The organism is Serratia sp. CY84636, from assembly GCF_052166245.1.
GTDB lineage: Bacteria > Pseudomonadota > Gammaproteobacteria > Enterobacterales > Enterobacteriaceae > Serratia > Serratia nevei.
In genome coordinates this window covers 170,169-226,492 of sequence record NZ_JBJNOX010000011.1, presented here as the reverse complement: position 1 = coordinate 226,492, position 56,324 = coordinate 170,169, and the positions used below count along the sequence as shown (strand labels likewise).

The window sequence follows — 56,324 nt, the reverse complement described above, 5'->3', positions numbered from 1 at the left end:
TGGCGCCGCGCGCCATTGCGTATTTTCAGCGGCACTGGGCCACAGCAGAGACGCTGATGATGTATGAAGACGCCATCAACCGCAGCCTCGGCGCCGCTAACCCGCTGCCGCAGTGGTACCTGCTGATGGAAAATGATCAGATCCTCGGCTGCGCGGGGCTCATCACCAACGACTTTATCAGCCGTGGGGAGTTGTATCCCTGGCTGTGCGCGCTCTACGTAGAGGAAACGCAGCGCGGCCGGGGCTATGGCGCCAAACTGATTGAGCATGTGGCGGCGGAAACCCGCCGGCTGGGCTTCCCGCAGCTACACCTGTGCACCGATCTGGAAGGCTACTACGAGCGCAGCGGCTTCGTTTATAACGGGCTTGGGTATCACCCCTGGGGCGAATCCTCTCGGGTCTATTCGCGGGTGCTGTGATCGCCGCCGCCGGGGGCGCGTAAGACAAACCTGACTTTTCTTTCACCTCATCGCGCATCGCGGGTTACACTGACCGCTTGTTCGCCACCGACCGGGTTAATTCGCCGCCGCGATGAGAGTGCCACGCCAGCTACAGCAACGCTTTACCGCCTGCATCGCCATTATGGCGGTGCTGTTGCTGTTTGTGGCGCCGGTGGTGTCGAAATCGCTGATGCACCACCCGATGATGGGCGGCATGGCGCAACCGGACGCCGCCATGCCGCACGACATGCACGCGATGGCGATGCCCGCCGCCGAGCATGCCGGCCACCACGGCATGGATCCTGCGGAGATGATTTTCTGCGGCTATTGCGAGCTGCTGATCCACGTGCCGCTGCTGCTGTGGGCATTCGTCCCGCTGCTGTGGCTCATGGCGCGCATCGCGCGCCTGCCTTGCGCGCCGCGCATCGTTTCTCCGCCCCTTCGGCGCCTGACTCTGCGGCCGAGCCCGCGCGGGCCGCCTGGCCAACCGTTTTTCCCTATTGCTTGATCATGGGTAACGCCGTCCGTATCGCTGCGGACGGTTTGCCTGCGCGCACAGTTTGAAAAACGAGAAAGGCCATGTCTTCAATAACCAAAACTCCACCTGCCGCATCGCCGCGTGGCGCGATGCTGAACCTGATCAGACGGCTGCATTTTTATATCGGCCTGCTGGTCGCTCCTTTTATTTTTGTCGCAGCACTGACCGGCACGCTGTATGTGCTGACGCCGCAGCTTGAAGAGGCGCTGTATCGCGATGCGCTTTTCACTGAACCGCACGGGCAGGCGAGATCGCTGGCTGACCAGATCGCCGCCGCCCGCCGCGCGGTGGGTGACGAGGCACGCATTTACGCCGTGCGCCCGGCACCCGGCGTAATGGACACCACGCGCGTGCAGTTCGCGGGCGCCGATCTGGGCGCTTCCGAGTCGCGCGCGCTGTTTGTCGACCCTTACACCCTGGCGATCAAGGGCGATATGACGGTATACGGCACCTCCGGCGTGCTGCCGTTGCGCACCTGGCTGGATAAGTTGCACAGCAGCCTGCTGCTTGGCGATCTGGGGCGCAACTACAGCGAGCTGGCGGCCTCCTGGCTGTGGGTGGCCGCGCTGGGCGGCGTGGCGCTGTGGCTGGCGACGCGGCCGAAGCGCAGGCTGAAAAGAGCAAAAGGGGGCTTCGCCGCCAGCCGCCATTGGCATATCACGCTGGGCGTGGCGTTGCTGGCCGGGCTGCTGTTTTTCTCGGCTACCGGGCTGACCTGGTCGCAGTGGGCCGGTGGCAACATCGACGCGCTGCGGGCCAACCTGGGCTGGCTGACGCCGCAGGTCAACACTAGCCTGCAGGCCGATGCGCCGCAGATGCCGGCCGATCCGCACGCCGAGCACCGCGGGATGATGCCGGGCATGAAGATGAACCCTGCCGTGCAGGCCAATGCGCTGAACGGCGACTGGGATCGGGCGCTGCACGCTGCGCGCGCCGCCGGGATCGACGCCGCCAAGGTCGAGCTGCGCCAGCCGAAAGGCGAGGGCAAAGCCTGGACGGTAACCGAAGTGGATCGCAGCTGGCCGACGCAGGTGGACGCGGTTGCCATCGCGCCGCAAAGCTTCGCCGTCATCGATCAGGTGCGGTTCGACACCTTCCCGCTCATCGCCAAGCTGACCCGCTGGGGCATCGACGCCCACATGGGCATTCTGTTCGGCTTGCCGAATCAGCTGCTGCTGGCGGCGTTTGGCCTTGGGCTGTGCTTGATGATCGTGCTGGGTTACCGCATGTGGTGGAGTCGCCGCCCGGCGGCGGGGGCGCAGCATCCGGTGCATACGCTGATTGCCGCCTGGCTGGCGCTTTCCCTGCCGGCGCGCGCCGCCACGCTGCTGGTGGCAGCGGCGCTGGGGTATTGCCTGCCGGTGATGGGCGTGAGCCTCGCGGCGTTGCTGCTGGTGGACGTATGGCGCTGGCGCGGCCAGCGGCAAGGCCTTCAGAACGAAACGCCGGAAGCGGCCGCCCGCCGCGCCGAGGTGCGCAAGTTCCGCGCGGCGGTGGCGACGGTGGCGCTGGCGGTCGGCTGCGTGATGGGCCGAGCGATCCTCGGCGGCACCGTCGAGCAATTCCAGCTGCCGATCGGCGCCTGGAGCGCCCAGATGGTGATCATGCAGAGCCTGATGGTGCTGCTGTATACGCTGGTGTTCACCCTGCTGCTTTCCATTCCGCTGTGGTATTTCTTCCTGGGGGAGAAAGAGGGGCGGTGAGGTAGCGTCCGGCATGCCTGCGGGCATGCCGGATATTTGGAAATGTGACTCAAGCGCGTATCATCTCACCAAAGGGTAATCTCTACTGAAAGGAAGCGAACGATGACGTTTGAATAACGAAGGGACAAAGCGATAACCGCGAGGAAATTGCACAACAAAGAAACCTAATACCAGAAAATGTAAGCATACTCGTTTTATTTCCTCCTTAAAATATTTTATTTATTTAATATCATAGGGTGAATTCCCGCCGCGCTTTGCTTTTCAGTTGTAGTACGAGGCCTCAGATATTCCTGCTTCGCGGCAAACATTTTTGATGGTCCAATCTGCTTCGACGGAGTTCAGTACGAGGATGATCTGATGCTCAGTAAAATGGGCTTTGCGCATGATGATCTCTTTAAAGGACACATTCTATATGCCGAAAGATCTCTAAAATTGAATAATTCGATTTACTGGATGCTTACACTTGCACAGGAGCTTTGAGATTTTCACTTCAGCCACTTCCACACCACACAATCTTTTTGTGCTCAGTATATGAGATAAATAGAAGAACGTATTAGCGGATCACCCAGGTCGCAGTGTATTAGCCAACGACGCGAACAGGTCAATGCTGATGTGAAATGCATTCTTAGTCGGGTTTAATAGACGGGAGAGTGATAAGTAGTATGTATAGTCATTTTTATTGACATGATGAAATCAGATGTTTCCATATTGGAATGTGATTCGTTTTTATTTAAAAGTTATTATGCATGGAAAAGATAGCTTGAAAAATAGATGGTGTCCGCAATTAAGTTATGTCGTTCAATAAATAGGCTGTGATATTAATACACGGATTAAACCATCTTGATTTATACCTTAATTATATTGCCTAACTATGTTTCACTTGAGATAATACTATTGATATCAAGAAGCTTGAAAATCGACGGTAATTTTTCACACGGCCTAAAATATGGAGGTGTTTCTGTGAAGAAAAGAAAATATCTTACACAAAATGAAATAGATCGCTTGCTTGAGGCATCTCGTAAAGGAAGTTTCCCTAAGCGAGATGAGTGTTTTATTCAAATGTGTTTTATTCATGGTTTCAGGGTTAGTGAGCTCTGCCACTTAAAATTTTCGGATATCAATCTCATTGATAAAGTCGTGCACGTAAACAGGCTAAAAAGCGGCTTAAAAACAACGCATCCACTTTTGGCTTCAGAGATAAAGCTTCTAAAAGCTTGGCTAGAGGAAAGAGTAACATGGCGTGGCTGCGAATCACCTTGGATATTTCTCTCGCAAAAAGGCGGTCCTCTTTCTCGCCAACAAGTTTATAACATGATGAAGAAGTTCGGTTCCTTGGCAAGTATCGCCGTCTCTCTTAATCCACATATGTTGAGGCATTCATGCGGATATGCTTTGGCTAACAGGGGGACAGATACGCGGCTGATACAGGACTATTTGGGACATAGAAACATTCAACACACAGTGTTATATACCTCGAGCAATCATCGTCGGTTTGCAGAGGTTTGGCAAAAGGAATTGTAGAGGAATTAGTCAAAATGAACCAAATTGTAATTAGTTTCGTCTATAATTTGCGCCAAGTCAATTCTTCTTGGATTCTTTTTTTTAACAGAATATCCGCTTTTATTAGTTACCTAACTAGCCAACCGCAGCAGAAACATCTGAGAGTGCAAAATTCTTTGCAGTCGCAATCCATACTTTATCCATTCTTATATTATCCCATCAATCGCCTCTCCAGCTTGTTTGACTGCAATGTATATTTATTTCGAAATATTTAACTGTAATTATTCCAAAAACGATATTTAACTCCAAATAATACAATTTGGTTCATTTTGACTACTTTTTTTGTCTTTCCGTGTTCGATTTGGCGCGAGACAAACAGAGAAAATGCTCATGTGAATCAAGTTGTTATGCCAATTATTGGCCTTTTACCAAGACATGGAGTTTTGAACTTATGCGTAAGATCCGTCTTATCAACACCTTGATTGCCGCCTCTCTGATGACTGCTGGCCTGGCTCATGCAGCAACTACTACCGTTAACGGTGGTACCGTTCACTTTAAAGGTGAAGTAGTTAACGCTGCTTGCGCCGTTGATGCCGGTTCTGTAGACCAAACCGTCCAGCTGGGCCAGGTCAAAACTGCCACGCTGAGCGAGGCGGGTAAAACCAGCTCTGCTGTAGGCTTCAACATTCAGCTGAACGATTGCGATACCACCGTTGCTACCAAAGCGGCCATTGCATTCTCTGGTGTTGCTGTCAATGCTGAGAACCCAACTGCTCTGGCACTGGAAAGCTCCTCTGCGGGTGGTGCTACCAACGTGGGTGTGCAGGTGCTGGACAGTGCAGGCAAAGCGCTGGCATTCGACGGTGCAACCTTCAGTACTGCTGCCACTCTGACTGACGGTACCAACACTCTGCCATTCCAGGCGCGTTACATCGCCACCGGTGCTGCCACTCCTGGTACTGCCAACGCGAACGCCAACTTTAAAGTTCAGTACCAGTAATACCGGTCTGCAAGGATGCTTAATCAGGCCAGGACGGCCTGTTTTCAGCTATCGAAGAGGGAATAAGCGATGCTCAAAACCAGACTGGGACTCTGCCTGCTTTTCATTGCTCCTCTGTCTATCGCCGGCAACAAGTGGAACGTCACGCTTCCTGGAGGACAGATGCGCTTTCAGGGGGAGCTCATCGCTGAAGCCTGTACGGTTGAGGCGGGTGACAGGCAACTGGTTGTTCGCATGGGACAGGTTAGCAGTAACCGTTTCAAGGATGCAGGGGATGACGCCGATCCGGTGCCGTTCAGTTTGCATCTCCAGGATTGTAATCCCAATGTCAGCGATCGCGTCGGTATCGTCTTTCACGGCGTAGCCGATGGCAAAAACCCTGATGTTCTGTCGGTTGGCGAAGGCGAGGGAATTGCGTCTGGCGTCGGCATCGCCCTGTTCGATGAACAGGGGCAACTCATACCCATTAATTCAGAACCTCAGTCTTGGAAACCGCTGACTAAAGGAACGCGTATCTTGCAATTTGTTGCCAAATATCGGGCAACCGGCAATACGGTTATCGGTGGTGCTGCAAATGCCCAGGCTTGGTTCTCTTTGACATACCAATAAAACATTCGTTTTCGCGTATGAAACTTTTATCTCGGATGAGATAAGCGCGCGCAAAAGGTTAAAACGGCGGTTATCCGCCCAAGAGGTTAACGTGATTAAAATGAAAGCGACCGGAAACGTCATGGGTTCACTGCTGGCTTTGGCAGTCGTATTTTGTACTCCGCATGCTGAAGCGGGCGTGGCTCTTGGGGCAACACGCGTTATTTATCCGGCAGAACAGAAACAGGTCACTCTGGGTGTGAGCAACAATAATGATAAAGACACCTTTCTTATTCAATCCTGGGTCGAGAACGATGATGGTCAAAAAGAAGGCCGGTTCGTTATTACTCCGCCGTTGTTCCTCATGCAGGGGAAAAAAGAAAATACGCTGCGTATTATTGATGCAACCAATAACGCCTTGCCTAAAGACCGCGAAAGTCTTTTCTGGGTCAACGTCAAAGCTATTCCCTCTCTGGACAAGGCAAAACAGAAAGAAAATACGCTTCAACTGGCGATAACGAGCCGAATCAAATTGTTGTATCGCCCACAAAATCTCAGTATGGCGCCTGATCAGGCCCCCGGAAAACTGACGTTTAAACGCGATGCGAACACACTGGTACTGAATAATCCAACACCCTATTTTCTGACCGTCACGGAATTGAATGCCGGCACACGTTCATTAGCCAATGTCATGGTCCCGCCTATGGGGGCGGCAACGGTGAAACTGCCGGGCGATGCCGGCAGTGCAATTACATATCGCACGATTAATGATTACGGTGCGCTCACGTCTGTGATGAAAGGCACCTTGCAGTAACGATCTGAGTCATTCACTAAAACAATGGATTCAATAACGCAGGTAACGCAGCACCGGCATTGATGACGGCGTGCGGTAGCGACAAGTCACCTGGTTTATGGAGCAGGCACGGATAACATGAAAAAATACCACATCCGGGAACGGGCGCTAAACAAAGCAATGCTTACGCCGCTGGCATTGCTCTTGGTGGCTTCGACATTTTCCGCGCGCGCAGACAACTACTTCAATCCCCGGTTCCTGGCTGACGACCCGGCATCGGTTGCCGATCTCTCCAGTTTCGAAAAGGGGCTTGATGCGCCGCCGGGTACCTATCGTGTCGACATTTACATGAACGAGGGTTACGTGACGACGCGAGACATCACCTTTGATAAAAGTGATGACGGTAGCAAGCTGGAACCGTGTCTCACTCGCTCTCAGCTGGCTTCACTTGGCGTCAATACCTTGACTATTCCAGATATTGCCGTAATGAAGAGCACGGCCTGCGTGCCTTTCACACGGCTTATTGCTGATGCTGCAAGCTCATTCGATGTCGGTCGCCAGCGTCTTTCCATCAGCATTCCTCAGGCTTTCATGGGAAATCAGGCGAGAGGGTACATAGCTCCCGAGCTTTGGGATAATGGTATTACGGCCGGTTTGCTCAATTACAACTATACCGGCAGTGAAGTGCGCAGTCACAATGGCGGCACCCGCAATTACGCCTATCTCAATCTGCAAACGGGTCTCAACCTGGGGGCATGGCGCCTGCGGGATAACTCAACCTGGAGTTACAGCAGCGGCACGGGATATAACGAAAATCGCTGGCAACATGTCAATACCTGGCTTGAACGTGACATTGTATCCTGGCGCAGCCGGCTGACGATGGGTGATGGCTATACTGCGGGTGATATCTTTGAAGGTATCAACTTCCGCGGCCTTCAGGTTGCCACAGACGATAATATGCTGCCCGACAGTCAACGCGGCTTTGCTCCTGTTATACATGGAATAGCACGTGGTACCGCACGCGTATCGGTCAAGCAGAACGGATATGAAATATATCAGACCACGGTACCCGCCGGCGCATTCACTATCGGTGATCTGTATGCGGCAGGAAACAGTGGCGATCTGCAGGTGACGGTGAAAGAGGCGGATGGCTCCGTTCAGGTCTTTACCGTTCCCTTCTCATCCGTCCCGATGTTGCAGCGTGAAGGACAGGTGAAGTACGCGGTGACTGCAGGGCAGTTCCGCAGTGGTAATGAACAACAAGACAAGCCGAAGTTTTTCCAGGGAACGGCGCTTTGGGGATTACCCGATGGCTGGACGGTCTATGGCGGCACACGTGCCTCAAACGACTATCGTGCCTTTAACCTCGGGGTGGGAAAAAACCTGGGCTACCTCGGGGCGGTATCTTCAGATATTACGCAGGCGAATGCCACCTTGCCTGACGGCAGCAAGCATCAGGGACAATCTCTGCGTTTTCTCTATAACAAATCGCTCAATGAGTTAGGGACCAATTTCCAACTGGTCGGATACCGTTATTCTACTCGGGGCTTCTATTCTCTGGCCGACACCGCGTGGCGACGCATGAGCGGTTACTCCGTGATTAGTGAAGACGGGATCGTGAATATCAAACCAAAGCTGACGGATTATTACAATCTGAACTACAGCAAGCGCGGTCGTTTGCAGGCGACGGTGACGCAACAGGTTGGACGGACATCGACGATATACCTGACTGGCAGTCATCAAAGCTACTGGAATACCAGCCGTTCAGATGAACAGCTGCAGATTGGTTATAACAGCACCATTCAGGATATCAGCTGGAGCCTGAGTTATAGTCTGTCCAAAAATGCCTGGTCCGACGATAAAGACCAACTGCTTGCTTTCAACATTAATATTCCGTTCAGCCACTGGATGCGCTCGGATACCCGGTCAGTATTCCGAAATGCCAATGCCAGTTACAACACGTCGACAGACTTCAAGGGACGTACGACAAATACGGCCGGCCTTTACGGGACGCTGCTGGAAGATAACAACCTGAGTTATAGCGTGCAATCGGGCTATAACAGCGGCGGTAATGGTAACAGCGGCGCAACGGGTAACGCCGCGCTCAATTACCGCGGCGCTTACGGCAACGCCAACGTCGGTTATAGCCACAGCGGTGACTATAAGCAGATTTACTATGGTGCCAGTGGTGGCGTACTTGCCCACGAAAATGGCATCACCTTCAGCCAGCCACTCAATGACACCATGGTGCTTATCAAGGCGCCGGGGGCGAAACACGTTTCTGTCGAGAATCAAACAGGGGTGCGTACAGATTGGCGTGGTTATGCCGTGCTCCCTTATGCGATGGACTACCGCGAGAATCGGATATCCTTGAACACGAATACACTGGCGAACAACGTCGAACTGGAGGAACCGGTATTAAGCGTCGTTCCTACACGGGGAGCCGTCGTGCGTGCGGACTTCAAGGCCAAAGTCGGGCTGAAGGTTCTTATGACATTGACAAACAACGGCAAGCCAGTCCCGTTCGGCTCTGTAGCCTCTTACGGAGATGGTCAGTCAGGCAGCATCGTGGCAGATGGCGGGCAAGTTTACCTTACCGGCCTTGCGCCAAAAGGTACCGTCAACGTGAGGTGGGGCAATAGCGAAAATGAACGCTGCACGGCGACGTACAGTTTGCCGGCTGACAGTCAAAACCAGGCTTTGAGCTATGCCTCTGCCATTTGCCGGTGATAAGCAGGAGATGATGACGCAATGAGAAAATACCTTCCAATCCTGTGTTTGTTGCCGTTGGTTGCGGGATATGCCCATGCGGCGGACAGTACTATCACCATCACAGGTTATCTAAAAGACAATGCCTGCTCGGTCTCTGTTGACTCTCAGGATTTTACGGTGGATTTGTTGAGCAATGCGGCCAAGCAATTCAACCGGGTTGGGGCCGTCACGCCATCCATACCTTTCAAGATTGTCTTCGACAAGTGCGGCAGTTCCGCGACGGCAGTTCGCGTGGGGTATGTCGGAACCTCTGACAACGACAACACTACCCTGTTAAAGATTGATGCTGGAACAAACGCCGCAAGCGGTATTGGAGTGCAAATACTGGATCGCGACAAGACTCCGATTCCATTAAATGCGGCTCAGGACTCCCTGAAGTGGACGACATTGACGGCGGGCCAGCCCAATACGTTGGGCTTTTATGCACGCTTAATGGCAACGCGCGCTCCCGTGATGGCAGGAACAGTGACAGCGACGGCCAATTTCACCTTAGAGTTTCAGTAAGGAAGTCTGAAGATGATCATTATCAAGAACATTATGCTGGCGGGGGCGTTGCTTTTTACTACAACATTCGCCGCGCATGCAGCTGACGTGACCATTACGGTCAACGGACGCGTAGTGGCCAAGCCCTGCACCGTATCAACGCCATCGGCGACGGTAGACTTGGGCGACTTGTTTACATTTAATTATATACAGGCCGGCTCGGGTTCAGCCTGGCATCCGGTAACGCTGAATTTGACCAATTGTCCAATAGGCACTTCGAGAGTCACGGCAACATTCACGGGGACAACGGACAGCACGGGATATTACAAAAATCAAGGTGGGGCAACCAATCTTCAATTGGAACTGCAGGACACCAGTGGCAATAACCTAAACAACGGAAAAACCAAGGCGGTTCAGGTTGATGATTCCACACAGTCAGCGAGTCTGCCATTACAGGTTCGTGCGTTATCAGTTAATGGCAACGCCAAGCAAGGCAGTATTCAGGCCGTAATTAATGTCACATACACTTACGCCTAAATTGAGGAGTCACGTCATGACACTGGTTTCAAAACTAAAGAAAGTGTTGAAGAAAAAAGAAGTTGCTGCCCTCGTGGCTTCTGTATGCCTAATGGCATATTCATCCGGCGCTAATGCTTTTGCTTGTAAGGATGCTACAGGAAATGTAATTAATTCTAGCTCTGGAGGAGGGGCAGGAACTTTCACTGTTTATGCTAACTTAACGCCTAGCGTACAGGCTGGTCAGAACCTCGTTGTAGACCTAAACTCAAGCATAAGTTGTCGAAATGAACTTCCACAATCCTATATTGACTGGGTGGCTTTAAATGACGGCAGCGCCTATGGTGGGGCGCTGGAAAATTTCACAGGAACGGTAAAGTATTATAATTCAAGCTATCCACTGCCAGTTACTAATAGAACAAAAGAGACCGCATTTACAACCAGTTCATATCAGCCATGGAATGTTATGCTATTCCTGAAGCCTATTTCAGCGGCGTCAGGAGTATTAATTAATAAGGGTAGTTTGATTGCCAGATTAAATATGTATAAATATTCAACAAACCCTCAAACCGGTCAACAAAATGGCACAATAGACCGTTTCACATGGAATATTTATGCTAATAACACAGTGGTGGTTCCCACTGGTGGTTGCGACGTGTCATCGCGCAATGTGACGGTTACCTTGCCGGATTACCCCGGCACGGCTGCTGTACCGCTGACTGTCCATTGCGGACAAAACCAACAGCTGGCTTATTATCTGACCGGCACAACTGCTGATACGGCAAGCACCATATTTACCAATACGTCATCTTCAAATCCGGCTACTGGCGTTGGCGTACAACTGTCTAACCGTAATGGCATTGTAGCTACCAATAAGAATGTCTCTCTCGGTACGGTTGGCACCAGCCCCCAAAGTTTGGGACTAACGGCTTCCTATGCACGAATCAATGGGCAAGTGGTAGCAGGCAATGTTCAGTCCATTATTGGCGTGACGTTCGTTTACGAGTAGCATTATCTATATATTATACCTCGATAAAAAACGCTGTAGCAGATGAAAATTCTCGACATGATTATCATGTAGGGCTCGTATCTCGAAACTACTGGCGCCCGGGTTCATAAGCATATGGTTATTACATGGGCATCGCAATCTTGAAAAAAAACGACAAAAAGATAAATATTATAGTGATGGATCCGGTGGGTTTTTATCGGGAGAGTATGGTTCAGGTCTTAAGTAAATATTTTGGTGAAAGAATAAATGTTACCGATGTGGTATCCAGTCTATCCGCACTAATGTGCTTGGCGCTGAGAAAAGGGCCTGCCGATGTCTATTTGATGGAGGCCTTCGGTCAGAATGAGAGTTATAATAACTGGGGTGAGTTCACTCACTTCATGGCCACTTATTATCCGTCAGTAAAGTGTCTGCTCTGGTCTTCAAAACCGACCATGTTTATAAATAAATTCAATAATTTTGAGCGGGGGGAGGCTGGCTGGCAGATACCAAAAAAAATTGACGTAAGTTGCTTTGTTAGTTTTTTGAAACGATTTTTTGATGGAGAGAATTTTGACCCATATAATTCCCAGTTTTACATAGGTCCTCCCATGTCAAACCTCACACCTAGTGAAATAGCTATAATTACAGGTATCATTGAAGGGGATAGTATCAAGTGTTTGGCCAAGAAATTTAATGTTGCATATAAAACTATAAGCACGCACAAACGTAACGCCATGATAAAAATGCGCATATCGTCGACAGCTCAGCTACGTAGCCTTTTTCTGGACGGGCATATCTTGCGAGGCGATAAGGAACGATATCTTCCAATTGAAACTAGCTCTAACCAACCTTTTATGTTGTAACCTTAGGTAGTTGAGTGGCTTACTGAATTCGTCCATCTGAACAGAAGTGATATGCTTACCTAAGCACAGCGCAGCTGTAGAGATTACATTCTAAACGTCTGTTAGGGTGGCTTTTTTTCGAAAAAAATGATCGTCATCTGCTTAATGGGCATTATTTTATAAGTGAAAGGGTATGGTTTATCGAGGTATTTATTCTCCATAATCAAGGTTGTCTGCCTCAGAAGCGTATCGCTAAACGGTTAGGACTCCCCAGGTTAACTGTAAACAGTAGTTTCTTGCGAGCTACCCAAACTGGGGTGCGTTGACCTGTCAACTAACTGAAACTGGAATGCACTCTACTATTGCCATACTAATGCTTCAATCACCATTCTTGCCTTAATTTCCTGAATTAGGATAACTACAGACCTCGGAAAACAACTTTCTTAAGATCGCCAGATATCCTTGGCTAGTCCGCAGTTATCCTTGTTCGCTTAAGGGCAAACCAATTGGCCTCGACGGCTGAGAAAATGCTCTCTAAGGCAATTTGCTGCTATTCTGCCATTTGCTGGGCTCTGGTTTTTATACTTATGTAGTCCACGCTATGCACGGAGTCTTCCATCTATTGGTTGTACGTAATTGGTATCAATTTAGCGTATACCTAACCGCATACCAACAGTCTCCAGATTTAGCCGGATAAACTCGGACGATTACGGATACAAAAAAGCCCGCAACCGAAGTTGCGGGCTTTTTCGCTATTATCGCCGGGTCTATCTGGTTCACTGGCGACGTATTTGGTGGAGCTGGGGGGATTTGAACCCCCGTCCGAAATTACTACACCGTCGGCACTACATGCTTAGTCCAATCTTTACATTCGCCGGCCAGCTGCGGATGGACACGCTACTGACAGACTAGCCTGATTAAGTTTAACGCTTCAGCCCCAGGCAGGACGTCCACGCGATCTCTTTTGGGTTTGACCTCTCTTGATCCCCGTCCTAAGAGCGGAGGCTAGGGAGAGAGGGCTCTAAGCAGGGTATTAAGCTGCTAAAGCGTAGTTTTCGTCGTTTGCGACTATTTTTTTGCGGCTTTTTACGAGGCCAACCGCCCCTCGGCATGCTCCTAGGGCTTCGCAAATCCCGTCGAATCCAGAATCAGCCCCAAGTAACTTTGTGCAGTATACCAGAAGTTTACCTCGATAAGCCAGCGGCTTAACGATTGGCGTGCTTCATGATACGGGCTTTCGCCGTCTGCCATTCGCGATCTTTGATGTCATCGCGTTTGTCGTGCTCTTTCTTGCCTTTGGCTACGCCGATCTTGATCTTGCTCCAGGCATTTTTCCAATACAGGGACAAGGCCACCACGGTGTAACCGTCGCGGTTGACGCGGCCGAGCAGGGTGTCCAGCTCGCGTCGTTTCAGCAGCAGTTTACGGGTACGCGTCGGATCGCACACCACATGCGACGAAGCCACGTTGAGCGGGGTGATGGTGGCGCCAAACAGATAGGCTTCACCGTCACGGAACGTCACGTAGCTGTCGCTGAGGTTGGCTTTGCCTGCACGCAGCGATTTAACTTCCCACCCTTGCAGCGACAGGCCCGCCTCGAACTCTTCTTCAATGAAGTATTCGAAACGCGCGCGCTTGTTTTGAGCAATGGTGGCGGAACCGGGTTTGTGTGCTTTTTTCTTTGTCATAGTGCGTTCATTATACTGGATGCTTCAGCGAAAGAAATCCTTTCCCGTTCAGCACCTGCGCAATTTTTCGCATTTTTGGCGCCCCCATCCCTTAGCAGATTTTTTGTTTGCCGCCAGATAAATGGTATTATCTGTACGTTTTATGTCTCACAGGAAATGATATGCCCCAGATCAGTCGGTCTGCATTAGTGCCGTTCAGCGCCGAGCAGATGTATCAGTTGGTTAACGATGTTCATTCTTATCCCGATTTTCTGCCAGGCTGCACCGGCAGCCGGGTGCTTAACGCTACTTCCAACGAAATGACCGCCGCGGTGGACGTCGCCAAGGCCGGTATCAGCAAGACCTTCACCACGCGCAATACGCTGCTGGATAACCAGAGCATCAATATGCAGCTGGTCGATGGTCCGTTCCGCAAGCTGATGGGGGGCTGGCAGTTCACGCCGCTGAGCGAAGAGGCCTGCAAGGTGGAGCTGCACCTGGACTTCGAGTTCACCAACAAACTGATAGAGCTGGCGTTCGGCAAGGTGTTCAAAGAGCTGGCGGGCAGCATGGTGCAGGCATTCACCCAGAGGGCGAAAGAGGTTTACAGTGTCTGACATCCAGGTCGAGGTGGTGTACGCCTTGCCGGAGCGTCAGTACCTGCGCAAGGTGAAGCTGGCCGAGGGCAGCAGCGTCGAGCAGGCGATCCAGGCTTCGGGCCTGCTGGAGCTGCGCCAGGATATCGATCTCAAGAGCAACAAAATCGGCATCTACAGCCGCCCGGCCAAGCTGGGCGATACGCTGAACGACGGCGACCGGGTGGAGATCTACCGGCCGCTGATAGCCGATCCGAAAGAGCTGCGCCGGCAACGGGCAGAAAAGGCAAAAAAATAAGGCGCTATGAGCGCCTTATTTTTTTATCTGAAACTGATTTTCTCTTCCGCGTTGCAGCCTGCGACTGTCATGAGGAACATCATGCCCCCTCATGGGCCGGAAGAGCGGGCGGCGCCGATTACTTGGTCAGCGCCGGTTTGTTTTGGATATCGGTCAACACGCCTGCGCTGTCGAAGGTCAGCGTCAGCGTCTGCTGGGTGATGTCTTCATGGCCAGGCTGCTGGCGGAACACATAGAACCACGTCTGAGTCCCGAACGGGTCTTGCAGCATTGGGGTGCCCAATGTGTAAGCGACCTGTTGTTGGGTCATCCCTTTCTGAATTTTCGCCACGTCGGTCGACGTCAGGTAGTTCCCCTGGTTGATGTCAGGACGATAAACCACCTTTTCAAAAGTAGAACAGCCTGCAGTCAGCATCACAAGAACTACAGCGGCGGCAGTCAGCGTTTTACAGCGCATAGTAATCACATTCCTTTAGGGCATAGGATGCCGATGATAATAGACCTTGCGGCAGTTGGAAACCTTTATACCCTTCATCTTTCAAGTTGCGACGCGTTGGCTTTCTTTCAGCACCTCAAGCGCTTGGCCTGTTTCAGGCCGTTGAGGAGGCTTAGGATCGCCGCCGCGCCGCACTTTAGATATCTTTCGGGTCAACAGCGTCACTGTCAGACCGCAGGAAAGTGAAAAAGTTGAGCTTTTTTATGCCGCCAGCAGTTCTTTGGCGTTCGCCAGCGTATTGCGGGTGACTTCGCTGCCGCCGAGCAGGCGCGCCAGCTCCTGCAGCCGGGCGCGTTTATCCAGTGGCGCCATCTGGGTTTCGGTGACCGTGCCGTCGGTCTGTTTGCTGACGAACAGGTGCTGATGCCCGCATCCGGCCACCTGCGGCAGGTGGGTCACGCACATCACCTGGGTGGATTCGCCGAGCTGGCGCAGCAGGCGGCCAACGATGGCGGCGGTCGGGCCGCTGATGCCCACGTCCACCTCATCGAAGATCAGCGCTGGGGTTTCCATCTTGCGGGCGGTGATCACCTGTATGGCCAGCGCGATGCGCGACAGCTCACCGCCGGAGGCGACCTTCGCCAGCGGTTGCAGCGGCTGCCCCGGGTTGGTGGAGACGCAGAACTCGGTGCGGCTGGCTCCTTCGGCGCTCAGATGCTGCGGTTCGAAGCGCACATCGATGTTGAACTTGCCGTGCGGCATGGAGAGCGCCTGCATGCTGTCGGTGATGAGCGTGGTCAGCTCGGCGGCGTAATGCAGGCGTTTCTGATGCAGCTGCTCTGCCAGCGCCAGCGCCTGTTGGTGATGCAGGGTGACCGCCTCGTTCAGGTGTTCATGGTCGCTTTCCTGCTGTGAAAGCAGCTGCTGTTCATCCAGCAACTGCTGATGCAGCTGCGGCAGCTCTTCCGGCGCAACCTGATGTTTGCGCGCCAGGCTGATTTGGCGCGACAGGCGCTGTTCCAGCTCGTGCAGGCGGTTGGGATCGAGATCCATGCGATCGGCGTAGTGGCGCAGCTCGTCGCTGGCTTCGCTGATCTGGATAGAGGCCTCTTCCAGCATGTCCAGTAGGCCGCTGAGCTTGTCGTCCAGCCCGGCCAACTCGAGCAGCAGGTGCTTGGCGCTGTAGAGCTGGCTGAGCATGTTGTTCTCGTCGCTGTCGGCGAGCAGCTGCAGCGTCTGCTGGCTGAGGGTCAGCAGCTGGCCGCTGTTGGCCAGGCGCTTGTACTCGGCGTCGGTCTGTTCGAACTCGCCGGCCTGTGGCGCGAATTCGTTCAGCTCTTTCAATTGGTATTGCAGCAGCTGCTTGCGCGCTTCGCGCTCGATGGACTGCTGCTGATGGTGCGCCAGCTCGCGGCAGCTCTGGTGCCAGCGTTGGTAGGCCTGGCTCATCGCCGCCAGCAGGGCGGGCTCGTCGGCGTAGGCGTCGAGCAGCGCTTTCTGGTGCTCCGGCTTGAGCAGCAGCTGATGGGCGTGTTGGCCATGGATTTGGATCAGGCGTTGCCCCAGCTCGCGCAGCTGCGACAGCGGCACGGCGGTGCCGTTGATAAAGCCGCGCGAACGGCCGTCGGCGTTGATCACCCGGCGCAGCAGGCATTCGTTGCTGTCGTCCAGCTGGTTCTGCTCCAGCCACTCGCGTGCGGACGGGGTGTCCGCCAGCGAGAAGCGGGCGCAGAGGTCGGCGCGGGCGGCTCCCAGGCGCACCACGTTGCCGTCGGCGCGGTTACCGAGGCACTGCCCCAGCGCATCGATGGCGATGGATTTGCCGGCGCCGGTTTCACCGGTGATCGCCGTCATACCCGGTTGAAAATCGATTTCCAACTCACGAACGATAGCAAAGTTGCTGATGGTTAATTGCGCCAGCATGGGAACCTTCCTGTGTATAAACACATAACTGTAGTTTCATACAGTATAAACTGGTTTTATATACAGTAAAGTGGCCGACGCAGATTTTAGAACAATTTTTTCGACCAGCCCAGCTTGGTGCTTAACGTGTTGAAATAGCTGTAGTCCTTTGGGTGAATCAGATTCAGGTGGAAATCGCTGCGGCGGATCAGCACTTCTTCGCCTTCCTGGATCGGCAGCGCGATCTGGCTGTCGCAGCTGATCTCCAGATCGCTGCCGATCTGGGAAAACTTCAGGCGGATGGTGCTGTCGCCGTTGATCACCAGCGGCCGGGCGGAAAGGGTGTGCGGGAACATCGGCACCAGCGCGATCGCCTCCAGCGACGGGGTGAGGATCGGCCCGCCGGCGGAGAGCGAGTAGGCGGTGGAGCCGGTCGGCGTGGCGATGATCAGGCCGTCGGAGCGCTGTGAGAAGGCGAAGCGATCGTCGATGTACACTTCGAATTCGATCATGTGCGCCACTTTGCCGGGGTGCAGCACCACTTCGTTGATGGCGGTGCTGATGCGGCACTGCTGGTGCTCTTTATGCACGATGGTTTCCAGCAGGAAACGCTGTTCGTCGATGTATTCGCCTTCCAGCACGTCCGCCAGCTGCTGCAGGGCGTTGTCGGGATCGAGATCGGTGAGGAAGCCGAGGTTGCCGCGGTTGACCCCGATCACCTTGATGTCGTAACGCGCCAGCACGCGCGCGGCGCCGAGCATGTTGCCGTCGCCGCCGACCACCACCGCCAGATCGGCGCGCTGGCCGATATCCGCCAGGCTGCCGGTGACGGCGTCTTTTAGCCCCAAATCATGGGCGATCTGGCGTTCGACCATCACTGAATAGCCGCGGGCGACCAGCCAGTGGAACAGCATCTCGTGGGTTGCCAGCGCTGAAGGGTGACGCGGGTGGCCAACAATGCCAATACAGGCGAATTTTTTATTCATTTGTTGTGATTTTCCTCACCGGGACCCGTTTATGCCCCACATTGTGACCGGTTGACTTGAAACCCCGGTTTTGATCCCCATAATAAGCCAAGTTGCGAGATTAATGCTAAAACGCGGAGATATTCATGAGTAGTAAAGAACAGAAGACGCCAAACGAGCAAGTCTCGGAAGAAATGGAACAACACGCTCATCACGATGATACGCTGCCGGAAGCGGCGGAAGGCGTCGATCTGCGCGATGCGCGTATCGCCGAACTGGAAGCCCAACTGGCGGAAGCGCAGCAGCACGAGCGTGACAGCCTGCTGCGCGCCAAAGCGGAAGCGGAAAACATCCGCCGCCGCGCTGAACTGGACGTCGAGAAAGCGCACAAGTTCGCCCTGGAGAAATTCTCCGGCGATCTGCTGCCGGTGATCGACAACCTGGAGCGCGCGCTGGATCTGGCGGATAAAAACAATCCTGAACTGGCCGCGATGATCGAAGGCATCGAGCTGACGCTGAAATCGCTGCTGGACGTGGTGCGCAAGTACGGCATCGAAATCGTCGGCGACGTCAACGTGCCGTTCAACCCGGAAGTGCATCAGGCGATGAGCATGATGGAATCCGCCGATCACCAACCGAACCACGTGATGATGGTGATGCAGAAAGGCTATACGCTGAACGGCCGCCTGCTGCGTCCGGCGATGGTTGCAGTCTCCAAAGCCAAGGCGTAATCGCCCCGGCAACGGCATAAAGAAAGGCACCCGAGGGTGCCTTTTTTGTTTCTGGGTTACGCCTGCGGCAGGCGCGGCATCCAGTCGATCGGCGTGAGCCCCTGCTGCTCCAGCAGCTGATTGGCCTGCGAGAAATGACGGCAGCCGAGGAAACCGCGGTGCGCGGAGAGCGGCGACGGGTGCGGCGCCTTCAGCACATGGTGGCGGTTGCGGTCGATAAAGTTGCCTTTCTTCTGTGCGTGCGAGCCCCACAGCAGGAACACCACGCCTTCACGGTTCTCGTTCAGGGCGGCGATCACCTTATCGGTAAAGGTTTCCCAGCCCAGGTTGGCGTGCGAGTGCGCGCGGCCGCCTTCCACCGTTAGCACGGTGTTGAGCAGCAGCACCCCCTGTTCAGCCCAGCTTTGCAGGTAGCCGTGATCCGGGCGTTCGAAGCCGGGAATGTCGGTCGCCAGCTCTTTATACATGTTCACCAGCGACGGCGGCGCCGGCACGCCGGGGCGCACCGAGAAAGAGAGGCCGTGCGCCTGATTGGGGCCGTGATACGGATCCTGGCCGAGGATGACGACCTTGACGTCCGCCAGCTCGGTATAGCGGAAAGCGTTGAACACGTCCTTCTGCGGTGGATAAATGGTCTTACCGGCCTGGCGTTCAGCGGCAACAAAGGCGAGCGTTTCAACAAAATAGAGCTGCTCTTTCTCTTTGCCGATCACGTCATGCCAGGTGAGGGAGGTGGCCATAAACGCTCTCCTTTGTTTTCTTTAGCAATTCATGGGCTATAGCTTACCGTTTCAGCACGCGCAGCGAAACCCGCTTTTCATTTCTCGCTGCCGTGCCTTATGCAATTATTTTTGAAAATTTACAAAAATAATTGGTTTTTGCCGCAGCGGGAAAATTGATATAAAACATAAATTTGCCCCTTCATGCCCTGTGCCTACCCGGTAAAAATTGACTTTAATCAAGGAACTGGCCCGGTCAGGCTGGTATACAGAACAACAAGACAACAATGGTTTTACCAAATGGCCGAAACCAGAATTGGGTTTTCTCACGACGTGAATTTTTACGCCCTTGTACGGAGGCAACATAATGATTACCGGTATTCAAATTACCAAAGCGAACGACCAGGCGCTGGTGAATTCTTTCTGGCTGCTGGACGATGAAAAAGCGGAAGCTCGCTGCGTGTGCGCCAAGGCCAACTACGCGGAAGATCAGGTTGTCGCGGTGAGCGACCTGGGCCAGATCGAATACCGTGAAGTGCCGCTGGAACTGCAGCCGACCGTGCGCGTGGAAGGCGGTCAGCACCTGAACGTCAACGTGCTGCGTCGCGAAACCCTGGAAGACGCGGTCAAGCACCCGGAAAAATACCCGCAGCTGACCATCCGCGTGTCCGGCTATGCGGTGCGTTTCAACTCCCTGACGCCGGAACAGCAGCGCGACGTTATCGCCCGCACCTTTACCGAAAGCCTGTAATTTGCGGCGCAGTCAATCAGGGAGCTTCGGCTCCCTTTCTGGCGTTTGGCGGCCGAAAACCGAACGTGGATCACATTCTGTACAAAGATAAGCATTTCTAATACAGAACTCATCCGACCTGCCGATAGCTAAATCAGCACCTATTCAGGTGCTCAATAAAAAGTCTATCGACAAGGAGTCGGCATGAGTATGCCTTTAAGTTTTACCTCTGCAGTATCCCCGGTGGCCGCGATCCCTACGCCTCGCGCCGCTGCCGAGACGGCGACGGCGGCGCAGCCCGCGGCAGCGCCGGCAAATCCGGCGCCGGTGGCCTCTCCCTCTCAGAACACGCTGAACGCGCAGAATCTGTTGAATACGCTGGTCGGCGATATCTCAGCGGCGGCACCGACGGCTGCGGCAGCGCCGGGCGTGACGCGGGGGCAGCAATCGCAGGAGGGGGATTATGCGTTGGCGCTGTTGGCCAAGGACGTTTACTCACTCACTGGCCAGGGTGCCGCCGGGTTCAACCGCCTGAGCGACAGCGCGCTGCTCGGTTTCGGCATCGATCCCGCCAGCCTGCACGACGTGGGCAGCGGTTTCCAGGCTGGGATTTACAGCAACGACAAGCAGTATGTGTTGGCGTTCGCCGGCACCAACGACTGGCGCGATTGGCTGAGCAACGTGCGGCAGGCGACGGGCTATGACGATGTGCAGTACAATCAGGCTGTTGCCGCTGCCAAAAGCGCCAAGGCGGCCTTCGGCGATGCGCTGGTGATCGCCGGCCATTCGCTTGGCGGCGGTCTGGCGGCCACGGCCGCGCTGGCGACCGGCACCGTCGCGGTCACCTTCAACGCGGCCGGGGTCTCGGATTACACCCTGAATCGCCTGGGCATCGATCCGGCGGCGGCGAAGAAAGATGCCGAAGCCGGCGGTATTCGCCGCTACAGCGAGCAATATGACATGCTGACCAGCACCCAGGAGTCGACCTCGCTGATCCCGGACGCCATCGGCCACAACATCACCCTGGCCAACAACGATACCCTGACCGGCATCGATGACTGGCGGCCGAGCAAGCATCTGGATCGCAGCCTGACGGCGCACGGCATCGACAAGGTGATAAGCTCGATGGCGGAACAAAAGCCGTGGGAGGCGAAGGCCAATGCCTGAAGGGCGTCGCTTGCGGCGGGCGCTGGCGATAGCCTTACTGGCGCTGGTCGCGGTGACCGGTTTACTGATGATGGCTAAGGAGCAACAGATGGGGCAGGAGATTTCGCCGTTTGACGGCCACAGCAATCTGGCGCTGGCTCAGGCGGTGGCGCGTGGCGATACCCAGGGTATCCATGCGCAGGCCACGCAGGATCGCTTGCGCGAACGGGGCGATCGGCAGGTCACGCTGTTGCAGTGGGCGGTGCTTTCGCAGCAGCCGGATAGCGTGCAGGCGTTGCTGGATCTCGGCGCCGACCCGGCGGCGGCGGGGCTGGACGGCAACAGCGCGCTGCACACCGCGGCGATGCTGCAAGACGCGCAGTACCTGCGGCTGTTGCTGGCCAAAGGGGCGCTGGTGAACGTGCGTAATGCCGTTACCGCCGCCACGCCGCTTGCGGCGGCGGTGCTGGCCGGGCGTGAAGAGCAACTGCGGATGTTGCTGGCGGCCGGGGCGGACACCACCTTGAGCGACCGGCTGGGGGATACCCCGCTGCATCTGGCGGCGAAGATTAACGCGCCGCACCTGGCGCTGCTGCTGTTGCAGGCCGGGGCCGATGCCCGGGCGCGCAACCAGCAGGGCGTCGCGTTCCAGTTTTATTTCTCGCAAACGCCGGCGCATTTGCAGAATGACGAACTGAAGGCGCAGTTCCGCGAACTGGATAAATGGCTGCAGGGGCACCGCCTGGCCACGCACTACGCGCAGCCGTAAACGCCCATAAAAAAACCGCCTGTACAGGCGGTTTTTTCTTAGGCAGCGGGGGTTATTCCGCGTCGCCGGCCGGTTTGGCCTTCGCCTGACGGCGTTTGCCGACGTTTTTGGCGTCGCGATGACGCACTTTTACCTTGGCCTTTTCTTTGTTCTTCGCTTTATCTTCCGCGCGTTTGGCCAGCACTTTCTTCGATGGCTTGCCGTTGCTCTTCTCGTTCGGCACCTTGGTTTTCGGCCGCAGCTCATCGATCACGCGCGCTTTCAGCGGCTCATTCAGGTAACGGCCCACTTTGCCCAGCAGCAGATGGTCGTGCGCTTCCACCAGCGAAATGGCGGTGCCTTTGCGCCCGGCGCGGCCGGTACGGCCGATGCGGTGCAGGTAGGTGTCCGCCGTGCGCGGCATGTCGAAGTTGAACACGTGGGTGATATCGAGGATATCCAGACCGCGTGCGGCAACGTCGGTGGCGACCAGCACGTTAACCCGGCCATCCATCATGCGTTTGACCGCTTCGTTGCGTTTGGCCTGCACCATTTCGCCTTCGAGATAGCAGGTGTTGATGCCCGCTTCGCGCAGCCAGGTGGCCAGTTCGTGCACGCGCTCGCGCTTGCGCACGAAGATCACCGATTTTTGCACGTCCGGCTGTTTCAGCAGGTGGATCAGCAGCGCGGTTTTGTGCTGCACGTCATCGGCGCGGTAGTACCACTGCAGGATCTTTTTGCGTTCGCGGCGCGACGGGTCGGCTTCCACTTCCACCGGCTCTTTCAGGATGCGCTCGGCGAATTCGCGGATCGCTTCGCCTTCCAGCGTGGCGGAGAACAGCAGCGTCTGGTTGCGCCAGCGGGTTTCGGCGGAGATGGTTTCGATGTCCTGCGCGAAGCCCATGTCAAGCATGCGGTCGGCTTCGTCGAGGATCAGGGTTTCCACCGCGCGGCAGTCGAAGTTCTCTTCTTTAATGTATTGCAGCAAACGGCCGGTGGTGGCGACCACCACGTCCTGGTTTTCGCTGAACACTTCCGCGTGGTTCATGTAAGCGACGCCGCCGGTGATGGTGGCGATATCCAGCGAGGTATGAGCAGCCAATTCACGCGCCTGATCGGCGACCTGCATCGCCAGTTCACGCGTTGGCGTCAGGATCAGTACGCGCGGCGGGCCGGATTTTTTGCGTGGAAAGTCCAGCAGGTGCTGCAACACGGGCAGCAGGAAGGCGGCGGTTTTGCCGGTGCCGGTCGGAGCCGAACCTAAGACGTCGCGCCCGTCCATCGCCGGCGGGATCGCAGCGGCCTGAATGGCGGTGGGGCGATCGTAGCCTTTGTCGCGCAGCGCGTCGATCAGGCGATCATCGAGTTCGAGTTCGGAAAAAGTGGTTGCTGTCATGGTCTACCTCTACTTGGGGCGCCGATTATAGACGGGTTGGCCGCGATCTTCACCTATTTAAGCGGAAAGCCGCTCTTTTCCCGTCGATCAGATTGCCTTATGCTACGCCAGTTTTATAGCCAGGTGGTGAGTGTGAGCAAGCGATCGAAAGCCGATTTTACCCCGCGCCGCGGGGGTTTTACCTTTAAACAATTCTTTGTCGCCCACGATCGTTGCGCCATGAAAGTGGGCACCGACGGGGTGCTGCTCGGCGCCTGGGCGCCGCTGGGGCAGGCGCGCCGGGTGCTGGACATCGGCAGCGGCAGCGGGCTGATCGCGCTGATGCTGGCGCAGCGCAGCGGCGACGAAGTGACCATTGACGCGGTGGAGCTGGATGAAGCCGCCGCCGGCCAGGCGCGCGAAAATGCGGCGGAGTCGCCGTGGCCGCAGCGCATCCGCGTGCATGCGCAGGATATTCACCATTATGCGCAGCAGCATGCCGCTGAGTATGATCTGATCGTCAGTAATCCGCCTTATTTCGAGCCGGCGGTGGCCTGCCGCGACCAGGCGCGCCACAACGCGCGTTACACCGAAACCCTGACGCACGATGCGCTGTTGGCCTGTGCGGCACAGCTGTTGGCGGAACAGGGAACGTTCTGCGTGGTGCTGCCGCACGACATCGGCGCCGAATTCGAACGTCTGGCGCAGCAAAGCGGCTGGCAGACGGCGGCGAAGGTGAACGTCAGCGATCGGGCCGATACGCCGCTGCACCGGGTGCTGCTGGCGCTGACGCGGCGGGAAACGCCGCTGCGGGAGCAGGCGCTGGCGATCAAGCAGGCCGATGGCAGCTATACCGAGGATTTCCGCCGGCTGATCGCCGACTTCTACCTGTTCTACTGAAAAGAAAAGGGCGCCGATTAGGCGCCCTGTCGCAGAGTTTAAGGCTGTAAAATGGTCGGCAGCGCTTCCGGCAGCAGATCCGGATAGTCCAGCGTGTAGTGCAGGCCGCGGCTCTCTTTGCGCGCCATGGCGCTGCGCACGATAAGCTCGGCCACCTGCACCAGATTGCGCAGCTCCAGCAGGTTGTTGGAGATGCGGAAGTGAGCGTAGTACTCGTCGATTTCCGCCTGCAGCGTGTTGATGCGGCGCAGGGCGCGTTCCAACCGCTTGGTGGTGCGCACGATGCCGACGTAATCCCACATGAACAGCCGCAGCTCGTGCCAGTTGTGCTGAATCACCACCCGTTCGTCCGCATCGTCCACCCGGCTTTCATCCCAGTGCGGCACCTGTTTGGCCTGCTGAATGAACGGCAGGCGCTGCAGAATGTCTTCCGCCGCCGACCAACCGTACACCAGGCACTCCAGCAGCGAATTCGACGCCATGCGGTTGGCGCCGTGCAGGCCGGTATAGCTGACCTCGCCGATGGCGTACAGCCCGTCGAGATCGGTGCGGCCGTGCTGATCGACCATTACGCCGCCGCAGGTGTAGTGCGCCGCCGGGACGATCGGGATCGGTTGCCGGGTCAGATCGAAGCCCAGCGTCAGCAGCTTCTCGTGGATCATCGGGAAGTGCTGGGTGATGAACTCCGCCGGCTTGTGGCTGATGTCCAGGTACATGCAGTCGGCGCCCAGGCGCTTCATTTCATGGTCGATGGCGCGAGCGACGATATCGCGCGGGGCCAGTTCGCCGCGCGGGTCAAAATCGGGCATAAAGCGGCTGCCGTCCGGGCGCTTCAGGTAAGCCCCTTCGCCGCGCAGCGCTTCGGTCAGCAGGAAGTTGCGCGCCTGAGGATGGAACAGGCAGGTCGGGTGGAACTGGTTGAACTCCAGGTTGGCGACCCGGCAGCCGGCGCGCCAGGCCATGGCGATGCCGTCGCCGGAGGAGATGTCCGGGTTGGTGGTGTATTGGTATACCTTGGCCGCGCCGCCGGTGGCCAACACCACCGTTTTGGCGCGGTAGGTTTCCACCCGCTCCAGCTCGCGGTTCCAGACGTAAGCGCCCACCACTCGGCGGGTGCCCGGCAGGCCGATTTTGTTCGAGGTAATCAGGTCAACCGCGTTGCGGCGCTCCATCACGCAAATATTGGGGTGAGCGCTTGCTTTCCCCACCAGCGTGGTCTCTACTTCCTTACCGGTAGCGTCCGCGGCGTGCAGAATGCGGCGATGGCTGTGGCCGCCTTCGCGCGTGAGGTGATAATGCTCCTCGCCCTGCGCGTTGACCTCGGTGTCGAACAGCACGCCCTGATCGATCAGCCACTGCACGCAGTGGCGCGCGTTGCCGGCGATGAATTCGACGGCCTCTTTGTCGCACAGGCCGGCGCCGGCAATCAAAGTGTCATCAACGTGTGAGGCAATGCTGTCCGTCTCATCGAACACCGCGGCGATCCCGCCCTGGGCGTAAAAGGTGGCCCCCTCGCTGAGCGGCCCCTTGCTGAGAACGGTAACCTTGCAATACTGCGCCAGGCGCAGCGCCAGTGACAGGCCCGCAGCGCCGCTGCCGACGATCAGTACATCGCTAACATGTTCAGATGATGGTTGCATAACGTATGATGTGTGCAGAAGAAGAGTGAATTTCATGTTAGCCTAACTGTCCGGGCAAAAGCCACGGATAGGGCGACATCAACAGAAAAAACAATGGCGATATGGAACTTCGTGTTCTATATGAACTCCAAGCGAGTGCTTGCTCAGGAAAATAATGTATGGCTGGCAGTACAATTTTACGCGTGGAGACGGATTTGGGGAGAGTTTACCTCGGATGAGCGAGCAGTTAACGGATCAAGTTCTGGTCGAGCGGGTCCAAAAGGGCGATCAGAAATCGTTTAACCTACTGGTAGTGCGCTATCAGCATAAGGTGGCGAGTCTCGTTTCCCGCTATGTGCCGCAGGGCGATGTGCCCGATGTGGTGCAGGAGTCGTTTATCAAGGCCTATCGCGCACTGGAATCGTTCCGTGGCGACAGCGCTTTTTATACCTGGTTGTATCGAATCGCCGTGAACACGGCAAAGAATTATCTGGTTGCTCAGGGGCGCCGTCCGCCATCCAGTGATGTGGACGCTAACGATGCGGAAAATTACGAAAGTGCGGGCGCACTGAAAGAAATTTCGAACCCTGAGAACTTAATGTTGTCAGAAGAGCTGAGACAGATAGTTTTCCGTACCATTGAGTCGCTCCCTGAGGATCTTCGCATGGCGATTACCCTGCGGGAGTTGGATGGTCTAAGCTACGAAGAGATAGCTGCCATCATGGATTGCCCGGTCGGAACCGTACGTTCGCGTATTTTCCGCGCCCGGGAAGCTATCGATAATAAAGTTCAACCGCTGATCCAGCGTTAGCAATGGCGGGCACAGGAAGGGTACTTAGGCATGCAGAAAGAAAAGCTTTCCGCTCTGATGGATGGTGAATCGTTCGACAGCGAGCTGTTGAGTTCTCTGTCGCAAGATCGAACGCTTCAACAAAGCTGGCAGAGCTATCACCTGATACGTGACACACTGCGAGGTGATGTCGGGCAAGTGATGCATCTCGACATCGCCGATCGCGTAGCCGCTGCACTTGAGAAAGAACCCGCCCGGCTGGTGCCTTCTGCCGTTCAGGAATCTCAGCCGCAGCCTCACACCTGGCAGAAAATGCCGTTCTGGGACAAAGTGCGTCCTTGGGCGAGCCAGATTACGCAAATCGGTATGGCGGCCTGCGTGTCGCTGGCGGTGATCGTCGGCGTACAGCACTATAATCAACCTGCTGCGTCATCGAACGCGTCCGAATCGCCGGCCTTTACCACGCTGCCGATCATGGGCCAGGCCTCACCGGTCAGCCTGGGCGTCCCGGCCGACAGCTTCTCCACCGGCAGCGGCCAACAGCAGCAGGTGCAGGAACAGCGCAAGCGTATCAACGCCATGCTGCAGGACTATGAACTGCAACGTCGCCTGCATTCGGATCAGCTGCAGCTTGAACAAAGCAACCCGCAACAGGCTGCCATTCAGGTTCCCGGAACTCAGTCTTTAGGAATGCAACAGCAGTAATGAAGCAAATCTGGTTCTCCGTTTGTTTATTGACGGGCAGCCTGCTCTATTCCAGCATCGCCCCGGCGCAGCCAACTGCGTCCGGGGCGTTATTGCAACAGATGAGCAGCGCCAGCCGTTCTCTCAATTACGAGCTCGCCTACATCAGCATCAGCAAGCAGGGAATCGAGTCGTTGCGCTATCGCCATGCGGTGATCGGCAACGTGCCGCTCGGCCAGCTGTTGCATATGGACGGCCCGCGCCGCGAAGTATTGCAGCGCGGCGGCGGGATCAGCTACTTCGAGCCTGGCCTGGAGCCGTTCACGCTCACCGGCGATCACATCGTCGATGCGCTGCCGGCGATCGTCTATGCCGATTTCACCCGTCTGGCCAAGTACTACGACTTCATCTCCGTGGGCAGCACCCGCATCGCCGATCGGCCGTGTGAAGTGCTGCGCGTGGTGGCGCGCGACGGTTCCCGCTACAGCTACATCGTCTGGATGGACGAGGACACCAAGCTGCCGCTGCGGGTGGATCTGCTCGATCGCGACGGCGAAACGCTGGAGCAATATCGGGTGATCTCCTTCGCGGTCGGCGCTGACGTGCAGGGCGCGATGCAGGGGCTGCTCAAAGCCAACCTGCCGCCGCTGCTGTCGCTGCCGGCGGTGGAAAACGTCCAGCTCAGCTGGAGCACCGGCTGGCTGCCGGCCGGGGTGGACGAGGTGGCGCGCAATCGCCGCAAATTGCCGAATGTCGCCGTGCCGGTCGAATCCCGGCTTTACAGCGACGGTCTGTTCAGCTTCTCGGTCAACGTCAGCCCGGCGGGCAGCGGAGCCGGGCAGCAATACTATCGTCAGGGGCGCCGCACCATTCAGACCGAAGTACGCGCGGGCAACGAAATCACTATCGTGGGCGAATTGCCGCCGGCTACGGCCAAGCGCATCGCCGACAGCATTTCTTTCAAGGTATCGCCGTAATGATGAAAGAGTGGGCCACGGTGGTTTCGTGGCAACAGGGCGTAGCGCTGCTGCGCTGTGAACCCAAAGCCGGCTGCGGCAGCTGTACCGCGCGCTCCGGCTGCGGCGCGCGCGCGTTGAACGAGCTGGTGCCGGAAACCGAGCATCAGCTGCAGGTGCATATCGATCAGCCGCTCGAACCGGGGCAGCGCGTCGAGGTTGGCATTGCGGAGGGCAGCCTGCTGCGCTCCGCAATGCTGGTTTACCTGACGCCGCTGCTGGGCATGATGCTGGGCGGCACCTTGCTGCAATATTGTTTCGGCAGCGACGCCTCGGCGGCAGTCGGCGCCGTGCTGGGCGGCGGGGCGGCCTTTATGCTGGCGCGCCGGTTGGCCCGGCGTCTGGGCGAGCAGGCCGATTACCAGCCGGTGGTGCTGCAGATTGGGCTGCCGCCTACCGCGATGCGCATGCAGGCGGAAAACTCCCCGCTGATTTAAACCGACGGCCGCGTCATCGCCGGGTTGTGATAGGCGGGGATGCGGTTGTGGATCATATGCTCCAACAGCGCGATGAACAGATCGGCGCTGAGCAGCGAATCGTAGTTAATCGCGAACAGCACATTTCCCTGGCCGTCGAGCAAACGGATGCCGAGCTGCGGATGGTTTTCCACCGTGCGGATCTGCTCGAGCGGCACGTTTCCCCGTTCCGTGGCCAGCAAGGTGGCGCTTAGCCGCAGCGTTTCGGTCGGCGTACCTTGCCGTTTGCCCAGCAGCAGCTGCCACAGCCAGCGTGCGTCGCCTTCAACGGTGTGAAACGGCACCACCTCCCCCTGATAGAGCGCATTCAATGCCAGCGGCCCGCGCTGCTGCAGCTGTTGGTCAACGATCACGTCCGCCAGCCGCCACGAATGGGCGACGTTGCTGAAAACCGTACACCAGGGCTGATCCGCGCCGGCGCGGAACGCCGTGACGTCAAACAGCCCGCCAAAAGCTTTGCCGCCGCGAAAGCGATAGATGTCGCCGATTTTCTCAAACGGGATGAAGCGCTCTTTGTGATGGTGGCCGTCAAAGACCCGCACGCCATGCTCGTACAGGCGATAGGTCAGCGTCGGGCGCAGATAGTGCCGCAGCGCCAGCAGCGTACAGCCGAGTAAAACCGTGCCCGCGCCGGCCTGCAACAGCGTGATGACTTCACTCTCATCAATGCTGCTCAGCAGCGGCAGCACCAACAGCGCGGCTCCCACGCTAAACAGCAGCGCCGCCGCCGCCAGAATGCCCCAGTTGACCTTCGAAAAATCGTGCCGGCTCAGCATTTGCCCTTTATCGATCATATGCACCTTCCAATCAACGTACGCAGATATGCTGCTGAACCCCGGTGGGCTGCCGATGTAGTGCCCGGAATAATGTTTTGTCGCGGAGTTCATGCCCTTTCTATCCGAGGGGCGGTGGTGGCGTATATGGGGTTTTTCCTAAAGGAAGAGGGGCGAAATGGAATTCTAAGAGGTTGATCCAAATATTCTTTTCTTATAATTTCGGAGAGGGTTTATTGCGCTGCGGCCGGTTATGTATTAGCGCCGGAGTTTGACGGCCACGGAGCACCTGCAAGCCTTGGGTTCAGGCCGTATCGTCCGCGTTAACATCTGTTTTCACCCGCCGGGGTGCCCTGTAACATTTAGCTGCGCATAATAGAATGCCTTCACTGCACCGATCGCTAGGTTTTCAGTGGTGTGGCATGTAGAATGCAGCGATTCAGGTGCAAGACGGCCTAACCCATTCACTGTCGCTTTAGGTCCATGCGGGTTTCTATAGGCGAGTAATTCAGAAATACCAAGGCAGAAAAACTTTTATAATGAAGCATATACGAAATTTCTCCATTATTGCCCATATTGACCACGGTAAGTCGACGCTGTCTGACCGCATTATCCAAATCTGCGGTGGCTTGTCCGACCGTGAAATGGCCGCGCAGGTGCTCGATTCCATGGATCTGGAGCGCGAGCGCGGCATCACCATCAAAGCGCAGAGCGTGACGCTGGATTATAAGGCGCTGGATGGGCAGACCTATCAACTCAACTTTATCGACACCCCCGGCCACGTTGACTTCTCCTATGAAGTTTCCCGCTCGCTGGCGGCCTGCGAAGGCGCGCTGCTGGTGGTGGACGCCGGTCAGGGCGTAGAAGCCCAGACGCTGGCCAACTGCTACACCGCGATCGAAATGGATCTGGAAGTGGTGCCGGTACTGAACAAGATTGACCTGCCGGCCGCCGATCCGGATCGCGCCGCACAGGAAATCGAAGACATCGTCGGCATCGACGCTACCGATGCGGTGCGCTGCTCGGCCAAAACCGGCGTCGGCGTGCCCGACGTGCTGGAGCGCCTGGTGCGCGATATCCCGCCGCCGCAGGGCGATCCGGATGCGCCGCTGCAGGCGCTGATCATCGACTCCTGGTTCGATAACTACCTGGGCGTCGTGTCTCTGGTGCGCGTCAAGAACGGCACGCTGCGCAAGGGCGACAAGATCAAGGTCATGAGCACCGGCCAGGTGTACAACGCCGATCGCCTGGGCATCTTCACGCCGAAGCAGGTCGATCGCGACGTGCTGAACTGCGGCGAAGTGGGCTGGCTGGTCTGCGCGATCAAAGACATCCTCGGCGCGCCGGTGGGCGATACCCTGACGCAGGCGCGTCAGCCGGCGGATAAAGCGCTGCCGGGCTTCAAGAAAGTGAAGCCGCAGGTGTACGCCGGTCTGTTCCCGATCAGCTCCGACGACTATGAATCCTTCCGCGATGCGCTGGGCAAACTGAGCCTCAACGACGCCTCCCTGTTCTACGAGCCGGAAAGCTCCACCGCGCTGGGCTTCGGCTTCCGCTGCGGCTTCCTCGGCCTGCTGCACATGGAGATCATTCAGGAGCGTCTGGAGCGTGAATACGATCTGGATCTGATCACCACCGCGCCGACGGTCGTCTACGAAGTGGAAACCACCGGCAAAGAAGTGATCTACGTCGACAGCCCGTCCAAGCTGCCGCCGTTGAACAATATCCAGGAACTGCGCGAGCCGATCGCCGAATGCCACATGCTGATGCCGCAGGAATACCTGGGCAACGTCATCACCCTGTGCGTTGAGAAGCGCGGCGTGCAGACCAACATGGTCTACCACGGCAACCAGGTGGCGTTGACCTATGAAATCCCGATGGCGGAAGTGGTGCTCGACTTCTTCGACCGCCTGAAGTCCACGTCGCGCGGCTATGCGTCGCTGGATTACAACTTCAAGCGCTTCCAGGCCTCCGACATGGTGCGCGTGGACGTGCTGATCAACAACGAGCGCGTGGATGCGCTGGCGCTGATCACTCACCGCGACAACTCGCAGTACCGCGGCCGTGAATTGGTGGAGAAGATGAAAGATCTGATCCCGCGTCAGCAGTTCGACATCGCGATTCAGGCGGCGATCGGCACGCACATCATCGCGCGCTCCACCGTGAAGCAGCTGCGTAAAAACGTGCTGGCGAAATGCTACGGCGGTGACGTCAGCCGTAAGAAAAAGCTGCTGCAGAAACAGAAAGACGGTAAGAAGCGCATGAAACAGGTCGGCAACGTCGAGCTGCCGCAGGAAGCGTTCCTGGCCATTCTGCACGTCGGTAAAGACGGCAAGTAACCGCGACGAGTTCGCGAAACGAGGGAGTTTGCATGGCGAATATGTTTGCCCTGATCCTGGCGTTGGCCACCTTGGTCACCGGGATCATCTGGTGCTTCGAGCGCTTTAAATGGGCGCCGGCCCGCCGCGCGAAGATCGCGGCGGTCAACGAGCAGACCGCGGGCGCCGTAGACGATAAAACGCTGGCGAAAGTGGCGAAGCAGCCTGGTTGGGTAGAGACTGGCGCATCGGTGTTCCCGGTGCTGTTGCTGGTCTTTGTGGTGCGTTCGTTTATTTACGAACCGTTCCAGATCCCGTCCGGCTCAATGATGCCGACGCTGTTGATTGGCGATTTCATTCTGGTGGAGAAATATGCCTACGGCATTAAAGATCCGATTACCCAGACCACGCTCATTGAAACCGGCCATCCGAAGCGCGGCGATATTGCGGTATTTAAATATCCGCTGGATCCGAAGCTCGATTATATCAAGCGCGTAATTGGCCTGCCGGGCGATCGTATTACTTACGATCCGGTGAATAAGCGCGTTACGGTGCAGCCGTCCTGCAACAGCGGGCAGTCCTGCGATACCGCGCTGGCGGTGACCTACGCGGACGCCCAGCCGAGCGACTTCGTGCAGCTGTTCAGCCGCAGTGGCATGGGCGAGGCCAGCAACGGCTTCTACCAAATCCCGCTGAACGACAACGTGCCGCAGGGCGGCATTCGTCTGCGCGAGCGTCAGGAGAGCCTGGGCAACGTGACCCACCGCATCCTGACCGTGCCGGGCACGCAGGATCAGGTGGGCGCTTACTACCAACAGCCGGGCAAACCGCTGGCGGAGTGGGTGGTGCCGGCCGGGCATTACTTCATGATGGGCGACAACCGCGACAACAGCGCGGACAGCCGCTACTGGGGCTTTGTGCCGGAGAAGAATCTGGTGGGTAAAGCCACGGCCATCTGGATGAGCTTTGAAAAGCAGGAAGGTGAGTGGCCTACCGGCGTGCGTTTCAGCCGGATCGGCGGCATTCATTAATCGCTGACTTATTCTCTGTCTATTTCACGCCGCAGCCTACTGCGGCGTGAAAGATTAAGGGGATATAAACACAGCATTATGTTTCCACTCGTTGTAGAATACTTTCTCGAGCGATAAAAAGTTGGCTCCTGCTGGGAGCCACTGCAAACGAAACAGCTTTGGATCGGCTTTCGGCGAAGCAGGCCTGTTCCGTATGCTGCAAGTTTTTGACGCATTCTTGATCTATTGGTAACTCATGAACCCCATCGTAATAAACAGGCTGCAGCGGAAGCTGGGCTACACTTTTCAACAGCAGGAGCTTTTACTGCAGGCTTTGACTCACCGCAGCGCCAGCAGTAAACACAATGAACGTCTTGAGTTTCTGGGTGACTCGATTCTGAGCTTTGTCATCGCCAATGCGCTCTATCACCGCTTTCCTCGCGTAGACGAGGGCGATATGAGCCGCATGCGTGCCACGCTGGTGCGCGGCAACACGCTGGCGGAGATGGCGCGCGAGTTTGACCTGGGCGAATGTCTGCGGCTGGGGCCGGGTGAATTGAAAAGTGGTGGGTTCCGCCGCGAGTCAATCCTGGCGGATACGGTGGAGGCATTGATCGGCGGCGTGTTCCTGGACAGCGACATCCAGACCGTCGAGCGTCTGATTTTGGACTGGTATCGCAGCCGGTTGGATGAAATCAGCCCCGGTGATAAGCAGAAAGACCCGAAAACCCGTTTGCAGGAGTTTTTGCAGGGGCGTCATCTGCCGTTGCCTTCTTATTTGGTGGTGCAGGTTCGCGGTGAAGCGCACGACCAAGAGTTTACCATCCACTGCCAGGTGAGTGGTTTGAGCGAGCCCGTGGTGGGCACCGGCTCGAGCCGCCGTAAAGCCGAGCAGGCGGCAGCGGAACAAGCGCTGAAAAAGCTGGAGCTTGAATGAGCGAAGTAAAACAACACTGCGGGTTTATCGCCATCGTCGGCCGCCCGAACGTGGGCAAATCGACGTTGCTGAACCAACTGCTGGGGCAGAAGGTTTCCATTACGTCGCGTAAGCCGCAGACGACCCGTCACCGTATCATGGGCATCGATACCGATGGCGCCTATCAGGCGATCTACGTCGATACCCCAGGGCTGCACATCGAAGAAAAACGCGCCATCAACCGCTTGATGAATCGCGCGGCCAGCAGCTCGATCGGCGACGTCGAACTGGTGATCTTCGTGGTCGAAGGCACCAACTGGACCGCCGACGACGAAATGGTGGTCAACAAGCTGCGCAGCCTGCGCTGCCCGGTATTGCTGGCGATCAACAAGGTTGATAACGTCACCGACAAATCCAAGCTGTTGCCGCACATCGCGTTCCTCAGCCAGCAGATGAACTTCCTCGACGTGGTGCCTATCTCCGCCGAGAAAGGGATGAACGTCGACACCATCGCCGGCATCGTGCGCAAGCTGCTGCCGGAAGCGGAACACCACTTCCCGGAAGACTACATCACCGATCGCTCCCAGCGCTTTATGGCGTCTGAGATCATCCGCGAGAAGCTGATGCGTTTCCTGGGCGAAGAGCTGCCGTATTCGGTGACGGTGGAAATCGAACAGTTCGTGGCTAACGATCGCGGCGGCTACGATGTGCACGGCCTGATCCTGGTCGAGCGCGAAGGCCAGAAGAAAATGGTCATCGGCAACAAAGGCGCCAAGATCAAAACCATCGGCATCGAAGCGCGCCAGGACATGGAACAGATGTTCGACGCCAAAGTGCATCTCGAGCTGTGGGTGAAAGTGAAATCCGGTTGGGCGGACGACGAACGTGCGCTGCGCAGCCTGGGCTATGTTGACGATCTGAAGTAACGATCCGTGGACGGCTGGGAGCGCGCTTTCGTCCTGCATGGACGGCCGTACAGTGAAACCAGTCTGATGCTGGATCTGTTTACCGAAGGTCATGGGCGGGTGCGCTTGCTGGCGAAAGGCGCGCGCAGCCGCCGTTCCAATCTGAAGGGTTGCCTGCAACCCTTTACCCCCCTGTTAGTGCGCTGGGGCGGCCGCGGCGAAGTGAAAACGCTGCGCAACGCCGAAGCGGTCTCCCTCGGTTTACCCCTCAGCGGCATGATGCTTTACAGCGGCCTGTACGTGAACGAACTGCTGGCGCGCGTGCTGGAGCAGGAAACCAACTACTCGGTGCTGTTCTTCGACTATCTGCAATGCCTGCAGGCGCTGGCGGCGGAAGACAGCTCGCCGGAGCAGGCGCTGCGTCAGTTCGAACTGGCCTTGCTGCACCACCTGGGCTACGGCCTCGATTTCCTGCACTGCGCCGGCAGCGGCCTGCCGGTGGATGATGCCATGACCTATCGTTACCGCGAAGAGAAAGGCTTTATCGCCAGCCTGGTGGTGGATCATTACAGCTTCACCGGGCGCGAACTGCGCGCGCTGGCGGAGCGTCAGTTTCCCGATGCCGAGACGCTGCGCGCCGCCAAGCGTTTCACCCGTATGGCGCTGAAACCCTACCTCGGCGGCAAGCCGTTGAAGAGCCGCGAACTGTTCCGCCAGTTCGTGCGCAAACAGCCGAATACGCCGGTCGACGACGCCTGACCTTTTCCCCTTTTGCCGCCCTGCGCCCGCGTGTAAACTGCTGGCACTGAAAATCGTATTTAGAGGTTGTCATGGCTGATTTGCTGCTGGGCGTCAATATCGATCACATCGCCACGTTACGTAACGCGCGCGGAACCCAATACCCGGATCCGGTTCAGGCGGCATTCATTGCCGAACAGGCGGGGGCCGACGGCATTACCGTGCATCTGCGCGAAGACCGCCGCCACATCACCGACCGCGACGTGCGCCTGCTGCGCCAGACCATCCAGACGCGCATGAATCTGGAGATGGCGGTGACCGACGAGATGCTGGATATCGCCATTGAGCTGAAGCCGCACTTCTGCTGCCTGGTGCCGGAAAAGCGTGAAGAAGTGACCACCGAAGGCGGCCTGGACGTCGCCGGCCAGCTGGACAAAATGAGCGTGGCGGTTGAGCGCCTGGCGCAGGCGGGCATTTTGGTCTCGCTGTTCATCGATCCCGATCATCGCCAGATCGACGCGGCGGTGGCGGTGGGCGCTCCTTATATCGAGATCCACACCGGTGCCTACGCCGAAGCCCAGGGCGAGCTGGCGGTACAGGCCGAGCTGCGCCGCATCGCGGTAGCCGCCGCCTACGCGGCCGAGAAGGGGCTGAAGGTCAATGCCGGCCACGGCCTGACCTACCACAACGTGCAGCCGATTGCCGCGCTGCCGGAAATGCACGAGCTGAACATCGGCCATGCGATTATCGGCCAGGCGGTGATGTGCGGGCTGCCGGCCGCGGTTGCCGACATGAAAGTGCTGATGCGGGAAGCGCGCCGGTAATGGCGGTGCTCGGGCTGGGTACCGACATCGTCGAGATGGCGCGTATCGAAGCGGTGGTGGAGCGCAGCGGCGATCGTCTGGCGCGCCGCGTGCTGAGCGACGCCGAGTGGGCGCTGTATCAGCAGCACCAGCAGCCGATTCGCTTTCTGGCCAAACGTTTCGCCGTGAAAGAGGCCGCTGCCAAGGCGTTCGGCACCGGCATTCGCAACGGCCTGGCGTTCAATCAGTTCGAAGTGTTCAACGATGCGTTGGGCAAGCCGAATATTCGTTTGCACGGCCGCGCCGCCGAGCTGGCCGGGGAGATGGGGGTCGCCGCGATCCACGTTTCGCTGGCCGACGAACGGCGCTACGCCTGCGCGACGGTGATCGTCGAAAGCTGAAAATAGAAAGGGCGCCTGTGGCGCCCTTGTCAGTCCTGCGGCGGATTAAATGCGATCGGCGTGGTGGAGCACCACAAACTTGTCCCACAGCTGTTCGTTGCTCTCGCGATGCTGCGGATCGGTGATGATGGTGTTGTCGATCGGGCAAACCTGCTGGCAGGTCGGCGTATCATAATGGCCGATGCACTCGGTGCAGCGATCGGTATCGATCTGATAAATCTCATCGCCCATCGAAATCGCCTGGTTCGGGCATTCCGGCTCGCACATGTCGCAGTTGATGCATTTCTTGGTAATCAGCAGTGCCATTGTCAGTTATCTTTCCATCGGTGTGCTCGGGCTGGCGCGCAATCTATCATAGAATCGCCGCGCGGCGGGCGTTTTTTCGTCATCTTACCGCTTAGGGTAACTCAGGTGGGTCGTCAGTCAACTGATCGAAATCAACCCTTCTCTGCCCGTCAAACACCCAGCGCTTATCGGTATCCGCCATACGCATCGTAGGCATCACCTCCGGATGGGCAACCGGTATTCCCGCCTCTTGAGCAAACAATCCGATAAAATCGAACGCGCTCAAGGGATCATCAATGATCTGGTGCTGTTGGTCGCGATCGCTCAGCACCAGCAACGGCACCTGGTAATTCTGCCGGGTATCGCTGCTGTGACGCAGAGAACGTATGCCGCCGATATCCTTATGGGAAAGACCGTGATCGGAGAAATAGAACAGTTTAAACGGCGCACCGGTCCGTTTCAGACTTTGATAAACCTGCTCGATAAAACGATCGGTCTTGCGATAGGTAGAGAGGTAGCAGGCCAGCTCCTTATTCGGCGACTCGACGCTCGGCGGTTCGCCGTTAAGCCGCTCGCAAAAGTCGGCGTGCGAGCCCATCAGATGCAGCACATACAGGTTGCCTTGCCCCTGGCGGCTCAATAGTTGGTCAAATATCGGCAGCAGCGCATCATCATCGGTGTTGCGCGATTGATAGTCGCCTTTCTTCAGGAAGTAATGGTTATCGCTGAACATGGCGATTTTTGATACCGGCGTATCGAATTGCCCGAACATGCCCTGATTGGACAGCCAGTGGGTATTGAGGCCGGCGGCTTTTGCCAGGGTGATGATATTATCCCCGAGGGCAATGTTGTGGCCGTTGCTTAAAGCCAGCGTGCGGGGGAGCGATTCGAACGTATTCGGCGCGGTGGAAATATAATTACTGTAAAACCGTCCCTTGGCATTATCCAGAAACGGTGTAGTGGACACCGGATAACCAAATAAGGACATATGATCCCTGCGCATACTTTCGCCGACGATAATGACATAGTTCTCATTCGTTGGTGCGCTTGCGGTTATTGACCAAGTGTCCGGTGCTGAAGCGCCGGCACTTAATTCATCAACCTGCTGTTGGTATTGATGGTAAGCTGAGTAGATGGATAAAAAGAAGTCAGGCAATTTAAGATTCGCCACGCCGCCATTGAAGGTTCTGACGATAATGATAACCATGAGCAGGGCTAGCATGGGAAGTATGGTTTGTTTTGAAATGGCTTGCCGCCAAATAAATAGGCTGAGAATGGCCAGCATAACCAGAATGGCGGCAGGCAGCAGATAACAACTGGTCGGCAGGGTCTGCAAGAACTCCGTCGCTTCTATGAGGTTGGTTTGCAACAGGGCGGACATCACGGCAGCGGAAGGGGGGCCGTAAATAGCTCCGACCGGCGCATACAACGCACACAGCAGAATAAACGGAATGATCAGGCCGTATCGGGTAACCGAATGGATAGATAATAATAGTAAAATAAGTGCAATAAAAAGAATATCAATGCCTTTTCCACCGCTGTATCCCATCGCCTTGATTAGAATCAATGCAGTAATGACATAGAGCAAAAAGGCACGCAGAATCGGATGAGTCACGGAATATCGCAACTTATCTAAAATAACAGTGTGTGTATTCATAATGGTATCGTTAAATAATGCTGTCCATGCACGCTCAATTGTTGATCGATAATTGAGCAGGTCACCGCCCGTACATTACTTTTCGAATGCAAAGAAGGGAAATAATTGAACTGGCGGCGTTTTATCGGCCGCCATTATACGCCTCAAACCAACTTTTTCATTAACTGTTCGCTGTGCTTGATGCGGTCGCGGGCATGATCGAGATCGTGTTGGATCAGCGCCATAAACAGCAGATCGGTGAGAGCGTACTGGGCCGTGCTGGAAGAGATGGCCGCGCTGCGGGTGTGGGGCTCTTCGGCGATGGTATAGAGGCAGTGGTCCGCGCGCTGCTGCAGGCCGTTGGGAGAGAAGCTGGTCAGCGCCAACACCCTGGCGCCGGCCTGGCGCGCCTCTTCCGCCGCCAGATTGATTTCACGCCGTTCGCCGCTGAAGGAGATAGCCAGCAGCAGATCGCGCTTATCCAGCGCCTGCACCGCCGCCAGCTGAACGTGCATGTCCGCTTCGGCCACTGCCATCACGCCGATTTTCAGCAGTTTGAAGGAAAAATCCTTGGCCACCAACCCGGAAGCGCCGATGCCGATCAGCATCACCCGGCGCGCCTGACGCAGCATGTCCAGCGCCTGATGCAGCCGCTCTTCGCTGTTGATGTCCAGCGTCGCGCGCAGCGCCGCCTGCTTTTCCGCCAGCAGTTTTTCACCGACGATTTTCAGCGTGTCGCTGCTGAGGATGTGGTTGTGAACGGTCACGACCGGCTCGGCCTGCGGCTGGGCCAGCGTCTCGCTCAGCGCCAGCTTCAACGCCGGGAAACCTTTATAGCCCAGCTTTTGGGCGAACTTCACCACGCTCGACTGGCTGATGCCGGCCAGCTGGGCCAGCTTTTGCGAGCTGAGATGGCGCGCCTGCTCGGCGTTGTTCAGCAAAAAATCCGCCAGCTTGCGGTCGTTTTGCGCCAGTGTCGGATACATCTGGCGAATGCGCAGAAGGGTACTCATTGATCTTTCCCTGGAAACCAGCGGCCATTTTGCCACGCAGGCGGCGAAAACGCGCGGTGAAAATTTTTGTGAGCTCGTCGTTAAAATAGCAAATAGCGCTCGCTTTGTTGAATAAAATATTCAAATATTGATTTAATTTTGTGAATTAAAAATTCAAAGGTGAACAGATGAACTTGGGCGCACTGGTATCGGAAACCCGCAACCCGGCCACCATGAGGCTGGATGAGATGTCGACGCTGGAGATGGTCCGCTGCTTTAACCAGGAAGACCGCAAGGTGCCGGAGGCGATCGAAAAGGTGCTGCCGGCGATCGCGCAGGCGGTCGATTTGGCGGCGGCGGCGTTGAAGGTTGGTGGGCGGCTGATTTATTTGGGCGCCGGCACCAGCGGCCGCCTGGGCGTGCTGGATGCTTCCGAGTGCCCGCCGACCTTCGGTGTGCCGCACGGCGTGGTGGTGGGGCTGATCGCCGGCGGGCCGGGCGCGCTGCTTAAAGCGGTGGAGGGGGCGGAAGACGACGAAGCTTTGGGCGAAGCCGATCTCCGGGCGCTTAACCTCACCGCCGTCGATATGGTGGTGGGGTTGGCGGCCTCCGGGCGCACGCCTTATGTGATTGGCGCACTGCGCTATGCGCGCGGGCTGGGCTGCCCGACGGCGGCCATCTCCTGCAACCCGGATTCGCCGATCGCGCACGAAGCGCAGGTGGCGATCTCGCCGGTGGTGGGGCCGGAGGCTCTGACCGGCTCGACGCGTCTGAAATCCGGCACTGCGCAGAAGCTGGTGCTCAACATGCTGTCGACCGGCGCGATGGTCAAGCTGGGCAAGGTCTACCAGAACCTGATGGTGGACGTGAAGGCCACCAACGTCAAACTGGTGGATCGCGCCTGCCGCATCGTGGTGGAGGCCACCGGCGCCGAACGCGCTCAGGCGGAGGCGGCGCTGGCGCAGACCGGCTTCGAAGTCAAACCGGCGATCCTGATGCTTTTGGCCGGCGTCAGCGCCGAAGAGGCACAGCAGCGGCTGCAGCGGCACGACGGCTACCTGCGCGCGGCGCTGGCGCGTTAATTCACGGTGGGGGCGGCGATGGACAAGACAACGGCATTGGCGACACAGATCCTGGCGGGCGTGGGGGGCGAGGGTAATATCCTCAAACTGGAGAACTGCATGACGCGGGTGCGCGTCGAGGTCAGCGACGAACAGCGCCTGGATCTGGCCGCCCTCAGGCAGCTGCCCGGCGTGAAGGGCTATATCAAACAGGGTGAGCAGCATCAGTTTATCGTTGGCCCAGGCGCCGCCGCCAAAGTGGTGGATGCCATGCGCGAATTGCTGAGCGGAAGCGCGCAGCCCGTCGTCGCCGTCGGTGACGCGGCCCGCACCAAGGCGCAGGCTAAGCAAAAATACGCTGCGCCGATGAGCGGCGCGCTGAAAAAACTGGCCGATGTCTTTATTCCGCTGATCCCGGCGTTTATCGCCTCGGGCCTGATCACCGGCATCATCAACCTGCTGAAACGGCCTGACATCGCCGGCCAGCTGGCGGTGGACTACCCGAACGTGCTGGGGCTGTTGGCGATCTTCGGCAGCGCGGTGTTCGCCATCATGAACATTTTGGTCGGGGTCAACGCCGCGCGGGTATTCGGCGGCTCTCAGGCAATGGGCGGCGTGATGGCCGGCATTCTCTCCAGCCCGGCGCTGGCGCAGATTACCTTGTTCGGCGAGGCGTTGCAGCCGGGGCGCGGCGGGGTGATCGCCGTGCTGCTGGTGGTAGCGTTTATGTGCTGGGTGGAGAAACGCCTGCGCACGCTGCTGCCGGAATCGGTCGAACTGATCCTTAACCCACTGCTGACCACGCTGGTCACCGCCTCGCTGGCGATCCTGATTTTGCAGCCGATCGGCGGCATTATCTCCGACGCCATCGCCCACGGCGCCAATCTGGCGATCGACAAGGGCGGGCTGCTGGTGGGAGCGCTGCTCTCGGGGCTGTTCCTGCCGCTGGTGCTCTCGGGTCTGCATCAGGGGCTGGTGCCGATCCACGTCGAGCTGGTGCAGGCGCACGGTTCCAACCCGCTGCTGCCGATCCTGGCGATGGCCGGCGTCGGGCAGGTGGGGGCGGCGCTGGCGGTGCTGTTGAAAACCCGCAATGCGCGGCTGAAAAAGGTGATCAAAGGGGCGTTGCCGGTCGGCATTCTCGGCATCGGCGAGCCGCTGATCTTCGGGGTGACGCTGCCGCTGGGCCGGCCGTTTATCGGCGCCTGCCTCGGCGGTGCGGTTGGCGGAGCGCTGATCAGCTACTGGAAGGTGGCGACGGTGATCACCTTCGGCATTTCGGGGCTGCCTTTGGCGTTGACCATCGTCTCAGGTAAGGTGATGTTGTATCTGGCGGGGATGCTGATTACGATTATCGCCGGTTTTCTCTTCACCTGGATGATGGGGTTCAACGATCCCGAGGAGTAGCGTTTGAGCGACAAGCAGCAACAACCGGCCGCAGAGGGGCGCCGCGTGGTCTTTTTCGATCTGGACGGCACCCTGCATCAGGAGGATATGTTCGGCAGTTTCTTACGTTTTCTGCTGCGCCGCTTACCGCTGAACCTGTTGCTGGTGATACCGCTGCTGCTGCCGATCGGTCTGGCGCTGCTGCTGCTGGGGCGCGCCGCGCGTTGGCCGATGAGCCTGCTGCTGTGGGCGATCACTTTTGGGCGTTCCGAAACGACGCTAAAGGCGCTGGAGCGGCAGTTTATCGAGGCCTTTCGTCAGAAGGTGACCGCATTTCCGGTGGTGCAAATGCGGCTGCGGCAGTACCTGGAGGAGCACGATGCCGAAGTGTGGCTGATTACCGGCTCGCCGGAGCGGCTGGTGGAGCAGGTGTATCGCGATTCGGCGTTTCTGCCGCGGGTGCGGTTGATCGGCAGCCGCATCACGCGCCGCTGCGGTGGCTGGGTCTTGACCCTGCGCTGTCTGGGGGCCCAGAAAGTGGTGCAGCTGGAGCAGCGGCTCGGTGCGCCGCTGAAGCTGTACAGCGGTTACAGCGACAGCAAGCAGGATAATCCGCTGCTGTTCTTTTGTGAGCACCGCTGGCGGGTAAGCAAGCAGGGCGAGCTGCAACAGCTGGAATAAACCAAGGGCGGAAGATTCCGCCCTTTCTGCTTTTATCGGCAGCGCGATCAGTCGCCGGTCACGTCGTGCGGCTTGCGCCCCAGCTGCCAAATCTTCTCCGCATAATGCCCCAGCGCCCACAGGCTCAGGCCGAGCAGCACGAAGAAAACCGCCTTCGGCATGCTGTCCCAGAAAAACTCGAACAGACGGGTATAAAGGTTAATGCCGAGGAAGGTCAGCCCGAAGCCGCGCAGCATGGCGTCGTCATGCTTCAACCCCAGCCAGATGGCGGCGAGGGCAGCCAGCCCGAACAGCAGGCTCCAGTGGAACAGCTCGATCTGGCGCGCGCTGTACCAGCTGTCGAGATCGCCGTAGTTGCCGAAGATAGACAGCAGCCACAGGGCGATAAACAGGTACAGCAGGCCCATCGCCAGCGACACCCGCTGCAGGCCGCGTTGCGCCAACAGCGGCCGCAACAGCAGCGCGGCGGCGATCAGCACCGCACCAAAGGCGATAAAGCGAATCGGGTAGCTCATGCCGAGCCAGTAGGCGCCCCAGCCGGACAGGTAGCCGGTCTCGGCGCCGAAGGCGTTGCCGAGCGACAGCAGGGCGAACCACCACACCAGCCCGGAGCGGCTGAACCAGCCGATCGCGCCGTACAGCAGCGCGGCGAACAGCAGCAGCACGGAAACCCGGCCGCTGCCGTTATCCAGCCAGACCCCCAGCTGCCATAAGGCGCAGGCGGTAAGCAACACGGCGACAAACAGTGCGGCCTCATTGCCGTAGCGTTTTTCCGGGTGGCGCCGGCGGCGACGCAGCGCCCAGACGTAGGCCAGTGCCGCCAGTACGCCGGCGATCGCCATGCGCACCGGCGCGTCGAAGCGGAACAGCCCGCTGAGCCATGCAAGCAGTTCGCTGTCGGCGAACAGGCTGGTGACGGCGATCAGCAGCGAGGCCAGCGCGGCGAGAAACGCATAGCGCGCCAGCCGCCGCCAGTCGAAAGGCTGCACGGCCACATGCTGCAGCAGTTGCTGCCGTTGTTCGGGCGTCAAGGCGCCTTCTCCCACCCAACCGTCCAGCGCCTTGCGCACCACGACCGCGTTCTTTTTACTGAGTTTCATGCTTCTGGTCCCTGAATCACACGCTGATTCGGCCAGTATAGCCATTGGCGGGTGGCTACGACAAAGGGAGGCTAGTGTGTATAATGCCCGCCGCAAAAGCGCACGAGGAATTATGCGATGACTGAATATAACGATGAGTACTGGATGCGTCAGGCATTGCAGCTGGCCCTGCGCGCGCAGGAAGAGGGCGAGGTGCCGGTGGGTGCGCTGCTGGTGCTGGACAATCAGGTCATCGGCGAGGGTTGGAACCGCCCGATCGGCCGACACGATCCTACCGCACACGCCGAGATCATGGCGCTGCGCCAGGGCGGCGCGGTGCTGCAAAACTACCGTTTGCTGAACGCCACGCTTTACGTCACGCTGGAGCCCTGCGTGATGTGCGCCGGTGCGATGGTGCACAGCCGTATCCGCCGGCTGGTGTATGGCGCCGCCGACGAGAAAACCGGCGCGGCCGGTTCACTGGTGGACATTCTGCGCCATCCGGGCATGAACCATCAGGTGGAGATCGTCTCGGGCGTGCTGGCGGACGAATGCGCCGCCACCCTGAGCAATTTCTTCCGTCTACGCCGTGAACAGAAAAAAGCGCTCAGGCTGGCGCAGCGGGCGGCGGATAAGCCGGAATAATCAGTAGTTGAGCGCCAGTTCCGGCATCACCGTCGGGTAGCCTTTCCCCAACGCCTCTTGCTCGGCGGCCGCTTGCGCCGCCTTTCTCTCTTTTTCCTGCAGATAGCCCACCAGACTGACCTGGTAGCGGCGGATGTTTTCTACATAGTTGTAGGCTTCACGCCCGCGCGCATAGCCGTAGGTCAGCTGCGGATAGTAGCGCTTCTGGCTGAGCATCGGCAGGCGCTGCTTGACGTCGACCCAGCTGTCCGGGTTGCCCTTTTGCGTCTTGGTCAGCTTGCGCGCGTCCAGCATGTGGCCCCAGCCCATGTTGTAAGCCGCCAGCGAGAACCAGATGCGCTCGTCTTCCGGCACGCTGTCCGGCACCTTGGCCATCAGCCGTTGCAGGTAAAGGGCGCCGCCTTGAATGCTCTCTTCCGGATCGAGGCGATCGTTGACCCCCAGGCCGTCGGCGGTGGCGCGGGTCAGCATCATCAGGCCGCGCACGCCGGTGGGCGAGGTGGCCTGCGGATTCCAGTGCGATTCCTGATAGGCGATGGCCGCCAGCAGCTTCCAGTCGATCTCGTTGGCGTGCTTCTCGAACAGCGGGCGGAAGTTGGGCAGCACCGAGTCGATGGCCGACAGGAAGGTTTTGGTGTCCACATAGTCGAAGCTGCCGACGTGGCCGAGGTACTTCTCTTCCAGCCGCGCCAGGGTGCCGTCATCCACCATCTGGCTGTAGAAGTCCAGCATCGCCGCGTACAGGCTGTCGTCGCCGTCGCGTTTCAGATACCAGGTGACCGGCTCTTCGTCGGTGACGTCGAACGCCACCGCCAGCTGCGGATGGATGCGCTGCAGCAGCGCGATGGTCACCGAATCGCCGAGGGTGTAGTCCAGCTTGCCGTCGGCTACCCGCTCCAGCAGCTCTTTGGAGGTGAGATCGCTGGAGGACTCCCAGGCGAGATCCGGATATTTATCCTGCTTGAGCTGCTTTAGCGTGCTGACGTGCGCGGAACCGGAGGCGACCGCCAGCTTGCCTTTAATGTCGGCGAAGTTTTTCGGCCGCGGGGTGCCCAGCCGGTACACCAGCTGTTGGGAAACGGAGTAGTAGGCCGGGCCGGTACGCGCGCGGCTGAGGCGCTCCTGGTTGTAGATAAGGCCGGCCGCCAGCAGGTCAGCGTCGTCATCGTCCAGATCGTCGAACAGGTCATTGATGTTCTGATGGGGGATCACCACCAGCTTCACCCCGAGGTAGTTGGCGAAGCGCTTGGCCAGTTCGTAGTCGAGCCCACCCGGCCCTTGCTTGGTGTTGAAATAGGTCAGCGGTGAATTCAGCGTGCTGATACGCAACTCGCCGCGGGAAATGATCTCCTGGAGTTGCCCGCCCTGGCCGCTGCGCCAGGTGATATTGGGCCACAGCGCGAGAGCCAGAAGCAGGGTGACAACGCCGATAAGGATGTAGTTTATTTTAAGACGTTTCAAATAGTTATCCAGTGGTGGCACAGGTACACCGGCGACGACAACCGCGACTTTTCTCATGGTTAAATCACCAGTGCGGGGGCATTTTGCGCAACAAAACGCCAGTGTGCAACTTTATTGACACGTTATGACAATTCGACGGTGCGGCACGCTTTTATCAATAATCCCTACGCAAACGGTTTCGTCGGCGGCGAGGATTCTCTATAATGGCGCGCGTTTTCCCCTGTTGCGCCCAATGAAGCGTCTTATCCGTCGCTTCGAAGACGAGAGAACTTTGATTATGGAAATTCTGCGTGGTTCGCCCGCTTTATCGGCTTTTCGCATTACCAAACTGCTGTCCCGCTGCCAGGACGCCCACCTGCCCGTCAGTGATATCTACGCCGAGTACGTCCACTTTGCCGATGTTAGCGCACCGCTCAGTGCCGAAGAACACGCCAAACTTCAGCGGCTGCTCAAGTACGGTCCTTCTCTCGCCGAACACGCTCCCGAAGGCCGGTTGTTGCTGGTCACGCCGCGTCCGGGCACCATTTCTCCCTGGTCTTCCAAAGCTACCGACATCGCCCACAACTGCGGTCTGCAGCAGGTGGTGCGCCTGGAGCGCGGCCTGGCGTTCTACGTCAAGGCGCCCGAGCTGACGGAAACCCAGTGGCGCCAGCTCGCCGCGCTGCTGCACGATCGCATGATGGAAACCGTCTTCAGCGAGCTGCAACAGGCCGAACAGCTGTTCGCGCACCATCAGCCGGCGCCGTATCAGTCGATCGACGTGCTGGGCGCAGGGCGCACCGCGCTGGAGCAGGCCAACGTCCGGCTCGGCCTGGCGCTGGCGCAGGACGAGATCGACTACCTGCTGAATGCCTTTACCGGTTTGGGGCGCAACCCGACGGATATCGAACTTTATATGTTCGCACAGGCCAACTCCGAGCACTGCCGCCACAAGATTTTCAACGCCGATTGGATCATCGACGGCGAACAGCAGCCTAAATCGCTGTTCAAGATGATCAAGAACACCTATGAGCAGACGCCGGACTATGTGCTGTCGGCGTATAAAGACAACGCCGCGGTGATGGAAGGCTCGCAGGTCGGCCGCTTCTTCGCCGCGCCGGACAACGGCAAGTACGATTACCATCAGGAAGAAGCGCACATCCTGATGAAGGTGGAAACCCACAACCACCCGACGGCGATCTCGCCGTGGCCGGGCGCCGCGACCGGCTCCGGCGGCGAGATCCGCGACGAGGGGGCTACCGGCCGCGGCGCCAAGCCGAAAGCCGGCCTGGTGGGCTTCTCGGTGTCCAACCTGCGTATTCCCGGCTTTGAACAGCCGTGGGAGCAGGATTTCGGCAAGCCGGAACGCATCGTCACCGCGCTGGATATCATGACCGAAGGCCCGCTGGGCGGCGCGGCGTTCAACAACGAATTCGGTCGTCCGGCGCTGCTGGGCTACTTCCGTACCTATGAAGAGCGTGTCAACAGCCACAACGGCGTCGAACTGCGCGGCTACCACAAACCGATCATGCTGGCGGGCGGCATCGGCAACATCCGTGCCGATCACGTGCAGAAAGGGGAAATCACCGTCGGCGCCAAGCTGGTGGTGCTGGGCGGCCCGGCGATGAATATCGGCCTGGGCGGTGGCGCGGCCTCGTCGATGGCGTCAGGCCAGTCCGATGCCGATCTGGACTTCGCTTCGGTGCAGCGCGACAACCCGGAAATGGAGCGCCGCTGTCAGGAAGTGATCGACCGCTGCTGGCAGCTGGGCGACCAGAACCCGATCCTGTTTATCCATGACGTCGGTGCCGGCGGCCTGTCCAACGCCATGCCGGAGCTGGTGAGCGACGGCGGCCGCGGCGGCCGCTTCGAGCTGCGCGATATCCTCAACGACGAGCCGGGCATGAGCCCGTTGGAAGTGTGGTGCAACGAATCGCAGGAACGTTACGTGATGGCGATTGCCCCGGCGCAGATGGCGCAGTTCGACGAGATCTGCCGCCGCGAGCGCGCACCTTATGCGGTGATCGGCGAAGCGACCGAAGAACAGCACCTGACGTTGAACGACCGTCACTTCGACAACCAGCCGATCGACATGCCGCTGGACGTGCTGCTCGGCAAGACGCCGAAAATGACCCGCGACGTGACCCGTCTGCAGGCGAGTGGCCAGCCGGTGCAGCGTGAGAACATCACGCTGGCCGACGCGGTGAAACGCGTGCTGCATCTGCCGGCCGTTGCGGAGAAAACCTTCCTGATCACCATCGGCGATCGCACCGTTACCGGCATGGTGGCGCGTGACCAGATGGTCGGCCCGTGGCAGATCCCGGTTGCCGACTGCGCGGTCACTACCGCCAGCCTGGACAGCTACTACGGCGAGGCGATGTCGCTCGGCGAACGTGCGCCGGTGGCGCTGCTGGACTTCGCCGCCTCCGGCCGCCTGGCGGTCGGGGAAGCGCTGACCAACCTGGCTGCCACCGAGATCGGCAGCCTGAAGCGCGTGAAGCTGTCCGCCAACTGGATGGCCGCCGCCGGCCACCCGGGCGAAGACGCCGGCCTGTACGAAGCGGTGAAAGCGGTGGGCGAAGAGCTGTGCCCGGCGCTGGGCATCACCATCCCGGTGGGCAAAGACTCCATGTCGATGAAAACCCGCTGGCAGGAAGGCAACGAACAGCGCGAAATGACCTCGCCGCTGTCGCTGGTCATCACCGCCTTCGCCCGCGTGGAGGACGTGCGCCACACCGTGACGCCGCAGCTGCGCACCGATAAGGGCGACAGCGCGCTGCTGTTGATCGACCTGGGCAACGGCCATAACGCGCTGGGTGCCACCGCGCTGGCGCAGGTTTACCGCCAACTGGGCGACAAACCGGCCGACGTGCGCAACGTTGCGCAGCTGGCGGGCTTCTTCAACGCCATGCAGCAGCTGGTGGCCGATCAAGCGCTGTTGGCTTACCACGACCGCGCCGACGGCGGCCTGCTGGTGACGCTGGCGGAGATGGCCTTCGCCGGTCACTGCGGTGTGGACGTCAATCTCGACGGCCTCGGCGACGATGCGCTGGCGGTGCTGTTCAACGAAGAGCTGGGCGCGGTGATCCAGGTGAGCGCCGAACGTCTCGACGACGTGAAGCAGGCGTTCGCTCAGCACGGACTGACCGACAACGTGCATCACATCGGCAGCGTGCAGGCCGGCGATCGTTTCGTCATCACCCAACACGGCAAGGCGCTGTACAGCGAAAGCCGCAATACGCTGCGCACCTGGTGGGCGGAAACCACCTGGCAGATGCAGCGCCTGCGCGACAACCCGGCGTGCGCCGATCAGGAGCATCAGGCCAAGCAGGATGAACAAGATCCCGGCCTGAACGTGAAGTTGACCTTCGCACCGGAGGAAGACATCGCCGCGCCGTACATCGCCAAGGGCGCTCGCCCGAAAGTGGCGGTGCTGCGCGAGCAGGGGGTGAACTCCCACGTTGAAATGGCGGCGGCGTTCCATCGCGCCGGCTTTGACGCGGTGGACGTGCACATGAGCGATCTGCTGGCGGGGCGCCGCGATCTGCAGGACTTCCATACGCTGGTGGCCTGCGGCGGTTTCTCTTACGGCGACGTCCTGGGCGCCGGCGAAGGTTGGGCGAAGTCTATTCTGTTCAACGAGCGGGTGCGCGACGAGTTCGAAGCATTCTTCCACCGTCCGCAGACGCTGGCGCTGGGCGTGTGCAACGGTTGTCAGATGATGTCCAACCTGCGCGAGCTGATCCCGGGCGCAGAACACTGGCCGCGTTTTGTGCGCAATCTGTCGGATCGTTTCGAGGCGCGCTTCAGCCTGGTGGAAGTGGCGGCCAGTCCGTCGCTGTTCCTGCAGGGCATGACCGGTTCGCGTATGCCGATCGCCGTTTCCCACGGCGAAGGGCATGTCGAAGTGCGCGATGCGGCGCATTTGGCGGCGCTGGAAAGCCACGGTTTGGTGGCGCTGCGTTTCGTCAACAACGCCGGTCAGGTGACGGAAGCTTACCCGGCTAACCCGAACGGTTCGCCGAACGGCATTACCGCCGTGACCAGCGCCAGCGGGCGTGCCACGGTGATGATGCCGCACCCGGAACGCGTGTTCCGCACGGTCAGCAACTCCTGGCACCCGGAAGAGTGGGGCGAGGACAGCCCGTGGATGCGCATGTTCCGCAACGCCCGTAAGCAACTGGGCTAAAAACGGCCACCACCGTACAGAGGGCGCAAGCAATTGCGCCCTTTTTTATGGCCGGTGTTCGGCGATTGGCGGCAGTGTCTGCATTTTGCGACAGGCGCTATTTTCTCTGTCGCTAAATGGAGACATTTAACTAATTGATTTTATTGGTGGTAATCGGGTTTGGCTTTAGTTGTCTGCATTTGGCGACAGCGCGGCGTTTTTTTCATCGCTCATCGGGGCGTGATGCGCAAAGAAACTTACTGGTATAATTTTATTTTTTAATAAAATCATGTTGTTATTATTTTTATTGCAAAATTGGCACGCAACGTGCATTATTCTCGTCGGTTGCTCATTCAACTTTTTATGACGGCGCCGTAATTAGACGGCAAATCGCCTCATAAGCCTCCGAATGATGCCAAAGAAATGGTGCCTATCGTCCAACCAAACCGATAACAGACCGTGCAAACGGCTTTATCAAGCATCGGGCGACACGTGGAGTGAGGCACCGCCTGTATCCAACTGTGATGAAGGGTTCATCAATCCTGGATACTTACGGATGCTATTCGTCCTGTTCGATGCCAGCCGCTGCGCTACATCACCCTGGGGACGAGACTTAAGGGCATCCACACTTTCCTTGCGTTGGGGCAAGTTTCTTGCCCCGATGTCAATTCTCAACGCTGCGCTTTTCCCTGTTTCGTTGCCTATGCCCTCGAACGCAGACGCTCTCCCCACACTCTTGCTTTCACACCGGTTGATGTTACCGAGGCCGCATGCCGTCGGCAGGCCAGGCCTATGGGCGCGGTTCACCGAACCCGCAGCTTTTTCCTTGTGCGTTCAGGATTCTCCCTTGCCGGGCTTTTCTCTTTCCGGCGAGTCAGTTAGCATCGTGACAGAGCTGAGAGAATGAGATGATTTCGTTGAAAAAATGGCGTTTATTCCCCCGTTCGCTGCGGCAATTGGTGCTGCTGGCGTTCCTGTTGGTGCTGTTGCCGCTGCTGGTGCTGGCCTATCAGGCCTACCAGAGTCTGGATCACCTCAGCGCGCAGGCGGCGGACATCAACCGCACCACGCTGGTGGACGCGCGGCGCAGCGAGGCGATGACCAGCGTGGCGCTGGAGATGGAGCGCAGCTATCGTCAGTACTGCGTGCTGGTCGATCCTACGCTGCAGAAGCTGTACCAGAACCAGCGCAAGCAGTATTCGCAGATGCTGGACGCCCACGCGCCGATCCTGCCGGACGAGCGCTACTACCAAACGCTGCGCCAGTTGCTGACCCAACTGGCGGCGATCAAATGCCATAACAGCGGGCCGGACCAAGAGGCTTCCGCCTTGCTCGAGTCGTTCTCCCGTTCCAACGCCGAAATGGTGCAGGCCACGCGCGCGGTGGTGTTCTCGCGCGGCCAGCAGCTGCAGCAGGCCATTGCCGAGCGCGGCCAGTTCTTCGGCTGGCAGGCGCTGCTGCTGTTCCTGGTCAGCGTGCTGCTGGTGGTGCTGTTCACCCGCATGATCATCGGGCCGGTCAAGGCCGTGGAGCGGATGATCAACCGCCTGGGGGAAGGGCGTGCGCTGGGCAGCACCGCGTCATTCAAAGGGCCGCGCGAGCTGCGTTCGCTGGCGCAGCGCATCATCTGGCTGAGCGAGCGGCTGGCGTGGCTGGAGTCGCAGCGCCACGAGTTCCTGCGCCATATTTCGCACGAGCTGAAAACGCCGTTGGCCAGCATGCGTGAAGGCACCGAACTGCTGGCCGACGAGGTGGCGGGGCCGCTGACTTCCGATCAGAAAGAGGTGGTGGCGATCCTCGACAACAGCAGCCGCCATCTGCAGCAGCTGATTGAACAGCTGTTGGATTACAACCGCAAACTGGCCGATGGCCCGGCGGAACACGAGAACGTCGAGCTGCGCGAAATGGTCGATTTGGTGGTCGCCGCGCACAGTTTGCCGGCGCGGGCGAAGATGATTTCCACCGAAATTACGCTGGAGGCGGAAATCTGCTGGGCAGAGCCTACGCTATTAATGCGCGTGCTGGATAATCTCTACTCCAATGCGGTGCACTACGGCAAGGAATCCGGTAACATTTGGATCCGCAGCCGTCAGGTTGGACAACGGGTGCAAATCGACGTCGCCAATACCGGCACGCCGATCCCCGAGGCTGAAAGAGCCATGATTTTCGAGCCTTTTTTCCAGGGTAGTCACCAGCGAAAAGGGGCGGTAAAAGGAAGCGGACTGGGGTTGAGCATCGCTCAGGACTGTATCCGTCGCATGCGCGGTGAGCTGCAACTGGCGACGGTCGCCGGTGCAGACGTCTGCTTCCGCATTGAACTGCCGTTAACCGCCGAGAATGAATAAATAATGTACACATGGTCTAAACGCCTTCGTCTTTCACAGACCGAACGTTCACCGCGTGCCACGCACAGAGCGCCGCTCGGCAAACGCCCGATCAGCTGGTTGGGTGCCGTCTTCTTTATGCCGCTGTTGCTGGCGGGCTGCGTCGATCGCGCCGTCAGCGGTGGCCTGAACCCTCAGCAGCAAGAGGCGATCCCGGATACCAAGGTGATCGATTACCGCACCGCGGCTTGCGATACCCTGTGGCAGTTGGACGACAAGGACGCGCTGGCTAACTCGCTCTACTGGCTGCGCGCGATGGACTGCGCCGATCGCATCGGGTCGACCCAGGCGCGTGCGCTGGCGAAAACGGTGCCTGGCGACAGCTGGTCCGGCGTTTTCAAACAGAGCATCCTGCTGGGCAGCGCGCAGCCGACCTCCGGCGAACGCCGCCAGATCATCGACAGGATCAACAGCTACCGGATGGAATTCCCCGGTTCACTGCGTCCGCTGACGCAGCTGTGGCGCCAGCAGCAATTGCTGCAGATCACGCTGTTCGATGAGAAAGCTCGCTATCAGCATCTGCAGGAGAGCAGCGACAGTCAGATCGATTCGCTGCGCCAGAGCCAGGCGCGTCTGCAATCTCAGCTGCAGGACACCTCGCGCAAGCTGGAGAACCTGACCGACATCGAGCGCCAGCTCTCTTCGCGCAAGCAGTTGCAAGGGGAAATCCCGGACAACAGCGCAGGTTCGCAAAAGGGCGAAGCCGCCGGTAAAAACGGCGCGGCCGCCAAAGGGGCTGAATCGCAGGACGAACCGGAAAAAGGCACCGCGCTGCCGGTTGAACCGGAAGACACCTATACGCCGCACCCTGCCAATAAGGAGTCCCACGCGCAATGACCGCACGCAAACCGGCCAATTTGCTCTTGGTTGACGACGATCCCAGCCTGCTGAAGCTGCTGGGCATGCGTCTGACCAGCGAAGGTTTTCACGTCACCACCGCCGAAAGCGGCCAGGAAGCGCTGCGCCTGCTGGCGCGCGAACAGATCGATCTGGTGATCAGCGATCTGCGTATGGACGAGATGGACGGCATGGCGCTGTTCGCCGAGATCCAAAAGCATCAGCCGGGCATGCCGGTGATCATCCTCACCGCGCACGGTTCGATTCCCGATGCGGTGGCCGCCACCCAGCAGGGGGTGTTCAGCTTCCTCACCAAACCGGTGGATCGCGATGCGCTGTATAAGGCCATCGACGAAGCGCTCGCGCTGTCGGCCACCCCGGCCGGCGACGAGGCCTGGCGCGAAGACATCGTCACCCGCAGCCCGCTGATGCTGCGCCTGCTGGAGCAGGTGAAAATGGTGGCGCAGTCCGACGTCAGCGTCTTGATCAACGGCCAGAGCGGCACCGGTAAAGAGGTGGTGGCGCAGGCGATCCACGCCGCCAGCCCGCGCGCCGGCAAGGCGTTTATCGCCATCAACTGCGGTGCGCTGCCGGAGCAGCTGCTGGAGTCCGAACTGTTCGGCCACGCCAAGGGCGCCTTTACCGGCGCGGTCAGCAGCCGCGAAGGGCTGTTCCAGGCGGCGGCGGGCGGCACGCTGTTCCTCGACGAGATCGGCGATATGCCGCTGTCGCTGCAGGTGAAGTTGCTGCGCGTGCTGCAAGAGCGCAAGGTGCGGCCGCTGGGCAGCAACCGCGATCTGGACATTGACGTGCGCATCATCTCCGCCACCCACCGCGATCTGCAAAAGGCGATGGCGAAGAACGAGTTCCGCGAGGATCTCTACTACCGCCTCAACGTGGTGAACCTGAAGATCCCGGCGCTCAACGAACGCGCCGAAGATATCCCGCTGCTGGCCAACCACCTGTTGCGCGAGGCGGCTCAGCGGCACAAGCCGTTCGTGCGCAGCTTCTCGACCGACGCCATGAAGCGGCTGATGACCGCCAGCTGGCCGGGCAACGTGCGTCAGCTGGTCAACGTCATCGAGCAGTGCGTGGCGCTGACCTCGGCGCCGGTGATCAGCGAAGCGCTGGTGGAGCAGGCGCTGGAAGGGGAAAACACCGCGCTGCCGACCTTCGCCGAAGCGCGCAACCAGTTCGAGTTGCACTACCTGCGCAAGCTGCTGCAGATCACCAAGGGCAACGTGACCCAGGCCGCGCGCATGGCGGGCCGCAACCGCACCGAGTTTTACAAATTGCTGTCGCGCCACGAGCTGGACGCCAACGATTTTAAAGAATGACAGTTTGCCGCCGGCGCCTGCCACGCAGGTTCTCAACAAATCCGGCGGAATGATTTACACTCCGTTCTCTTTGCCGCGGCGCGCCCCGGCGTAGAGCACCATGGAACGTATTAAGCGGGATCGTACACAAATGAGCAGATCACTTTCCATCGCCCTGGCCCAGCTGAACCTGCTGGTCGGCGACATTGAAGGCAACACCGAACGCATGTTGCAAATCGTGCAGGAGCAGCAGAAGGCGGGAGCCGATCTGGTCATGTTCAGCGAACTGGCGCTGTCCGGCTACCCGCCGGAAGATCTGCTGTATCGCAATGACTTCTATCAGCGCTGCGACGCGCAGCTGCTGCGCCTGCAGCAAGCCTCCGCCGAGACGGCGATCCTGGTCGGCCACCCGTGGCGCGAAGGCGACAAGCTGTATAACGCGCTGTCGCTGTTTGCCGAAGGCCGCCTGCTGACCCGCTACTTCAAGCAGCAGCTGCCGAACTACGGCGTGTTCGATGAGAAGCGCTATTTCCACGCCGGCAACGACACCTGCGTGGTGGAGCTGAAAGGCTACCGTCTGGGTCTGCTGATTTGCGAAGATCTGTGGTTCCCTGAGCCGATCGACGCCGCCAAGGCGGCCGGCGCGGAAATTATCCTGTCGATCAACGCCTCGCCGTATAACCGCGAAAAGCCGTATATCCGCAAAACGCTGATGGCCGGCCACTGCCAGCGCACCCAGCTGCCGCTGGTGTACCTCAATCAGGTCGGCGGCCAGGATGAGCTGATCTTCGACGGCTGCTCCAAGGTATTTGACGCCGCCGGCACCATGACCCACCGTCTGGCGGCCTTCGACGAGCAGGTGACTCGTCTGGAATTCAATGAGCTGGCCGTGGTGCCGATGACCGATCCGGCCGCTGAGCTGCCGCAGCTGGCGCAGGTGTACCAAGCGCTGGTGTTGGCGGTGCGCGACTACGTGACCAAAAACGGCTTTAAAGGCGCGGTGCTGGGCCTGTCCGGTGGCATCGACTCGGCGCTGACGCTGGCGATCGCCGTGGATGCGTTGGGTAAAGACAAGGTGCAGGCGCTGATGATGCCGTTCCGCTATACCGCGGATATCAGCATCGCCGACGCCAAGGAAGAGGCGGAAATCCTCGGCGTGGAGTTCGATATCGTCTCCATCGAACCGATGTTCGACGCCTTTATGGGCCAGCTGTCGCCGATGTTCGCCGGCACCGAGCGCGACACCACCGAAGAAAACCTGCAGGCGCGTTGCCGCGGGGTGGTGCTGATGGCGCTGTCCAACAAACGCCGCAGCATCGTGCTGACCACCGGCAACAAGAGCGAAATGGCGGTGGGTTACGCCACGCTGTACGGCGATATGGCCGGCGGTTTCGACGTGCTGAAGGACGTGCCGAAAACGCTGGTGTTCAAGCTGTCCGAATACCGTAACACCGTGTCCTACGTGATCCCGCAGCGGGTGATCGATCGTCCGCCGTCCGCCGAGCTGGCGCCGGATCAGGTCGATCAGGACAGCCTGCCGCCGTACGATATCCTGGACGCGATCCTGGAAGGCTACGTTGAACGCG

Annotated in this window: 52 protein-coding genes, 1 other RNA gene and 2 pseudogenes (2 of these 55 cut by a window edge); 39 read left to right on the top strand and 16 right to left on the bottom strand. The window is 58.3% G+C overall.

Features of this window, described 5'->3' with window-relative positions:
• The 3 genes from ACJ8QI_RS22430 to ACJ8QI_RS22420 form a co-directional block, all read left to right on the top strand.
• Nucleotides 1-419, top strand: partial view of a GNAT family N-acetyltransferase gene (locus ACJ8QI_RS22430; RefSeq protein WP_442533111.1) — the 3' portion only. 34 nt of this gene lie to the left of the window's left edge; the window shows 419 of its 453 coding nt (coding positions 35-453); the start codon falls outside the window, past its left edge; its stop codon occupies nt 417-419.
• Between the two features lie 112 nt (nt 420-531).
• A complete protein-coding gene (locus tag ACJ8QI_RS22425; protein WP_225735642.1) occupies nt 532-948 on the top strand; it encodes a DUF2946 domain-containing protein in 417 nt (138 codons plus the stop codon).
• A 71-nt stretch (nt 949-1,019) separates the two neighbouring features.
• Nucleotides 1,020-2,681 carry a DUF2534 family protein gene (locus tag ACJ8QI_RS22420; protein ID WP_442533110.1) on the top strand — a complete coding sequence of 554 codons (1,662 nt, stop codon included), beginning with the start codon at nt 1,020-1,022 and terminating at the stop codon, nt 2,679-2,681.
• A gap of 264 nt (nt 2,682-2,945) precedes the next feature.
• Here ACJ8QI_RS22420 and ACJ8QI_RS22415 read toward each other — a convergent pair.
• Nucleotides 2,946-3,065: pseudogene (locus tag ACJ8QI_RS22415) on the bottom strand (transposase); the annotation flags it as partial.
• A gap of 576 nt (nt 3,066-3,641) precedes the next feature.
• Here ACJ8QI_RS22415 and ACJ8QI_RS22410 point away from each other — a divergent pair.
• The 9 genes from ACJ8QI_RS22410 to ACJ8QI_RS22370 all read left to right on the top strand — a co-directional run bounded on the left by ACJ8QI_RS22410 (nt 3,642) and on the right by ACJ8QI_RS22370 (nt 12,187).
• Nucleotides 3,642-4,202, top strand: coding sequence for a tyrosine-type DNA invertase (locus tag ACJ8QI_RS22410; RefSeq protein WP_072271062.1), 561 nt, complete (start codon nt 3,642-3,644; stop codon nt 4,200-4,202).
• A 430-nt stretch (nt 4,203-4,632) separates the two neighbouring features.
• Nucleotides 4,633-5,181 carry a type 1 fimbrial major subunit FimA gene (fimA, locus tag ACJ8QI_RS22405; protein ID WP_089186389.1) on the top strand — a complete coding sequence of 183 codons (549 nt, stop codon included), beginning with the start codon at nt 4,633-4,635 and terminating at the stop codon, nt 5,179-5,181.
• Between the two features lie 69 nt (nt 5,182-5,250).
• Nucleotides 5,251-5,790 (top strand): fimbrial protein, encoded by a 540-nt coding sequence (locus ACJ8QI_RS22400; protein ID WP_060441103.1) that lies wholly within the window; start codon nt 5,251-5,253, stop codon nt 5,788-5,790.
• A 121-nt stretch (nt 5,791-5,911) separates the two neighbouring features.
• The gene (locus ACJ8QI_RS22395; protein ID WP_226773051.1) at nt 5,912-6,583 is read left to right on the top strand and encodes a fimbria/pilus periplasmic chaperone; all 672 of its coding nucleotides are present in this window, start codon (nt 5,912-5,914) and stop codon (nt 6,581-6,583) included.
• Nucleotides 6,584-6,700: 117 nt separating this feature from the next.
• Entirely contained in the window at nt 6,701-9,292 is a 2,592-nt protein-coding gene (locus ACJ8QI_RS22390; RefSeq protein WP_060441105.1) for a fimbrial biogenesis usher protein, read from the top strand.
• Nucleotides 9,293-9,313: 21 nt separating this feature from the next.
• Complete coding sequence (locus tag ACJ8QI_RS22385) at nt 9,314-9,838, top strand: fimbrial protein (RefSeq protein WP_060441106.1); 525 nt, start codon at nt 9,314-9,316, stop codon at nt 9,836-9,838.
• A gap of 33 nt (nt 9,839-9,871) precedes the next feature.
• Nucleotides 9,872-10,354: a fimbrial protein gene (locus tag ACJ8QI_RS22380; protein WP_060441183.1), complete on the top strand. Its 483-nt coding sequence runs from the start codon at nt 9,872-9,874 to the stop codon at nt 10,352-10,354.
• Nucleotides 10,355-10,370: 16 nt separating this feature from the next.
• Complete coding sequence (locus ACJ8QI_RS22375) at nt 10,371-11,342, top strand: fimbrial protein (RefSeq protein WP_442533109.1); 972 nt, start codon at nt 10,371-10,373, stop codon at nt 11,340-11,342.
• A gap of 125 nt (nt 11,343-11,467) precedes the next feature.
• Nucleotides 11,468-12,187: a helix-turn-helix transcriptional regulator gene (locus ACJ8QI_RS22370; RefSeq protein WP_442533108.1), complete on the top strand. Its 720-nt coding sequence runs from the start codon at nt 11,468-11,470 to the stop codon at nt 12,185-12,187.
• A gap of 350 nt (nt 12,188-12,537) precedes the next feature.
• On the opposite strand, the pseudogene ACJ8QI_RS22365 reads toward ACJ8QI_RS22370, so the two are convergent.
• The 3 genes and pseudogenes from ACJ8QI_RS22365 to smpB all read right to left on the bottom strand — a co-directional run.
• A pseudogene (locus ACJ8QI_RS22365) lies at nt 12,538-12,716 on the bottom strand (integrase); the annotation flags it as partial.
• Nucleotides 12,717-12,958: 242 nt separating this feature from the next.
• Nucleotides 12,959-13,322: a transfer-messenger RNA gene (gene ssrA, locus ACJ8QI_RS22360) on the bottom strand.
• A gap of 49 nt (nt 13,323-13,371) precedes the next feature.
• Entirely contained in the window at nt 13,372-13,854 is a 483-nt protein-coding gene (smpB, locus tag ACJ8QI_RS22355; protein WP_033654311.1) for an SsrA-binding protein SmpB, read from the bottom strand.
• A 161-nt stretch (nt 13,855-14,015) separates the two neighbouring features.
• On the opposite strand from smpB, the gene ACJ8QI_RS22350 reads away from it, so the two are divergent.
• Entirely contained in the window at nt 14,016-14,450 is a 435-nt protein-coding gene (locus ACJ8QI_RS22350) for a type II toxin-antitoxin system RatA family toxin (RefSeq protein ID WP_004929096.1), read from the top strand.
• The gene (locus tag ACJ8QI_RS22345) at nt 14,443-14,727 is read left to right on the top strand and encodes an RnfH family protein (RefSeq protein WP_004929098.1); all 285 of its coding nucleotides are present in this window, start codon (nt 14,443-14,445) and stop codon (nt 14,725-14,727) included. The genes ACJ8QI_RS22350 and ACJ8QI_RS22345 overlap by 8 nt, the downstream gene beginning before the upstream one ends.
• Nucleotides 14,728-14,845: 118 nt before the next feature.
• On the opposite strand, the gene bamE is transcribed toward ACJ8QI_RS22345, so the two are convergent.
• From bamE to nadK, 3 genes are all read right to left on the bottom strand, one after another.
• On the bottom strand, nt 14,846-15,184 hold the full coding sequence (gene bamE / locus ACJ8QI_RS22340) for an outer membrane protein assembly factor BamE (protein WP_004929101.1): 339 nt from the start codon (nt 15,182-15,184) through the stop codon (nt 14,846-14,848).
• Between the two features lie 240 nt (nt 15,185-15,424).
• The gene (recN, locus tag ACJ8QI_RS22335) at nt 15,425-17,086 is read right to left on the bottom strand and encodes a DNA repair protein RecN (protein WP_442533107.1); all 1,662 of its coding nucleotides are present in this window, start codon (nt 17,084-17,086) and stop codon (nt 15,425-15,427) included.
• An 86-nt stretch (nt 17,087-17,172) separates the two neighbouring features.
• Nucleotides 17,173-18,051, bottom strand: a complete 879-nt coding sequence (nadK, locus tag ACJ8QI_RS22330; protein WP_019452304.1) for an NAD(+) kinase — start codon at nt 18,049-18,051, stop codon at nt 17,173-17,175.
• Between the two features lie 125 nt (nt 18,052-18,176).
• Here nadK and grpE point away from each other — a divergent pair, with 125 nt between their 5' ends.
• A complete protein-coding gene (grpE, locus tag ACJ8QI_RS22325) occupies nt 18,177-18,761 on the top strand; it encodes a nucleotide exchange factor GrpE (RefSeq protein WP_025303955.1) in 585 nt (194 codons plus the stop codon).
• Between the two features lie 56 nt (nt 18,762-18,817).
• On the opposite strand, the gene ung is transcribed toward grpE, so the two are convergent.
• Complete coding sequence (gene ung / locus ACJ8QI_RS22320) at nt 18,818-19,501, bottom strand: uracil-DNA glycosylase (protein ID WP_442533106.1); 684 nt, start codon at nt 19,499-19,501, stop codon at nt 18,818-18,820.
• Between the two features lie 346 nt (nt 19,502-19,847).
• Between ung and grcA the strand changes: the two genes are divergently transcribed.
• The 3 genes from grcA (at nt 19,848) to ACJ8QI_RS22305 (ending at nt 22,125) form a co-directional block, all read left to right on the top strand.
• Nucleotides 19,848-20,231 (top strand): autonomous glycyl radical cofactor GrcA, encoded by a 384-nt coding sequence (grcA, locus tag ACJ8QI_RS22315; protein ID WP_063990610.1) that lies wholly within the window; start codon nt 19,848-19,850, stop codon nt 20,229-20,231.
• A 183-nt stretch (nt 20,232-20,414) separates the two neighbouring features.
• Nucleotides 20,415-21,377 carry a DUF2974 domain-containing protein gene (locus ACJ8QI_RS22310; protein ID WP_141959979.1) on the top strand — a complete coding sequence of 321 codons (963 nt, stop codon included), beginning with the start codon at nt 20,415-20,417 and terminating at the stop codon, nt 21,375-21,377.
• Nucleotides 21,370-22,125, top strand: a complete 756-nt coding sequence (locus ACJ8QI_RS22305; protein WP_442533105.1) for an ankyrin repeat domain-containing protein — start codon at nt 21,370-21,372, stop codon at nt 22,123-22,125. The genes ACJ8QI_RS22310 and ACJ8QI_RS22305 overlap by 8 nt, the downstream gene beginning before the upstream one ends.
• Nucleotides 22,126-22,177: 52 nt before the next feature.
• Here the strand turns inward: ACJ8QI_RS22305 and srmB are convergent, their stop codons facing one another.
• A complete protein-coding gene (gene srmB / locus ACJ8QI_RS22300; RefSeq protein ID WP_016929798.1) occupies nt 22,178-23,500 on the bottom strand; it encodes an ATP-dependent RNA helicase SrmB in 1,323 nt (440 codons plus the stop codon).
• Between the two features lie 99 nt (nt 23,501-23,599).
• Here srmB and trmN point away from each other — a divergent pair, with 99 nt between their 5' ends.
• Nucleotides 23,600-24,379, top strand: a complete 780-nt coding sequence (trmN, locus tag ACJ8QI_RS22295) for a tRNA(1)(Val) (adenine(37)-N(6))-methyltransferase TrmN (protein WP_049200774.1) — start codon at nt 23,600-23,602, stop codon at nt 24,377-24,379.
• Between the two features lie 38 nt (nt 24,380-24,417).
• Here the strand turns inward: trmN and nadB are convergent, their stop codons facing one another.
• The gene (gene nadB, locus ACJ8QI_RS22290) at nt 24,418-26,019 is read right to left on the bottom strand and encodes an L-aspartate oxidase (RefSeq protein ID WP_442533104.1); all 1,602 of its coding nucleotides are present in this window, start codon (nt 26,017-26,019) and stop codon (nt 24,418-24,420) included.
• Nucleotides 26,020-26,233: 214 nt separating this feature from the next.
• Between nadB and rpoE the strand changes: the two genes are divergently transcribed.
• The 4 genes from rpoE to rseC are packed head-to-tail and all read left to right on the top strand — an operon-like array spanning nt 26,234 to nt 28,925.
• The gene (gene rpoE / locus ACJ8QI_RS22285; RefSeq protein WP_004929136.1) at nt 26,234-26,809 is read left to right on the top strand and encodes an RNA polymerase sigma factor RpoE; all 576 of its coding nucleotides are present in this window, start codon (nt 26,234-26,236) and stop codon (nt 26,807-26,809) included.
• Between the two features lie 30 nt (nt 26,810-26,839).
• Nucleotides 26,840-27,493 carry an anti-sigma-E factor RseA gene (gene rseA / locus ACJ8QI_RS22280; protein WP_049200771.1) on the top strand — a complete coding sequence of 218 codons (654 nt, stop codon included), beginning with the start codon at nt 26,840-26,842 and terminating at the stop codon, nt 27,491-27,493.
• A complete protein-coding gene (gene rseB, locus ACJ8QI_RS22275; RefSeq protein WP_025303948.1) occupies nt 27,493-28,449 on the top strand; it encodes a sigma-E factor regulatory protein RseB in 957 nt (318 codons plus the stop codon). The genes rseA and rseB overlap by 1 nt, the downstream gene beginning before the upstream one ends.
• Complete coding sequence (gene rseC, locus ACJ8QI_RS22270) at nt 28,449-28,925, top strand: SoxR-reducing system protein RseC (protein WP_004929144.1); 477 nt, start codon at nt 28,449-28,451, stop codon at nt 28,923-28,925. The genes rseB and rseC overlap by 1 nt, the downstream gene beginning before the upstream one ends.
• On the opposite strand, the gene ACJ8QI_RS22265 is transcribed toward rseC, so the two are convergent.
• Nucleotides 28,922-29,758, bottom strand: coding sequence for a hypothetical protein (locus ACJ8QI_RS22265; RefSeq protein WP_442533103.1), 837 nt, complete (start codon nt 29,756-29,758; stop codon nt 28,922-28,924). The two genes, rseC and ACJ8QI_RS22265, sit on opposite strands and share 4 nt — an antisense overlap.
• A 518-nt stretch (nt 29,759-30,276) precedes the next feature.
• On the opposite strand from ACJ8QI_RS22265, the gene lepA reads away from it, so the two are divergent.
• The 7 genes from lepA to acpS all read left to right on the top strand — a co-directional run bounded on the left by lepA (nt 30,277) and on the right by acpS (nt 36,828).
• Entirely contained in the window at nt 30,277-32,076 is a 1,800-nt protein-coding gene (gene lepA, locus ACJ8QI_RS22260) for a translation elongation factor 4 (protein WP_033648940.1), read from the top strand.
• A 32-nt stretch (nt 32,077-32,108) separates the two neighbouring features.
• Nucleotides 32,109-33,086, top strand: coding sequence for a signal peptidase I (gene lepB, locus ACJ8QI_RS22255; RefSeq protein WP_033644122.1), 978 nt, complete (start codon nt 32,109-32,111; stop codon nt 33,084-33,086).
• Between the two features lie 235 nt (nt 33,087-33,321).
• A complete protein-coding gene (gene rnc, locus ACJ8QI_RS22250) occupies nt 33,322-34,002 on the top strand; it encodes a ribonuclease III (protein WP_004929158.1) in 681 nt (226 codons plus the stop codon).
• Complete coding sequence (gene era, locus ACJ8QI_RS22245; RefSeq protein WP_004929162.1) at nt 33,999-34,907, top strand: GTPase Era; 909 nt, start codon at nt 33,999-34,001, stop codon at nt 34,905-34,907. Before rnc ends, era begins: the two co-directional genes overlap by 4 nt.
• A gap of 6 nt (nt 34,908-34,913) precedes the next feature.
• Entirely contained in the window at nt 34,914-35,645 is a 732-nt protein-coding gene (recO, locus tag ACJ8QI_RS22240) for a DNA repair protein RecO (protein ID WP_004929165.1), read from the top strand.
• Between the two features lie 71 nt (nt 35,646-35,716).
• Nucleotides 35,717-36,448, top strand: coding sequence for a pyridoxine 5'-phosphate synthase (gene pdxJ, locus ACJ8QI_RS22235; RefSeq protein ID WP_047730060.1), 732 nt, complete (start codon nt 35,717-35,719; stop codon nt 36,446-36,448).
• A complete protein-coding gene (acpS, locus tag ACJ8QI_RS22230) occupies nt 36,448-36,828 on the top strand; it encodes a holo-ACP synthase (RefSeq protein WP_019452319.1) in 381 nt (126 codons plus the stop codon). Before pdxJ ends, acpS begins: the two co-directional genes overlap by 1 nt.
• A 45-nt stretch (nt 36,829-36,873) precedes the next feature.
• Here acpS and ACJ8QI_RS22225 read toward each other — a convergent pair whose 3' ends face one another.
• The 3 genes from ACJ8QI_RS22225 to ACJ8QI_RS22215 all read right to left on the bottom strand — a co-directional run bounded on the left by ACJ8QI_RS22225 (nt 36,874) and on the right by ACJ8QI_RS22215 (nt 39,762).
• Entirely contained in the window at nt 36,874-37,134 is a 261-nt protein-coding gene (locus ACJ8QI_RS22225; RefSeq protein ID WP_060441116.1) for a YfhL family 4Fe-4S dicluster ferredoxin, read from the bottom strand.
• A 91-nt stretch (nt 37,135-37,225) separates the two neighbouring features.
• A complete protein-coding gene (locus ACJ8QI_RS22220) occupies nt 37,226-38,770 on the bottom strand; it encodes a phosphoethanolamine transferase (RefSeq protein WP_442533102.1) in 1,545 nt (514 codons plus the stop codon).
• A gap of 143 nt (nt 38,771-38,913) precedes the next feature.
• Entirely contained in the window at nt 38,914-39,762 is an 849-nt protein-coding gene (locus tag ACJ8QI_RS22215; RefSeq protein ID WP_141967166.1) for a MurR/RpiR family transcriptional regulator, read from the bottom strand.
• Nucleotides 39,763-39,929: 167 nt separating this feature from the next.
• Between ACJ8QI_RS22215 and murQ the strand changes: the two genes are divergently transcribed.
• Genes murQ through yfhb form a run of 3 tightly spaced genes read left to right on the top strand, consistent with a single transcriptional unit; the run spans nt 39,930 to nt 42,869 of the window.
• Nucleotides 39,930-40,823, top strand: coding sequence for an N-acetylmuramic acid 6-phosphate etherase (gene murQ / locus ACJ8QI_RS22210; protein WP_060425045.1), 894 nt, complete (start codon nt 39,930-39,932; stop codon nt 40,821-40,823).
• Between the two features lie 18 nt (nt 40,824-40,841).
• Nucleotides 40,842-42,209, top strand: coding sequence for a PTS transporter subunit EIIC (locus ACJ8QI_RS22205; RefSeq protein WP_442533101.1), 1,368 nt, complete (start codon nt 40,842-40,844; stop codon nt 42,207-42,209).
• Between the two features lie 3 nt (nt 42,210-42,212).
• Nucleotides 42,213-42,869 carry a phosphatidylglycerophosphatase C gene (gene yfhb / locus ACJ8QI_RS22200; RefSeq protein ID WP_049272836.1) on the top strand — a complete coding sequence of 219 codons (657 nt, stop codon included), beginning with the start codon at nt 42,213-42,215 and terminating at the stop codon, nt 42,867-42,869.
• A 47-nt stretch (nt 42,870-42,916) separates the two neighbouring features.
• On the opposite strand, the gene ACJ8QI_RS22195 is transcribed toward yfhb, so the two are convergent.
• The gene (locus tag ACJ8QI_RS22195) at nt 42,917-43,969 is read right to left on the bottom strand and encodes a DUF2157 domain-containing protein (RefSeq protein WP_442533100.1); all 1,053 of its coding nucleotides are present in this window, start codon (nt 43,967-43,969) and stop codon (nt 42,917-42,919) included.
• 117 nt (nt 43,970-44,086) lie between these two features.
• Between ACJ8QI_RS22195 and tadA the strand changes: the two genes are divergently transcribed.
• Nucleotides 44,087-44,593 (top strand): tRNA adenosine(34) deaminase TadA, encoded by a 507-nt coding sequence (gene tadA, locus ACJ8QI_RS22190; protein WP_015378796.1) that lies wholly within the window; start codon nt 44,087-44,089, stop codon nt 44,591-44,593.
• Here the strand turns inward: tadA and mltF are convergent, their stop codons facing one another.
• On the bottom strand, nt 44,594-46,054 hold the full coding sequence (gene mltF / locus ACJ8QI_RS22185) for a membrane-bound lytic murein transglycosylase MltF (protein WP_084827256.1): 1,461 nt from the start codon (nt 46,052-46,054) through the stop codon (nt 44,594-44,596). It lies immediately after the preceding gene.
• A gap of 274 nt (nt 46,055-46,328) precedes the next feature.
• Between mltF and purL the strand changes: the two genes are divergently transcribed.
• From purL to ACJ8QI_RS22160, 5 genes are all read left to right on the top strand, one after another.
• Nucleotides 46,329-50,222, top strand: a complete 3,894-nt coding sequence (gene purL, locus ACJ8QI_RS22180; protein ID WP_442533119.1) for a phosphoribosylformylglycinamidine synthase — start codon at nt 46,329-46,331, stop codon at nt 50,220-50,222.
• 887 nt (nt 50,223-51,109) lie between these two features.
• Nucleotides 51,110-52,546, top strand: a complete 1,437-nt coding sequence (locus ACJ8QI_RS22175; RefSeq protein ID WP_049200747.1) for a sensor histidine kinase — start codon at nt 51,110-51,112, stop codon at nt 52,544-52,546.
• Nucleotides 52,547-52,549: 3 nt separating this feature from the next.
• Nucleotides 52,550-53,422 (top strand): two-component system QseEF-associated lipoprotein QseG, encoded by an 873-nt coding sequence (gene qseG, locus ACJ8QI_RS22170; RefSeq protein ID WP_197803554.1) that lies wholly within the window; start codon nt 52,550-52,552, stop codon nt 53,420-53,422.
• The gene (gene glrR / locus ACJ8QI_RS22165; RefSeq protein WP_025303931.1) at nt 53,419-54,759 is read left to right on the top strand and encodes a two-component system response regulator GlrR; all 1,341 of its coding nucleotides are present in this window, start codon (nt 53,419-53,421) and stop codon (nt 54,757-54,759) included. The genes qseG and glrR overlap by 4 nt, the downstream gene beginning before the upstream one ends.
• 130 nt (nt 54,760-54,889) lie before the next feature.
• Nucleotides 54,890-56,324 carry the 5' portion of an NAD+ synthase gene (locus tag ACJ8QI_RS22160; RefSeq protein WP_197757956.1) on the top strand. The gene runs 188 nt beyond the window's last position, so the window shows 1,435 of its 1,623 coding nt (coding positions 1-1,435); its start codon is at nt 54,890-54,892; its stop codon lies off the right edge, out of view.

What these genes read in the sequence shown, in the direction of transcription:
- ACJ8QI_RS22425 (WP_225735642.1), top strand. Translation starts at nt 532, where the DNA reads ATGAGAGTGCCACGCCAGCTACAGCAACGCTTTACCGCCTGCATCGCC.
- ACJ8QI_RS22420 (WP_442533110.1), top strand. Translation starts at nt 1,020, where the DNA reads ATGTCTTCAATAACCAAAACTCCACCTGCCGCATCGCCGCGTGGCGCG.
- fimA (WP_089186389.1), top strand. Translation starts at nt 4,633, where the DNA reads ATGCGTAAGATCCGTCTTATCAACACCTTGATTGCCGCCTCTCTGATG.
- ACJ8QI_RS22400 (WP_060441103.1), top strand. Translation starts at nt 5,251, where the DNA reads ATGCTCAAAACCAGACTGGGACTCTGCCTGCTTTTCATTGCTCCTCTG.
- ACJ8QI_RS22395 (WP_226773051.1), top strand. Translation starts at nt 5,912, where the DNA reads ATGGGTTCACTGCTGGCTTTGGCAGTCGTATTTTGTACTCCGCATGCT.
- ACJ8QI_RS22390 (WP_060441105.1), top strand. Translation starts at nt 6,701, where the DNA reads ATGAAAAAATACCACATCCGGGAACGGGCGCTAAACAAAGCAATGCTT.
- ACJ8QI_RS22385 (WP_060441106.1), top strand. Translation starts at nt 9,314, where the DNA reads ATGAGAAAATACCTTCCAATCCTGTGTTTGTTGCCGTTGGTTGCGGGA.
- ACJ8QI_RS22380 (WP_060441183.1), top strand. Translation starts at nt 9,872, where the DNA reads ATGCTGGCGGGGGCGTTGCTTTTTACTACAACATTCGCCGCGCATGCA.
- ACJ8QI_RS22375 (WP_442533109.1), top strand. Translation starts at nt 10,371, where the DNA reads ATGACACTGGTTTCAAAACTAAAGAAAGTGTTGAAGAAAAAAGAAGTT.
- ACJ8QI_RS22370 (WP_442533108.1), top strand. Translation starts at nt 11,468, where the DNA reads ATGGGCATCGCAATCTTGAAAAAAAACGACAAAAAGATAAATATTATA.
- smpB (WP_033654311.1), bottom strand. Translation starts at nt 13,854, where the DNA reads ATGACAAAGAAAAAAGCACACAAACCCGGTTCCGCCACCATTGCTCAA.
- ACJ8QI_RS22350 (WP_004929096.1), top strand. Translation starts at nt 14,016, where the DNA reads ATGCCCCAGATCAGTCGGTCTGCATTAGTGCCGTTCAGCGCCGAGCAG.
- bamE (WP_004929101.1), bottom strand. Translation starts at nt 15,184, where the DNA reads ATGCGCTGTAAAACGCTGACTGCCGCCGCTGTAGTTCTTGTGATGCTG.
- recN (WP_442533107.1), bottom strand. Translation starts at nt 17,086, where the DNA reads ATGCTGGCGCAATTAACCATCAGCAACTTTGCTATCGTTCGTGAGTTG.
- nadK (WP_019452304.1), bottom strand. Translation starts at nt 18,051, where the DNA reads ATGAATAAAAAATTCGCCTGTATTGGCATTGTTGGCCACCCGCGTCAC.
- grpE (WP_025303955.1), top strand. Translation starts at nt 18,177, where the DNA reads ATGAGTAGTAAAGAACAGAAGACGCCAAACGAGCAAGTCTCGGAAGAA.
- ung (WP_442533106.1), bottom strand. Translation starts at nt 19,501, where the DNA reads ATGGCCACCTCCCTCACCTGGCATGACGTGATCGGCAAAGAGAAAGAG.
- grcA (WP_063990610.1), top strand. Translation starts at nt 19,848, where the DNA reads ATGATTACCGGTATTCAAATTACCAAAGCGAACGACCAGGCGCTGGTG.
- ACJ8QI_RS22310 (WP_141959979.1), top strand. Translation starts at nt 20,415, where the DNA reads ATGAGTATGCCTTTAAGTTTTACCTCTGCAGTATCCCCGGTGGCCGCG.
- ACJ8QI_RS22305 (WP_442533105.1), top strand. Translation starts at nt 21,370, where the DNA reads ATGCCTGAAGGGCGTCGCTTGCGGCGGGCGCTGGCGATAGCCTTACTG.
- srmB (WP_016929798.1), bottom strand. Translation starts at nt 23,500, where the DNA reads ATGACAGCAACCACTTTTTCCGAACTCGAACTCGATGATCGCCTGATC.
- trmN (WP_049200774.1), top strand. Translation starts at nt 23,600, where the DNA reads ATGCTACGCCAGTTTTATAGCCAGGTGGTGAGTGTGAGCAAGCGATCG.
- nadB (WP_442533104.1), bottom strand. Translation starts at nt 26,019, where the DNA reads ATGCAACCATCATCTGAACATGTTAGCGATGTACTGATCGTCGGCAGC.
- rpoE (WP_004929136.1), top strand. Translation starts at nt 26,234, where the DNA reads ATGAGCGAGCAGTTAACGGATCAAGTTCTGGTCGAGCGGGTCCAAAAG.
- rseA (WP_049200771.1), top strand. Translation starts at nt 26,840, where the DNA reads ATGCAGAAAGAAAAGCTTTCCGCTCTGATGGATGGTGAATCGTTCGAC.
- rseB (WP_025303948.1), top strand. Translation starts at nt 27,493, where the DNA reads ATGAAGCAAATCTGGTTCTCCGTTTGTTTATTGACGGGCAGCCTGCTC.
- rseC (WP_004929144.1), top strand. Translation starts at nt 28,449, where the DNA reads ATGATGAAAGAGTGGGCCACGGTGGTTTCGTGGCAACAGGGCGTAGCG.
- ACJ8QI_RS22265 (WP_442533103.1), bottom strand. Translation starts at nt 29,758, where the DNA reads ATGATCGATAAAGGGCAAATGCTGAGCCGGCACGATTTTTCGAAGGTC.
- lepA (WP_033648940.1), top strand. Translation starts at nt 30,277, where the DNA reads ATGAAGCATATACGAAATTTCTCCATTATTGCCCATATTGACCACGGT.
- lepB (WP_033644122.1), top strand. Translation starts at nt 32,109, where the DNA reads ATGGCGAATATGTTTGCCCTGATCCTGGCGTTGGCCACCTTGGTCACC.
- rnc (WP_004929158.1), top strand. Translation starts at nt 33,322, where the DNA reads ATGAACCCCATCGTAATAAACAGGCTGCAGCGGAAGCTGGGCTACACT.
- era (WP_004929162.1), top strand. Translation starts at nt 33,999, where the DNA reads ATGAGCGAAGTAAAACAACACTGCGGGTTTATCGCCATCGTCGGCCGC.
- pdxJ (WP_047730060.1), top strand. Translation starts at nt 35,717, where the DNA reads ATGGCTGATTTGCTGCTGGGCGTCAATATCGATCACATCGCCACGTTA.
- acpS (WP_019452319.1), top strand. Translation starts at nt 36,448, where the DNA reads ATGGCGGTGCTCGGGCTGGGTACCGACATCGTCGAGATGGCGCGTATC.
- ACJ8QI_RS22225 (WP_060441116.1), bottom strand. Translation starts at nt 37,134, where the DNA reads ATGGCACTGCTGATTACCAAGAAATGCATCAACTGCGACATGTGCGAG.
- ACJ8QI_RS22220 (WP_442533102.1), bottom strand. Translation starts at nt 38,770, where the DNA reads ATGAATACACACACTGTTATTTTAGATAAGTTGCGATATTCCGTGACT.
- ACJ8QI_RS22215 (WP_141967166.1), bottom strand. Translation starts at nt 39,762, where the DNA reads ATGAGTACCCTTCTGCGCATTCGCCAGATGTATCCGACACTGGCGCAA.
- murQ (WP_060425045.1), top strand. Translation starts at nt 39,930, where the DNA reads ATGAACTTGGGCGCACTGGTATCGGAAACCCGCAACCCGGCCACCATG.
- ACJ8QI_RS22205 (WP_442533101.1), top strand. Translation starts at nt 40,842, where the DNA reads ATGGACAAGACAACGGCATTGGCGACACAGATCCTGGCGGGCGTGGGG.
- ACJ8QI_RS22195 (WP_442533100.1), bottom strand. Translation starts at nt 43,969, where the DNA reads ATGAAACTCAGTAAAAAGAACGCGGTCGTGGTGCGCAAGGCGCTGGAC.
- tadA (WP_015378796.1), top strand. Translation starts at nt 44,087, where the DNA reads ATGACTGAATATAACGATGAGTACTGGATGCGTCAGGCATTGCAGCTG.
- ACJ8QI_RS22175 (WP_049200747.1), top strand. Translation starts at nt 51,110, where the DNA reads ATGATTTCGTTGAAAAAATGGCGTTTATTCCCCCGTTCGCTGCGGCAA.
- qseG (WP_197803554.1), top strand. Translation starts at nt 52,550, where the DNA reads ATGTACACATGGTCTAAACGCCTTCGTCTTTCACAGACCGAACGTTCA.
- glrR (WP_025303931.1), top strand. Translation starts at nt 53,419, where the DNA reads ATGACCGCACGCAAACCGGCCAATTTGCTCTTGGTTGACGACGATCCC.